Origin of the sequence: Streptomyces formicae (genome assembly GCF_002556545.1) — a bacterium.
GTDB lineage: Bacteria > Actinomycetota > Actinomycetes > Streptomycetales > Streptomycetaceae > Streptomyces > Streptomyces formicae_A.
In genome coordinates this window covers 3873634-3931304 of the sequence record NZ_CP022685.1, presented here as the reverse complement: position 1 = coordinate 3931304, position 57671 = coordinate 3873634, and the positions used below count along the sequence as shown (strand labels likewise).

Annotated in this window: 45 protein-coding genes, 1 tRNA gene and 1 riboswitch (2 of these 47 only partly in view); of the genes, 30 read left to right on the top strand and 16 right to left on the bottom strand. The window is 71.9% G+C overall.

Features of this window, described 5'->3' with window-relative positions; genetic code table 11:
• Both ppc and KY5_RS16825 read left to right on the top strand, forming a co-directional pair.
• Positions 1-1505, top strand: the 3' portion of a protein-coding gene (gene ppc, locus KY5_RS16830) for a phosphoenolpyruvate carboxylase (protein ID WP_098243020.1). It extends 1249 nt beyond the left edge of the window; the window shows 1505 of its 2754 coding nt (coding positions 1250-2754); its start codon lies off the left edge, out of view; its stop codon occupies positions 1503-1505.
• A 175-nt stretch (positions 1506-1680) separates the two neighbouring features.
• A complete protein-coding gene (locus tag KY5_RS16825) occupies positions 1681-4614 on the top strand; it encodes a DUF11 domain-containing protein (protein WP_098243019.1) in 2934 nt (977 codons plus the stop codon).
• Positions 4615-4928: 314 nt separating this feature from the next.
• On the opposite strand, the gene KY5_RS16820 is transcribed toward KY5_RS16825, so the two are convergent.
• The 6 genes from KY5_RS16820 to KY5_RS16795 form a co-directional block, all read right to left on the bottom strand.
• Positions 4929-5396: a hypothetical protein gene (locus tag KY5_RS16820; protein WP_098243018.1), complete on the bottom strand. Its 468-nt coding sequence runs from the start codon at positions 5394-5396 to the stop codon at positions 4929-4931.
• Positions 5397-5510: 114 nt separating this feature from the next.
• On the bottom strand, positions 5511-6107 hold the full coding sequence (gene pth / locus KY5_RS16815; protein WP_098243017.1) for an aminoacyl-tRNA hydrolase: 597 nt from the start codon (positions 6105-6107) through the stop codon (positions 5511-5513).
• 79 nt (positions 6108-6186) lie between these two features.
• Complete coding sequence (locus KY5_RS16810) at positions 6187-6777, bottom strand: 50S ribosomal protein L25/general stress protein Ctc (RefSeq protein ID WP_098243016.1); 591 nt, start codon at positions 6775-6777, stop codon at positions 6187-6189.
• A gap of 195 nt (positions 6778-6972) precedes the next feature.
• Positions 6973-7947, bottom strand: a complete 975-nt coding sequence (locus KY5_RS16805) for a ribose-phosphate diphosphokinase (RefSeq protein WP_098243015.1) — start codon at positions 7945-7947, stop codon at positions 6973-6975.
• A 116-nt stretch (positions 7948-8063) separates the two neighbouring features.
• Entirely contained in the window at positions 8064-9512 is a 1449-nt protein-coding gene (gene glmU / locus KY5_RS16800) for a bifunctional UDP-N-acetylglucosamine diphosphorylase/glucosamine-1-phosphate N-acetyltransferase GlmU (protein WP_098243014.1), read from the bottom strand.
• A gap of 128 nt (positions 9513-9640) precedes the next feature.
• Positions 9641-9712 (bottom strand) — tRNA-Gln (locus KY5_RS16795).
• A 309-nt stretch (positions 9713-10021) separates the two neighbouring features.
• Between KY5_RS16795 and KY5_RS16790 the strand changes: the two genes are divergently transcribed.
• Positions 10022-11359, top strand: coding sequence for a sensor histidine kinase (locus tag KY5_RS16790; protein WP_098243013.1), 1338 nt, complete (start codon positions 10022-10024; stop codon positions 11357-11359).
• A gap of 439 nt (positions 11360-11798) precedes the next feature.
• Here the strand turns inward: KY5_RS16790 and KY5_RS16785 are convergent, their stop codons facing one another.
• On the bottom strand, positions 11799-12332 hold the full coding sequence (locus tag KY5_RS16785) for an SUKH-3 domain-containing protein (protein ID WP_098243012.1): 534 nt from the start codon (positions 12330-12332) through the stop codon (positions 11799-11801).
• A gap of 77 nt (positions 12333-12409) precedes the next feature.
• Positions 12410-13018 (bottom strand): YwqJ-related putative deaminase, encoded by a 609-nt coding sequence (locus KY5_RS16780; RefSeq protein WP_418952785.1) that lies wholly within the window; start codon positions 13016-13018, stop codon positions 12410-12412.
• A 273-nt stretch (positions 13019-13291) separates the two neighbouring features.
• Here KY5_RS16780 and KY5_RS16775 point away from each other — a divergent pair, with 273 nt between their 5' ends.
• The 5 genes from KY5_RS16775 to KY5_RS16755 all read left to right on the top strand — a co-directional run bounded on the left by KY5_RS16775 (position 13292) and on the right by KY5_RS16755 (position 20332).
• Positions 13292-14269 carry an SMI1/KNR4 family protein gene (locus KY5_RS16775; protein ID WP_098243011.1) on the top strand — a complete coding sequence of 326 codons (978 nt, stop codon included), beginning with the start codon at positions 13292-13294 and terminating at the stop codon, positions 14267-14269.
• A gap of 7 nt (positions 14270-14276) precedes the next feature.
• Positions 14277-17102: an SUKH-4 family immunity protein gene (locus tag KY5_RS16770; protein WP_098243010.1), complete on the top strand. Its 2826-nt coding sequence runs from the start codon at positions 14277-14279 to the stop codon at positions 17100-17102.
• Positions 17103-17533: 431 nt separating this feature from the next.
• Positions 17534-18511, top strand: a complete 978-nt coding sequence (locus KY5_RS16765; protein ID WP_098243009.1) for an LCP family protein — start codon at positions 17534-17536, stop codon at positions 18509-18511.
• 119 nt (positions 18512-18630) lie between these two features.
• Positions 18631-19533 (top strand): cellulose-binding protein, encoded by a 903-nt coding sequence (locus KY5_RS16760; RefSeq protein WP_098243008.1) that lies wholly within the window; start codon positions 18631-18633, stop codon positions 19531-19533.
• 325 nt (positions 19534-19858) lie between these two features.
• On the top strand, positions 19859-20332 hold the full coding sequence (locus KY5_RS16755) for a carboxymuconolactone decarboxylase family protein (protein ID WP_098243007.1): 474 nt from the start codon (positions 19859-19861) through the stop codon (positions 20330-20332).
• Here KY5_RS16755 and KY5_RS16750 read toward each other — a convergent pair.
• From KY5_RS16750 to KY5_RS16740, 3 genes are all read right to left on the bottom strand, one after another.
• Positions 20277-21920, bottom strand: a complete 1644-nt coding sequence (locus tag KY5_RS16750) for a cation acetate symporter (protein ID WP_199843108.1) — start codon at positions 21918-21920, stop codon at positions 20277-20279. The genes KY5_RS16755 and KY5_RS16750 overlap by 56 nt on opposite strands.
• On the bottom strand, positions 21917-22411 hold the full coding sequence (locus KY5_RS16745; protein ID WP_098243006.1) for a DUF485 domain-containing protein: 495 nt from the start codon (positions 22409-22411) through the stop codon (positions 21917-21919). The genes KY5_RS16750 and KY5_RS16745 overlap by 4 nt, the downstream gene beginning before the upstream one ends.
• A gap of 111 nt (positions 22412-22522) precedes the next feature.
• Entirely contained in the window at positions 22523-24049 is a 1527-nt protein-coding gene (locus tag KY5_RS16740; protein ID WP_107645748.1) for an MFS transporter, read from the bottom strand.
• A gap of 462 nt (positions 24050-24511) precedes the next feature.
• Between KY5_RS16740 and KY5_RS16735 the strand changes: the two genes are divergently transcribed.
• Together KY5_RS16735 and KY5_RS16730 are read left to right on the top strand one after the other, a co-directional pair.
• Positions 24512-25300 (top strand): ABC transporter ATP-binding protein, encoded by a 789-nt coding sequence (locus KY5_RS16735; RefSeq protein ID WP_098243005.1) that lies wholly within the window; start codon positions 24512-24514, stop codon positions 25298-25300.
• Positions 25297-27879: an ABC transporter permease gene (locus tag KY5_RS16730; protein WP_098243004.1), complete on the top strand. Its 2583-nt coding sequence runs from the start codon at positions 25297-25299 to the stop codon at positions 27877-27879. The genes KY5_RS16735 and KY5_RS16730 overlap by 4 nt, the downstream gene beginning before the upstream one ends.
• 81 nt (positions 27880-27960) lie before the next feature.
• Here the strand turns inward: KY5_RS16730 and KY5_RS16725 are convergent, their stop codons facing one another.
• Positions 27961-29442 (bottom strand): DUF2079 domain-containing protein, encoded by a 1482-nt coding sequence (locus KY5_RS16725; protein WP_098243003.1) that lies wholly within the window; start codon positions 29440-29442, stop codon positions 27961-27963.
• Between the two features lie 401 nt (positions 29443-29843).
• Between KY5_RS16725 and mfd the strand changes: the two genes are divergently transcribed.
• A complete protein-coding gene (gene mfd, locus KY5_RS16720) occupies positions 29844-33374 on the top strand; it encodes a transcription-repair coupling factor (RefSeq protein WP_098243002.1) in 3531 nt (1176 codons plus the stop codon).
• Between the two features lie 20 nt (positions 33375-33394).
• Here the strand turns inward: mfd and KY5_RS16715 are convergent, their stop codons facing one another.
• On the bottom strand, positions 33395-33823 hold the full coding sequence (locus tag KY5_RS16715) for a nuclear transport factor 2 family protein (protein WP_098243001.1): 429 nt from the start codon (positions 33821-33823) through the stop codon (positions 33395-33397).
• A gap of 82 nt (positions 33824-33905) precedes the next feature.
• Positions 33906-34091 (bottom strand): Rv0909 family putative TA system antitoxin, encoded by a 186-nt coding sequence (locus KY5_RS16710; RefSeq protein WP_098243000.1) that lies wholly within the window; start codon positions 34089-34091, stop codon positions 33906-33908.
• Positions 34092-34241: 150 nt separating this feature from the next.
• Here KY5_RS16710 and KY5_RS16705 point away from each other — a divergent pair, with 150 nt between their 5' ends.
• From KY5_RS16705 to KY5_RS16695, 3 genes are all read left to right on the top strand, one after another.
• The gene (locus KY5_RS16705) at positions 34242-34946 is read left to right on the top strand and encodes an MOSC domain-containing protein (RefSeq protein WP_159072536.1); all 705 of its coding nucleotides are present in this window, start codon (positions 34242-34244) and stop codon (positions 34944-34946) included.
• Complete coding sequence (locus tag KY5_RS16700; protein ID WP_234362751.1) at positions 34943-35671, top strand: HNH endonuclease family protein; 729 nt, start codon at positions 34943-34945, stop codon at positions 35669-35671. Before KY5_RS16705 ends, KY5_RS16700 begins: the two co-directional genes overlap by 4 nt.
• Positions 35672-35784: 113 nt before the next feature.
• A complete protein-coding gene (locus KY5_RS16695) occupies positions 35785-36531 on the top strand; it encodes an N-acetyltransferase (protein ID WP_098247297.1) in 747 nt (248 codons plus the stop codon).
• A 1-nt stretch (position 36532) separates the two neighbouring features.
• Here the strand turns inward: KY5_RS16695 and KY5_RS16690 are convergent, their stop codons facing one another.
• A complete protein-coding gene (locus KY5_RS16690) occupies positions 36533-37321 on the bottom strand; it encodes a hypothetical protein (protein WP_098242998.1) in 789 nt (262 codons plus the stop codon).
• A 176-nt stretch (positions 37322-37497) separates the two neighbouring features.
• On the opposite strand from KY5_RS16690, the gene KY5_RS16685 reads away from it, so the two are divergent.
• From KY5_RS16685 to KY5_RS16610, 16 genes are all read left to right on the top strand, one after another.
• Positions 37498-39591: an N-6 DNA methylase gene (locus tag KY5_RS16685; protein ID WP_098242997.1), complete on the top strand. Its 2094-nt coding sequence runs from the start codon at positions 37498-37500 to the stop codon at positions 39589-39591.
• 138 nt (positions 39592-39729) lie between these two features.
• Positions 39730-40245, top strand: a complete 516-nt coding sequence (locus tag KY5_RS16680; RefSeq protein ID WP_098242996.1) for a hypothetical protein — start codon at positions 39730-39732, stop codon at positions 40243-40245.
• A 32-nt stretch (positions 40246-40277) separates the two neighbouring features.
• Positions 40278-41792, top strand: a complete 1515-nt coding sequence (locus KY5_RS16675) for a serine/threonine-protein kinase (protein ID WP_098247296.1) — start codon at positions 40278-40280, stop codon at positions 41790-41792.
• A gap of 151 nt (positions 41793-41943) precedes the next feature.
• The gene (locus tag KY5_RS16670; protein ID WP_098242995.1) at positions 41944-42612 is read left to right on the top strand and encodes a SurA N-terminal domain-containing protein; all 669 of its coding nucleotides are present in this window, start codon (positions 41944-41946) and stop codon (positions 42610-42612) included.
• Positions 42613-42683: 71 nt separating this feature from the next.
• Positions 42684-43703: a nucleoside triphosphate pyrophosphohydrolase gene (locus tag KY5_RS16665; protein ID WP_098242994.1), complete on the top strand. Its 1020-nt coding sequence runs from the start codon at positions 42684-42686 to the stop codon at positions 43701-43703.
• Positions 43704-43756: 53 nt separating this feature from the next.
• Positions 43757-45568 carry a hypothetical protein gene (locus KY5_RS16660; RefSeq protein ID WP_159072535.1) on the top strand — a complete coding sequence of 604 codons (1812 nt, stop codon included), beginning with the start codon at positions 43757-43759 and terminating at the stop codon, positions 45566-45568.
• The gene (locus KY5_RS16655) at positions 45565-46884 is read left to right on the top strand and encodes a cytochrome P450 family protein (protein ID WP_098242992.1); all 1320 of its coding nucleotides are present in this window, start codon (positions 45565-45567) and stop codon (positions 46882-46884) included. Before KY5_RS16660 ends, KY5_RS16655 begins: the two co-directional genes overlap by 4 nt.
• Positions 46885-47031: 147 nt before the next feature.
• A complete protein-coding gene (locus KY5_RS16650) occupies positions 47032-48087 on the top strand; it encodes a transglycosylase family protein (protein WP_098242991.1) in 1056 nt (351 codons plus the stop codon).
• 194 nt (positions 48088-48281) lie between these two features.
• Positions 48282-48485, top strand: a riboswitch (cyclic di-AMP (ydaO/yuaA leader).
• Positions 48486-48489: 4 nt separating this feature from the next.
• Complete coding sequence (locus tag KY5_RS16645) at positions 48490-49209, top strand: transglycosylase family protein (RefSeq protein ID WP_098242990.1); 720 nt, start codon at positions 48490-48492, stop codon at positions 49207-49209.
• 365 nt (positions 49210-49574) lie between these two features.
• Positions 49575-50861, top strand: a complete 1287-nt coding sequence (gene eno, locus KY5_RS16640; protein WP_055545429.1) for a phosphopyruvate hydratase — start codon at positions 49575-49577, stop codon at positions 50859-50861.
• A gap of 116 nt (positions 50862-50977) precedes the next feature.
• On the top strand, positions 50978-51457 hold the full coding sequence (locus KY5_RS16635; RefSeq protein ID WP_098242989.1) for an FtsB family cell division protein: 480 nt from the start codon (positions 50978-50980) through the stop codon (positions 51455-51457).
• Between the two features lie 39 nt (positions 51458-51496).
• Positions 51497-52030: a DUF501 domain-containing protein gene (locus KY5_RS16630; RefSeq protein WP_098242988.1), complete on the top strand. Its 534-nt coding sequence runs from the start codon at positions 51497-51499 to the stop codon at positions 52028-52030.
• Complete coding sequence (locus KY5_RS16625) at positions 52027-53016, top strand: Ppx/GppA phosphatase family protein (protein ID WP_098242987.1); 990 nt, start codon at positions 52027-52029, stop codon at positions 53014-53016. The genes KY5_RS16630 and KY5_RS16625 overlap by 4 nt, the downstream gene beginning before the upstream one ends.
• Before the next feature lie 46 nt (positions 53017-53062).
• Entirely contained in the window at positions 53063-53419 is a 357-nt protein-coding gene (locus KY5_RS16620; RefSeq protein WP_098242986.1) for a hypothetical protein, read from the top strand.
• 424 nt (positions 53420-53843) lie between these two features.
• Positions 53844-55247: an NAD(P)/FAD-dependent oxidoreductase gene (locus tag KY5_RS16615; protein ID WP_098242985.1), complete on the top strand. Its 1404-nt coding sequence runs from the start codon at positions 53844-53846 to the stop codon at positions 55245-55247.
• A 208-nt stretch (positions 55248-55455) separates the two neighbouring features.
• Entirely contained in the window at positions 55456-56751 is a 1296-nt protein-coding gene (locus tag KY5_RS16610) for an SAM-dependent methyltransferase (protein ID WP_098242984.1), read from the top strand.
• A gap of 153 nt (positions 56752-56904) precedes the next feature.
• Here the strand turns inward: KY5_RS16610 and KY5_RS16605 are convergent, their stop codons facing one another.
• A protein-coding gene (locus KY5_RS16605; RefSeq protein WP_098242983.1) for an ABC transporter permease crosses the window boundary here: on the bottom strand, positions 56905-57671 show its end. 1744 nt of this gene lie beyond the right edge of the window; only the last 767 of its 2511 coding nucleotides appear in the window; the start codon falls outside the window, past its right edge; its stop codon occupies positions 56905-56907.

Sequence of the window (57671 nt, the reverse complement as noted above, 5' to 3'; positions counted from 1 at the left end):
ACCACGCGCTCGGCCAGCTCTTCGACCGGCTCGGCGAGGAGTCCTGGCGCTACGCGGACATGCCCCGCGAGTACCGCCAGAAGCTGCTCGCCAAGGAGCTGCGGTCCCGGCGTCCGCTCGGTCCCTCCCCGGCCCCCGTCGACGCCGCGGGCGAGAAGACCCTCGGCGTCTTCCTCACCGTCAAGAAGGCCCTGGAGACCTTCGGGCCCGAGGTCATCGAGTCGTACATCATCTCGATGTGCCAGGGCGCCGACGACGTGTTCGCCGCCGCCGTGCTGGCGCGCGAGGCGGGCCTGATCGACCTGCACGCGGGCTGGGCGAAGATCGGCATCGTGCCGCTCCTGGAGACCACCGACGAGCTGCGCGCCGCCGACGTCATCCTCGACGAGATGCTCGCCGACCCCTCCTACCGCCGTCTCGTCGCCCTGCGCGGCGACGTCCAGGAGGTCATGCTCGGATACTCCGACTCCTCCAAGTTCGGCGGCATCACCACCTCGCAGTGGGAGATCCACCGCGCCCAGCGCAGGCTGCGCGACGTCGCCCACCGCTACGGCGTGCGCCTGCGCCTCTTCCACGGCCGCGGCGGCACCGTCGGCCGGGGCGGCGGCCCCTCGCACGACGCGATCCTCGCGCAGCCCTGGGGCACCCTGGAGGGCGAGATCAAGGTGACCGAGCAGGGCGAGGTCATCTCCGACAAGTACCTGGTGCCCTCGCTGGCCCGCGAGAACCTCGAACTGACCGTCGCGGCGACCCTCCAGGCATCCGCCCTGCACACCTCGCCGCGCCAGTCCGACGAGGCGCTCGCCCGCTGGGACGCCGCCATGGACGTCGTCTCGGACGCCGCGCACTCCGCGTACCGCAAGCTGGTCGAGGACCCGGACCTGCCGAACTACTTCCTCGCCTCCACTCCGGTCGACCAGCTCGCCGACCTGCACCTGGGCTCGCGGCCCTCGCGCCGCCCCGGTTCGGGCGTCTCGCTCGACGGCCTGCGCGCCATCCCGTGGGTCTTCGGCTGGACCCAGTCGCGGCAGATCGTGCCCGGCTGGTTCGGCGTCGGCTCGGGCCTGAAGGCGCTGCGCGAAGCCGGTCTCGACACCGTCCTCGACGAGATGCACGAGCACTGGCACTTCTTCCGCAACTTCATCTCCAACGTCGAGATGACGCTGGCCAAGACGGACCTGCGGATCGCGCGGCACTACGTCGACACCCTGGTGCCCGACGAGCTCAAGCACGTCTTCGCCGACATCGAGGCCGAGCACGAGCTGACCGTGAAGGAGGTCCTGCGGATCACCGGGGGCACCGAGCTCCTCGGCTCCCAGCAGGTCCTGCGGCAGACGTTCGCGATCCGCGACGCCTACCTGGACCCGATCTCCTACCTCCAGGTCGCCCTCCTCAAGCGCCAGCGCGACGCGGCGGCCGCGGGCACCGAGCCCGACCCGCTGCTCGGCCGCGCGCTGCTGCTCACCGTGAACGGCGTCGCGGCGGGCCTGCGCAACACGGGCTGACACCCTGGCCGCCAGGGCCCCGCACCTCTCCCGGAGGTGCGGGGCCTTTGCCGTGCGGCAGGCACCTAATCAGGTGAAACGGCGGTCGTACCGACTCGTCATGGCGCCTCCCGCGCCGCTCCCGGGGCCACAGTGAACGGGCCCTAGATCCATCCCCTCGGCGGTCGGGAGCACTGTGACCCCCGTACTCCATCACCGGTCCGGCCGCACCCTCGCTGCGGTTGCGGTCATCCTGTTCGCGCTGCTCGCGGCGCTCGCGCTCGTGCCGGGCGCCCCCGCCCACGCGGACGCCCGCATGAGCGTCCGCCTGGACCCGGCGACCTCGCCCGTGCCCTCCGGCGACCACGTCTCGTACAACGCGAGCATCCAGTGCTCCATCCCCGGCGACTGCCAGTCGGTGACCGTGACCTTCACGCCGCCGCCCGGCGCCTCCGGGCCCGGCGAGGTGTCGCAGCCCTACCCGCCGGGCGTCACGGACGTCACCGCCAACGCCGACGGCAGCGTCACCGTCACCTACGGCAAGATCAGCAGCGGTCAGAGCTCGCAGCTCACCGTCAGCTGGCCCACCGACGACTACTGGACGGCGCCGGGCGCGCAGCGGGCCACGATGTCGGCGACCGCCACCAACGGCGACGGCACGCCGAGCACCGACGACGCCTCCGTCACGGTCACCGCCACGCCCAACCCGGCGATCACCAAGGAGGGCCCGAAGGCGGCCAGGCCCGGCGACACCGTGGCGTACAAGATCACCGCGACCAACGACCCGCGCGACTCCAACCGGCCGCGCGGCAACCTCGCCCTGGAGAACACGGTCCTGACCGACGTGCTCCCCGAGGGCGTGGACCTCGTCGACGCCACCCCCACCGGCTACACCTACGACCCGGCGACGCGCACCATCAGCTGGCCCGTGGACACCGAACCGGGGCGCCCGGGCGACCAGTTGGCGCAGGTCAAGGAGTATCCGTACGGCGTCGTCCACGAGATCAGGGTCAAGGTGCGCGACGACGTCGCCGACGGCACGAAGCTCACCGACACCGCCACCATCACCGGCGACCCCTGGGGGCCGGGCACCGGCAAGATCTCCAAGGACGCCACCGCCGACACCACCGTCGGCACCGGCTCGGGCGAGGTGTCCGGCACCCTCGACAAGTCCGTCGACACCCCGCTCGCGGGCAACGGCCAGCGCGTCTCGTACGTCCTGAGGTTCGGCAACACCGGCACCGAGGCCGCCGACGTCCGCCTCTCCGACACCCTGCCGCGCGGCTTCGACGCGGCGTCCCTGCGCCTCTCCACCCCCTCCGGCGGCACCTACGCGGGGCGTTGGACGGTCGTGGTGACCCGCGCCGACGGCAGCACCGAGACGCTCACACCCACCGACCAGCAGGTCGACCTCGGCGACGATCCGGTCTCCGTACGCCTCAACGTGCCTGGCCTCGCCGCGGGCGCCAACCTGGTCGCCCAGATCAGCGGCCGCGCGGACGCCACCGAGGTGCCCGGCGGCAGCGGCGACGTCCGCAACTGCTCCCGGCTCGAACTGACCGGTGACAGCGGCGGCACCGCCGATGAGAAGTCCTGCGCGACCTTCCGCATCGAGCCCGAGGTCGCGCAGCCCGAACTCACCAAGTCCACGGCGCCCGCCCCCGTCGGCCCCGGCGGCACCCACACCTGGCGCATCACCATGCGCAACGACCGCTACCGCACCGACTCCTCGCCGCTGCGGCCGCACTTCGTCGACCTGGTGCCGCGTCAGCTCTCGTACGTGGAAGGGTCCTGGACCCTCGCGGGCGGCCAGCCCGCCTACTGCCCGGCCGCCGACCGCTTCACGGAGAAGGTCACCGCGGGACCCGACGGGCGCACCCGCGTCGAACTGACCGCGGCACGCGGAGCCGAGATCCCGGCCAACGACTCCACGTGCGTCTACACCTTCCGTACGACCGTCAAGCCCGGTGTCGCCAGCGGCACTTACGGCGGCACGCCGAACGACGCCGACTACGCGGGCAACCGCGCCGGGCTCTACGACGCGCAGCGCCCCATCAACACCCGGCAGACCGACACCCACGACATCAACGGCAACGGCAACACCACCGAGAACGTCGCCGAGGCCACCGACGACTTCGCCATCGCCCAGTCCGCCTCGCTCTTCGTCACCAAGGAGGTCAAGGGCGACAAGGACAGCGACTTCAAGGGCTCGGCGGAGGTGCCGGGCAAGGAGGACGAGGTCGGTCAGTCGACCGCGGGCGGCACGGTCGAGTACCGCACGGTCCTCGGCAACATGGGCAACACCGACCTCACCAACGTCGTCGCGTACGACCTGCTGCCCGCGCCCGGCACGAAGGGCGTCACCAGCGGGCGCTACGGCGACGCGGCGACCAGCGAGTGGCGGCCCGTCCTCACCGGACCCATCGACGCGGGGTCCGCGCCGGTGACGATCACGTACTCGGTGAAGGCGGATCCGTGCCGACCGGAGATGGACAACACCCCGGACGGCAGCGCGCCGTTCCACTGCGACGGGAAGCCGGATCCGAGCTTCGTGCCCGCGTCCGGGGTCACGGACTGGAGCACGGTCCGGTCCGTCCGCTTCGACTTCGACGGGCACGTGTTCACCGCGGGTGAGCGGTACACGCTGCGCTGGCGGATGAAGGTGCCGGAGCGGGCGTCGGACGGCGAGCCGTTCGACGGCGGGGAGCGGACCTGGAACAAGATCGCGATCGCGGGGGACCGGAGGGAGCCGGACGGGACGCTTCGGCCGTTGTTGGCGACGGAGGCGCCGTGGGTGGTGGCGGAGGTAGACAAAACCCCGTCGCCGACGCCAACGCCGACGCCAACTCCGACGCCGACCCCGACGCCTCCCACCCCGACCCCGACGCCGACCCCTCCCACCCCGACCCCGACCCCGACGCCTCCCACCCCTACTCCTACTCCCACCCCCACGCCTCCCACCCCGACGCCTCCGTCGCCGGAGCCGTCGCCGTCCCGGAGTGAGCCGCCGGCGCTTCCTGACACGGGGTCTTCGATCGCGCCGCTGGTGGCCGCGCTGGCGGCGGGGCTGCTGGCTGCGGGCGGAGTCTTCTTCGCCGCTACGCGGCAGAGGAGGGGGCGGCACTCCTAGCCCTCCGGGGTGCGGGTGAACGGTGGCTGGTCGCGCCGTTCCCCGCGCCCCTTATAGGGGCGGCAGTCCTGGTGTTCTGACTGCGGCCCGCATGTGGCTGAGCGCGCAGTTCCCCGCGCCCCTGACGGGGCGCCCCCCTGCCGGGCGGGTGGGCCCCTGCAAGGGGCGCGGGGAACGGCGCGAGCAACCACGCACGACCCGCACTCGAAATCTGAGCGGGAGGGCCCCTGCAAGGGGCGCGGGGAACGGCGCGAGCAACCACAGCGAACCCGCACCCGAAGTCCGAGCGGGACAGCCCCCAACACCGCCGGCCATCAGAACGTCAACGCCAGGAACGACGCCGACAGCACCACCCCACCCGTCACGGCGAAGCCCAACGCCACGCGCGGCAGACGCAGGCCCCCCGCCACCACCACCGAACCGAGAAGCAGCGCCCCACCCAGAGGGAGCAGCGCGTGGAGGAAACCGGGCCCGCCCGCACGGACCGCCTCCCGCGTCCCCGGCTTCAGGGCGACAGGAATCCGCGCACCCTTCCTCTCGGCGATGGATCGGTCGATCACCACGCGCGAGGGGGAGGAGGGAGAGGGGGAGGAGGACGCGGGGGACGGGGTGTAGGAACCGACGCAGTCGTCCGGCCCGCACCGAGTCACCGTAAGCACCCCCCGCTCAGGCCCCCCGGCCAGCAACCGCGCGGAGTCCCAGGACGCCCAGCCCCCCGCGGCGAGAAGCAGCGCGGTGAGCGAGCCCATGGCCGTGCGGCGTCCCAGGAGGAGCAGATTCATGGCCGGGATCCTTGGCCACTTGACTCCGCTCAGTCAACACTGGGCACAACGGACCCCGGGCCGGATCCCGGGGCGAACCGCAGGCCGAGCCGCAAGGACGAACCGCAGGAGCCGTCAGGAGTTGTACGTGCTCTGGGCCCGCTCCAGGCCCTCGATGATCAGCGCCTCGACCGCGTCGGCCGCCCGGTCGACGAAGTAGTCGAGTTCCTTGCGCTCCGACGAGGAGAAGTCCTTCAGGACGAAGTCCGCGACCTGCATGCGGCCCGGCGGGCGGCCGATGCCGAAGCGGACGCGGTGGTAGTCGGGGCCCATCGCCTTGGTCATCGACTTGAGGCCGTTGTGGCCGTTGTCACCGCCGCCCAGCTTCAGCCGCAGCGTCCCGTAGTCGATGTCGAGTTCGTCGTGGACGGCGACGATGTGCTCGGTCGGCACCTTGTAGAAGTCGCGCAGCGCCGTCACGGGACCGCCCGAGACGTTCATGTACGACATGGGCTTGACCAGGATCACCCGACGGCTCGTGGGCCCGGGCGCACCGATGCGGCCCTCGACCACCTGAGCCTGTGCCTTCGCGGCCCGCTTGAACTTGGCGCCCATGCGGTGCGCGAGCAGGTCGGCGACCATGAAGCCGACGTTGTGCCGGTTCATGGCGTACTCGGGGCCGGGGTTGCCGAGCCCGGCGATCAGCCAGGGGGCGTTGGCATCGGTCGTCACGTGCGTGTCTCCTTCATACGCGGCAGCCGCCGCCCCCCGAGGGAGCGGCGGCTGCCGTGCCGGATGTGCGTCGCGAGGCTCAGGCCTCGGCGGCCGCGTCGCCCTCGGCGGACTCGGCCGGGGCCTCCTCGGCCTGCGCGGCCAGGACCTGGAGGACGACGGTGTCGTCCTCGACGGCCAGCGTGGTGCCGGACGGCAGCGGGATGTCCTTGGCGAGGACGGACGCGCCGGCGTCCAGGCCCGCGATGGAGACGGTGACCGACTCGGGGATGTGGGTGGCCTCGGCCTCGACCGGAAGCGCGTTCAGGACGTGCTCGAGCAGGTTGGCGCCCGGGGCCAGCTCGCCCTCGGTGTGGACCGGGACCTCGACGTTGACCTTCTCGCCGCGCTTCACGAGGAGCAGGTCGACGTGCTCGAGGAAGCCCTTGATGGCGTCGCGCTGGACGGCCTTGGGGATGACGAGCTCGGGCTTGCCGTCGATGTCGATGGCGAGGAGCACGTTGGACTGGCGCAGGGCCAGGTTCAGCTCGTGGCCGGGAAGGGTGATGTGGGCCGGCTCGTTGCCGTGGCCGTAGACGACCGCGGGGACCTTGTTCTCGCGGCGGATGCGACGGGCGGCACCCTTGCCGAACTCGGCGCGGGACTCGGCGGCGAGCTTGATCTCAGCCATGGGAACTCCTCGGAGGTCAGAAATGTCGATGGGGGTGGTCACCCGGCCATACGACTTACTGGCCTGCTACGAAGAGCGCGTCGATAACGGACCGCCGCACCAGAAGATGCGGCCTCCCTCGCCGAGCAACGTGGACAGTGTACTCGGCGGGGAGGCCGCCTCAGAAATCGATCTTCGCTGCGAGGTCTACAAGACCTACTGCTCCTCGAAGAGGCTCGTCACCGAACCGTCCTCGAAGACCTCGCGCACCGCGTTCGCGATCGTCGGCGCGATCGAGAGCACCGTGATCTTGTCGAGTTCGAGACCGCTCGGGTCGGGCAGCGTGTCCGTGAAGACGAACTCGCTGACCTTGGAGTTCTTCAGGCGGTCGGCCGCGGGGCCGGAGAGCACGCCGTGCGTGGCCGTCACGATGACGTCCTCCGCGCCGTGCGCGAACAGGGCGTCGGCGGCGGCGCAGATGGTGCCACCGGTGTCGATCATGTCGTCGACCAGGACGCAGACGCGGCCCTTCACGTCACCGACGACCTCGTGGACGGTGACCTGGTTGGCGACGTCCTTGTCGCGGCGCTTGTGGACGATCGCCAGCGGGGCGCCGAGGCGGTCGCACCAGCGGTCGGCGACGCGCACGCGGCCCGCGTCGGGGGAGACCACCGTCAGCTTCGAGCGGTCGACCTTCGCGCCCACGTAGTCCGCGAGGACCGGCAGGGCGAAGAGGTGGTCGACCGGGCCGTCGAAGAAGCCCTGGATCTGGTCCGTGTGCAGGTCGACCGTGAGGATGCGGTCCGCACCCGCGGTCTTCATCAGGTCGGCGACCAGACGGGCCGAGATCGGTTCACGGCCGCGGTGCTTCTTGTCCTGCCGCGCGTAACCGTAGAACGGCACGATGACGGTGATGGAGCGGGCCGACGCGCGCTTGAGCGCGTCGATCATGATGAGCTGCTCCATGATCCACTTGTTGATCGGAGCGGTGTGGCTCTGGATCAGGAAGCAGTCGGCGCCGCGCGCCGACTCCTGGTAGCGGACGTAGATCTCACCGTTGGCGAAATCGAAGGCCTTCGTCGGCACGATGCCGACACCCAGCTTGTGTGCGACCTCCTCGGCCAACTCGGGGTGGGCGCGGCCGGAGAAGAGCATCAGCTTCTTCTCGCCGGTCGTCTTGATCCCGGTCACAGCACTGTCTCCTCAGAGAGTTCGTCCCGCTGCCGTACTCACGCGTCCCGGTGCGTCGAGTCGGCCGATTGTGTGCACCTATCACGGTACGCCGTGTCAGACGCACCTGTTTCCGGTCAGCTTTCGCCGGCCGGTTCCCGGGACGCTGCCTCCGCCGCCTTCGCGGCCGCGCTCCCCGGACGCTTGCGGGCCACCCAGCCCTCGATATTCCGCTGCTGGCCCCGGGCGACGGCCAGCGAACCGGCCGGCACGTCCTTGGTGATCACGGACCCGGCGGCGGTGTAGGCACCGTCCCCGACCGTGACAGGAGCCACAAACATGTTGTCCGAACCGGTCCGCACGTGCGACCCCACCGTGGTGTGGTGCTTCGCCTCGCCGTCGTAGTTCACGAAGACGCTCGCGGCACCGATGTTGGAGTGCTCGCCGATCGTCGCGTCGCCCACGTACGACAGGTGCGGCACCTTGGAGCCGTCGCCCAGCGTCGCGTTCTTCATCTCCACATACGTACCCGCCTTGGCCTTCACTCCAAGCCGGGTACCCGGACGCAGATACGCGAACGGGCCGACGCTCGCCCGCTCCCCGATCTCCGCGCCGTTCGCGACGGTGTTGTCGACCCGGGCCCCCGCGCCCACCGTGGTGTCGTTCAGGCGGGTGTTGGGGCCGACCTCGGCGCCCTTGCCCAGGTGCGTGGCGCCCTGGAGCTGGGTGCCGGGGTGGACGATCGCGTCGCGCTCGTAGCTGACGGTGGCGTCGAACCAGGTGGACGCGGGGTCGACGACGGTGACTCCGGCGAGCATCGCCTCGGTCAGCAGGCGGTCGTTCAACGTCCGGCGGGCCTCGGCCAGTTGGACGCGGTTGTTGATGCCCGCGATCTCCTCGTGGTCCTCGGTGACGGCGGCGCCGACGCGGTGCCCCGCCTCGCGCAGGATGCCGAGGACGTCGGTCAGGTACTCCTCGCCCTGGCTGTTGTCCTTGCGCACCTTGCCGAGCGCGTCGGCGAGGAGCTGCCCGTCGAAGGCGAAGACACCGGAGTTGATCTCACGGATCGCGCGCTGGGCCTCGGTGGCGTCCTTGTGCTCGACGATCGCGGTGACCGCGCCGTTCGCTCCGTCGCGCACGATGCGGCCGTAGCCGGTCGCGTCCGGCACCTTGGCGGTGAGCACGGTCACGGCGTTGCCGTCGCCGTCGTGCGTCGCGGCGAGCTGGCGCAGCGTCGCGCCGGTGAGCAGGGGGGTGTCGCCGCAGACCACGATGACGGTGCCGTCGACCGAACCGCCGAGCTCGTCGAGGCCGATGCGGACGGCGTGCCCGGTGCCGTTCTGCTCGCGCTGGTAGGCGGTGCGGACCCGCGGCGCGATGGCGCCGAGGTGCTCCTTGACCTGGTCGCTCTGGAAGCCGACGACGGTGACGAGCTGCTCGGGCGAGAGTGCGTCCGCGGCCTCGAGCACGTGCCCGATGAGGGAACGGCCACAGATCTCGTGCAGGACCTTGGGAAGGTCCGACTTCATACGGGTGCCCTCACCCGCTGCGAGGACGACGACGGCTGCCGGGCAGTTGGCGCTCACGGGGATGCCCTTCGGCTTCGGATGGTTGGGGGTTCCTCTTGGGGAGGACATCCGCAGGATACCGGGGCGTAGGGGCGTGGAAATGGGCGCGGGTCCCGACCACAGGGATCAGGACCCGAGAGATGAAGCTCCCCCGCCAGGACTCGAACCCGGACAGATGGCACCAAAAGCCACAGTGCTGCCAATTACACCACGGGGGATGGAAACGGCCTGAACCGGACATTGCGTCTGGCTCGCGGCCGGGCCCCCAACACTATGCCGCACCGGGCGCCTTCGACGCGACGATACAGATCACCTCCTTCGCGCCACACTCCGCGCGTGATCTCCGTCATGGTCCCGGCGGCGCCGCGAGCCATCCGGAATGCGGACGTCCGGCGCGAAAACGTGAACGGTTCAACAGTTCGAGGGATATCGGTGAGTTTCGCTTCCCGTCGAACGGGGCGTGTGCTGGATCACCGGGCCGGAAACTCACCGGAAAACCGGGGTGGAACGCCCGTACGCTGGAGCACATGACCACGACGGGGGACGACCGCACCACGGCCATGACCGGGCCGTGGTGGTGGGAGAGGTGGCGCGGCGCCGCGCTGGACGCGGGGCTCGCGCTGGCGTCCGCGGCGGAGTGCGGGGCCGAGGGCGTGGAGTTCAGCGGGGACGCGGGACTGCCGACGCCGGTGGGGGTCGTGTTCGGTGTGCTCGCGGGTTCGGCGCTGCTGTTCCGGCGCCGCTGGCCCATCGCCGTCGTCCTCATATCGATCGCGATCACGCCCGCGCAGATGGGCGTCCTGCTGACCGTCGTCGGGCTCTACACCCTGGCCGCCTCCGAGCTGCCGCGCCGCATCACCGGCGCGCTGGCCGGGATGTCCATGGCGGGGACGCTGATCGTGGCCCTGGTGCGGACCAGCCAGGACATGGCCAACGACGCGGGGTCGCCCGCCATCGGCAGCGAGTTCGTGCCGTTCTTCGCGGTGACCGCCGCGATCGGGGTGACCGCGCCGCCGGTGCTTCTCGGTCTGTACGTGGGCGCGCGGCGCCGTCTGGTGGAGGGCATGCGGGAGCGTGCGGACAGCCTGGAGCGCGAGCTCCAGCTGCTCGCGGAGCGCGCGGAGGAGCGCGCCGAGTGGGCGAGGAACGAGGAGCGCACGCGGATCGCCCGCGAGATGCACGACGTGGTCGCGCACCGGGTGAGCCTGATGGTCGTGCACGCGGCGGCGCTCCAGGCTGTCGCCCGCAAGGACCCGGAGAAGGCCGTCAAGAACGCCGCGCTCGTCGGCGACATGGGCCGCCAGGCGCTGACGGAGCTGCGCGAGATGCTCGGGGTGCTGCGCACCGGCGACGGCACGCAGAACGCCAAGCCGGTCAAGCCCGCCGAGCCGGTGCCGCTGGCCGCCGTGGGGCACGCCGCCGCGGCGGCCGCCTCCCGCGCGGTGGACGAGGAAGGCCCCTCCCTCGCCGATCTCGACGAGCTGGTGGGCCAGTCGCGGGCCGCGGGCATGGCGGTCGACCTGTCGGTGGAGGGCGAGTCGCGCGACTACGCGGGCGACGTCGAGCAGACCGCGTACCGCGTCGTGCAGGAGGCGCTGACGAACGTGCACAAGCACGCGGCGGGCGCCAAGACCCACGTCCGCCTCGCGCACCGCACGTCGGAGATCGCCATGCAGGTGGAGAACGAGCCGCCCCCCGAGCCGGACGAGGCGGCCGACGCCCGCCTGCCCAGCGGCGGCAACGGTCTGGTGGGCATGAAGGAGCGGGTCATGGCACTGGGCGGCGTGTTCGTGTCGGGCCCGACGGACGGAGGCGGCTTCCGAGTCTCGGCGGTACTCCCGGCGGCCGCGCAGGCCGCCCCATAAGGGGCGCGAGGAACGGCGCGATCGGCCCCCATGCACCCGCAGGTCAGAGAACCGCTGAGCCCGCCGTGAGGCGAATCGGCTGGGCGGGGAGCCCCGCAGGGGGCGCGGGGAACGGCGCGATCGGCCCCCATGCACCCGCAGGTCAGAGAACCGCTGAGCCCGCCGTGAGGCGGACCGGCTGGGCGGGGAGCCCCGCAGGGGGCGCGGGGAACGGCGCGATCGGCCCCCATGCACCCGCAGGTCAGAGAACCGCTGAGCCCGCCGTGAGGCGAATCGGCTGGGCGGGGAGCCCCGTAAGGGGCGCGGGGAACGGCGCGACCAGCCCCCACGCACCCGCAGGTCAGACAATCGCTGAGCCCGCCGTGAGGCGGACCGGCTGGGCGGGGAGCCCCGCAGGGGGCGCGGGGAACGGCGCGACCAGCCCCCACACATCCGCAGGTCAGAGAACCGCTGACCCCGCCGTAAGGCGAATCGGCTGCGCCCCCGTGACCAACGTCGCCAGCGCCTGGTCGATGCTGGGGCCGAGGAACCAGTCGCCGCTGTGGTCGAGACTGTAGACGCGGCCCTCCGCGTCGACGGCGAGCAGCGCCTGCGTCTCCGTCTCCTCGCCGATGGGGCACACCTCGGAGTCCAGGGCACGGCCCAGGTCACCGAAGGTGCGGGCCAGATGGAGGCCGTACATCGGGTCGAGGTGCACGGTGGCCGGAGCTATCTGGCGGCCGGGCCCCTGCGGGGTGATGTGCAGTCCGCCGAACTCCGCCCACGCCTCGACGGCCGCGGGGAAGACGGCGTGCCGGTGCCCCGCGGGCGAGGTGTGGCGGCGCAGTACGTCCGCCCAGATCTCGGCCTGCTTGATGTCCCAGCGCCCCGGCCGCCAGCCCGCCGCGCGCAGGGCGGCGTCGACGGGGACGGGGAAGCGGGTGCTGCCGCCGGTGGCCGCTGCGGCCGTCGTGGCGGTGTGGTCGGCGTGCATGGGGTGGCCCTCGTTCGGTCGGAAGGGTCGTCGGATGGACGGTGGGGCGTCGGTCCGGCTGGTGTCCGGTGCGACGGTCAGGCCTCGTTCGCCGTCGGATCCACTACGCGTACGCCGAAGTGCGAGGTGAGGGCCGTACAGGAGCGGCAGGGACGGGCGAAGCCGCCGTGCAGCGGGTCGCCGTCCTCGCGGATGCGGCGGGTGGTGAGCTTGGCGTGTTTGAGCGCCTTGCGTGCCTCGCCGTTGGTCATGGGCTTGCGCGAGGCCCGTTTGGAACGGCTTGCGTCGGCCGCCGTGAGGTGGCGGGAGATGAGGATCGCCTCGGCGCAGCGCCCGGTGAAGCGTTCGCGCTGACCGCTGGTGAGGGTGTCCAGGAAGTCCTGGACCAGCGGGTGCAGCGCGGGCGGCTCCTCACCGCGGCCCGCGGTGCACGTGAGGGTGGTCTGGCCGCGTACGGAGAGGGCGGCCGCGACGGTCGGCAGGATGCCGTCGCGGCGCTGGCGCAGGACAGGCGCGTGGGCGGCGGTGGCGCTCCACCCGACGCGGGGATCGCCGCCGGCGCGCGGGTCGCCGTGGTGGGTGCCCGGCTCCCCGGCGCGCGGGTCGTCAGGGACCGCCGCGGCGGGGCCGCCGCCCGCCCCGGTGGCCGACGTGTGCCCGGACATGCCGCTCTGTGCCGTGTGCATCTGCTGTTCGCCTCCCCCTGCTCGCGGTCGTCACCGCGTGTGCCACGCCCCCGCGTTGCGGGGACAGCCTGCCAAATGGGGCGGGTGGTGCGGAAGCTGGGGCACTGCGACACGCCTGGCTTTCCGTCCACTTTCGCCGCACGGTGACCGTCCGGTGGCTGCTGGTCATGGAACCGGAGGCCCGGTGACCGGTGTCGTTCTTACGCATAGGCTGTCGACATCCGCAGGGCCATGAAGCAAGAACCATCCACAGTGCCGCAGGGGGCAACCGCCATGACGACAGGTCGGCTGGGGCAGCAGTCCGCGCCGCCGAACGCGGCCTACGCCGGGCAGGTCGTGCACTTCCCGGACCCGGTCCGGGCCGCACGCCATCCCAGAGGGGTGCGGGTGGACGAGCACGGTTACCCGGACTTCTCGTTCTACGCGCGGGCCGCGGCCGAGATCGCCGAGCCCCCGGAGGGCTTCGGCGTCGACGAGCTGCGCCTGACGGACTACGTGTCGGCGAACGCGGCGCTCGCGGCCTCGGGGCACGACCTGTGGGACACGATCCCCGCGGTGGCGACCCCGCACGGCTGGACCTGGCACCACGTGCCGAACAGCCGCCGCCTCGAACTGGTCCCCGTCGAGGTGAAGGCGCTCCTGCGCCACCACGGCGGGCTCGCGACGACCTCCGTCGACCAGGACAAGAGGGGCACGCGCCCGCTCCAGGAGACGCGCCCCGCGCACTTCGGCCTGCCCAAGGCGGCGGTCGCGGTGACCGAGCAGCAGATCCAGGGCGTCGAGGAGGACCTCGGCTACCGGCTGCCCGGCGCCTACCGGTCCTTCCTGAAGGCGGCGGGCGGCTGCGCGCCGGTCGGCACCGCGCTCGACGCGGACCTCGGGCTCCTGCTCGACCAGCCGTTCTTCACGGTCAGGGACGAGGCCGCGGTCAACGACCTGGTCTACGTCAACAAGTGTCTGCGCGACCACCTCACCAAGGACTACCTGGGCGTGGGCTTCGTGCAGGGCGGGCTGCTCGCCGTGCAGGTCAGGGGCGACCGGGTCGGTTCCGTCTGGTTCTGCGCGTACGACGACGCCCGTGACCAGGACGCGTGGCCGCCGCCGGAGCGGGTGCGGCGGCTGCTGCTGCCCTGCGGCGACGACTTCGACCAGTTCCTGTCCCGGCTCGCGGGCAACCCGCCGGAGCTGGAGACCGTGGCGAACCTGATGGTGGACGGCGGCTTCGCGCAGGCCGTCCCGGTGGGGGAGTGACTTGGCGATGGTGACCTTCGCGCAGGCGCAGGAGCGCGCCGAGGAGTGGATCAACGGCGACGTGCCCGGCTACCAGCACCGTGCGGTGCGGGTACGGGAGTTCGACCTCGGCTTCGTCGTCTGGGCCGAGGACCGCGAGAACGGTCCGGTGTCCGACGGCGGCAGCCAGCGGCTCGTCATCGCGCGCGACAGCGGCGAGGCGACGCTGTGGCCCGGCCTTCCGGTGGGCGAGGTGATCCGCAGGTACGAGGAGGAGTACGGCCTGCCGGACGCGGCGCCCGAGGACACGACCCCCGCGCCGCCGCCGGAACGGGTGGATCTGAACCAGACGTCGTTCCTGCTGAGCCCTCCGGAGTGGCTCCAGGAGGCGGCGGACAAGCTCGGCATCCCCGACCGGCGCTCGGGCTCCGCGGCCTCTCCGGACTCCGCGGCCTCCTCGGACTCCGCGGCCTCCTCGGACTCCGCGTCCGGATCGGAACCCGCCGCTCCCGACGCCGGTACGCCGTGGCCCGCCGCGCCCGCGGTCGACGAGGGCCTGGCCCCGACGTCGCCCGGCACGCCCGCGGGGGCGACCCCGTGGGCCGGTACGGACACCAACGCCGACGACGGCGAGGACCTCTCGGTACCCGCGCCCGCGACGGTGTTCGCGCCGCCGCTGGTCGTCGAGGACGACGAGGAGCAGCCGAGGCCGAGCGTGGCGCCGGAGGCCAAGACGGCCCTGATGCACGGGGGCAGCCAGCTCCCGAAGACGGCGCTGGCCCCGGCGCTCGGCGGCGCGCCCGCCGCTCCGGGCGCGGGCGCGTCTGGCGCGCCGGAGGGCCCGGGTGGGTCCAACGCGCCGCAGCCGCCCGCGGGTTCGCCGCCCCCGCAGCCGCCTGCCGGGTCGCCCGCGCCGCCGCCGTCGGACGCTTCGGCGTACGGCTATCCGCAGGGCCCTGGTGCGTCCACCCCGGCTCCGCCGCCGCCGGACTCCTCGGCGTACGGCTACCCGCAGGGCCCCGGTGGGTCCAACGCGCCGCAGCCGCCTGCCGGTTCGCCGCCCCCGCAGCCGCCTGCCGGGTCGCCCGCGCCGCCGCCGTCGGACGCTTCGGCGTACGGCTACCCGCAGGGCCCCGGTGGGTCCAACGCGCCGCAGGCTTCCGGTTCCGCCACGCCCCCGCCGCCCAGCCCGCCGGGTGTCCCCGGCGTGCCTCCGGGGAGTACGCCGCCGCCTTCCGGTCCCGGTGCGCCGGGCACGCCCGCGGGCGGGTACGTCCCGACGCAGCTCGTCTCGTCGCTCGGCCCCGACGGGCCCAAGCCGCCCGCGGCCCCTGGTGCTCCGCAGCCTCCCGGCTCGCCCGGGACGCCGCCGGGTGGCGTGCACCATGCCGCGACGATGCTGGCCGACCCGAGCCTGGGCGGTCCCGGTGGGATAAAGCCTCCCGGTGCTCCGGGCGCTCCCGGTGCGCCGCAGCCGCCCGGTCCGCCCGGTCCGCCTGGTGCTCCCGGCGCCCCTGGTGCGCCGCAGCCTCCTGGCCCGCCCGGTGTGCCGGGTGCGCCGCCCGGTGGTGTGCACCACGCCGCGACCATGCTGGCCGACCCGAGCCTGGGCGGTCCCGGTGGGATAAAGCCCCCCGGGGCTCCTGGTGCGCCCGGCGCCCCTGGCGCACCTCAGCCGCCCGGCCCGCCCGGAACTCCCGGTGCCCCGCCGCCCGGCAGCACCCCGCCCCCCGGCGGGGGTGTCCACCACGCCGCGACCATGCTGGCGGGGCCCGCGGTCGGCGGTCCTGGTGCGCCCGGCATGCCGCCGCCGCCCGCGCCGGGGCCCCAGGGGCCCGGCGGCGGTCAGCCGTACGGCTATCCGCAGCCGCCCGTCGGGCAGCCCACCGTCGGACCCGGCTACCAGGCCGTCCTTCGCTACCGCGCGGCCGACGGCTCCGAGCAGCAGGTCATCCGCCGCTCGGCGCCCGGTACTCCGCACCCGGAGTGGCAGATCCTGCACGAGCTGCACGGCATGAACGTGCCGCCGCAGCAGGTGCTCGAACTCCACACCGAGCTGGAGTCCTGCGAGCTGCCGGGCGCGTACTGCGCCCGCATGATCCGCGAGACCTGGCCGCAGGCGCGGATCACGTCCATCGCGCCGTACGGCACCGACCACGCGTCCCGTCAGGGTGGCATGCAGCAACTCCTCGCCCACCAGGGCGAGTTGCACCAGGTGGCGGACGGGCCCGCGCGCCCGGCGCCGGTGCGCGCGCCGTTGCAGCAGCTGCCGCCCGCCCCGGCGATCCCGCCGGAGGGCATCGCACAGGAGCTGGCCGCGGCGTTCGGGCCCGGCATCTTCCGCTTCGACCAGCGCGCGGTGTCCCGGCAGGGCGTGCCGGACATCGTGGCGCACGTCCTCGTGGTGGCGGGTCTGCCCGTCGACTTCGGCCCGTTCTTCTGGGCGCAGGCCCAGCCGGGGCGGCCCGTGCCGACGCTGGCGGAGCTGGCGCAGGAGCGGGGGGTGCAGGCGGCCTCCGACGCGGGCTCGTACCTGGTCATGGGCAGCGACTTCGGGCGTGCGCTCTGTGTCCAGTACGGGACGGCGAACATCGTTGCCGTGCCGGTGGAGGCGGGGGCCGGCGGGGCGCCGGTGCCGCCGCAGTTCGTGAACACGGGGTTGCCCGAGTTCGCGCGCTGTATGGCTCTGTTGGGGCGGATGTGGCGTCTGCGGTTCGGTCTCAATCAGGAGCAGGCCGGGCGGTGGACTGTGGACTTCCAGAATCAGTTGGCCGCGCTTGACGCTGCCGCTTTGGCTTCGCCGGAGAGTTGGTGGTCTGTGCTTCTTGAGCAGATGTGGGACGGGTTGTTGTAGGTGTTCTTTCGGGTGCGGGTGGGCTGTGGCTGGTCGCGCAGTTCCCCGCGCCCCTAAGAGCCTGCGCCGTTCCCCGCGCCCCCAAAGATTGCGCCGTTCCCCGCGCCCCTAAGAAAGCCTGCGCCGTTCCCCGCGAGCCTAAAGATTGCGCAGTTCCCCGCGCCCCCAAGGAAGCCTGCGCCGTTCCCTGCGCGCCTAAGGAAGCCTGCGTCGTTCCTCGCGCCCCTAAAAGATTGCGCAGTTCCCCGCGCCCCCAAGGAAGCCTGCGCAGTTCCCCGCGCGCCTAAGGAAGCCTGCGTCGTTCCCCGCGCGCCTAAGGGAGCCTGCGGAGTTCCCCGCGTCCCTGGGAATGCTCCCCATGCCCCCTCGAAGCTGCTCCCCGAGGGGGCGTTCGAACTGCGTAATCGGTTGGGTGGCCCGATCATGCGGGCATGGTGGAGAAGGGGAAGCGGCGGTGGCCCAAGCGGCTTGTGCTGGGGCTGGTCGCGTTGGTCGTGCTGGTTGCCGCGTACGGGGTCGGGCTCTATTTCTGGGCCGGGGCGCGGCTGCGGACCACCGACGCCTTCGCGGCGTACGAGGGGCGTCCGGACCGGGGCGCGGGCACCGACTGGCTGCTCATCGGGTCCGACAGCCGCTCCTCGCTCACCCCCGAACAGCGCAAGAAGCTCCACGTCGGCAACGACCAGGGGCTCAACACCGACACGATCATGGTCCTGCACCACGGCGACAGCGGGCCGTACCTCGTGTCGATCCCGCGTGACTCGTACGTCGCCATCCCCGGGCACGGCAAGGGGAAGATCAACTCCGCGTACGCGATCGGCGGCGCCCCGCTGCTCACCCGCACCGTCGAACAGGCCACAGGGCTCCGCCTCGACCACTACGGCGAGGTGAACTTCCTCGGCTTCGTGGACGTGGTGGACGCGTTGGGCGGTGTCCGCATCTGCGTACCCGAAGGGGGTCTGCGCGACGAGAAGTCGGGGGCGGACTTCGGTGCGGGGTGTCAGCGCATGGACGGGGTCCAGGCGCTCCAGTACGTACGGGCCAGGTACTCCGACCCCGAGGGGGACCTCGGCCGGGTGAAGCGCCAGCGGCAGTTGGTGAGCGCGGTCGCCGAGAAGGCCGTGAGCGTGCCGGTGCTGCTGCCGCCGTGGAAGCTGATTCCCTTCCTGAGCGCCTCGCTCGACGCGCTCACCGTCGACACGGACACCGGGGTGGGGGCACTGGCCAGGATGGGCCTCGCGATGGAGGGGCTCTCGGGCGGTTCGGGGGCCACCACGACCGTGCCCGTGGCGAGCGAGCCGGAGATCGCCGGGGTCGGCGATGTCGTCGTGTGGGACCCGGTCAAGGCCGACCGGCTCTTCGATGCGCTCAGGAATGACACCCCGATTCCGACTTCCGGCGCCAATTGACGCATCCTTGACCGGGTGGAGTGGGCGGAGTGTCGCGTTATGAGCGCTTCCGCTTGATCCATCAAGATGTGCGCCAATCGCGCTGTACGTGCGAGGTACGTCGGAGAGGGGATCCAAGGATGAGCAGCAGCGGTGCATCGTCGTCGCCGCACGGCTTCGTCACCGTGCGGGGTCGTGGCTACCGTCCCGAGCAGGTGGAGGCGTTCGCCGCCGGTCTTTCCCGGGAGCGGGACGGGGCGTGGGAGCGCGCCGCCCGGCTGACCGTCCTGGCCAAGGACATGGAGGTGCAGGCCGAGCACCTGCGCGACGTGGTGTCGCGGCTCGCCCCCCAGACGTACGAGACCCTCGGCGAGCGGGCCCGGCAGATCCTGGCGCTCGCCGAGACGGAGGCGGCCGCCCTGCACGCCGTTGCCGACGCCGACGCACAGCGCATGACGGACGAGGCGGAGGCCGACGCGCGCGCGGCCGCGGATGCCGCGCGCGGGTACGCCGACCGGGTGGGCGCCGCCGTCGACGAGTGGGCGGAGCGGCGGCTGCTCGCGGACCGCGCCACCGCGGACGAGGAGCGCGTCGGGGCCCGGCGTGACGTGAAGGAGTGGCGCGGTGAGGCGCTCGCCGTGCTGCGCGAGATGCGGCAGCGCACCGAGGGCATCCTCGCCGACCAGGAGAAGGAGCACGCCGAGCGCTGGGAGGCCGCCGAGCGGCAGATCGCCGAGCGCGAGTCCGCTGAGCAGGCCCGCGAGGCGGAGCTCGTCGCGGCGGCGCAGGCGCGGCTCGGCGAGGCGGAGCGGGCCCTCGCGGAGGCGGCGGAGTCGGCGCGGCACGGCCAGGAGGACGCCGAGGCGCGCGGCGCGGAGGTGATCGCGGAGGCGACGTTGCGGGAGGAGCGGATTGCTCGTGAGACGGAGCGGGTGCTTCGTGAGCACGGTGAGGAGTGGGATGAGGTGCGGGCTCACATGGATCACGTACGCAGCAGTCTTGCGGCCCTGACGGGCCGGGCGCCGGTGGAGGACACCCCGTGAGCGCGGGGTCTTGAGGGGGGCCGCCCCGCCGTGTTCTGACCGCGGGCCGGTGGGGGCTTGTCGCGCAGTTCCCCGCGCCCCTGAAGGGGCGCCCCCGGTGTGTTGGCCGCAGGCTGTGTGTGGCTGAGCGCGCAGTTCCCCGCGCCCCTGGCGGGGCGCGCCCGCAGGGCGCGGTTTTAGGGGCGCGGGGAACTGCGCGAGCAACCACGACGCACCCGCACCCGAAGAACCCGCCGTCAGAAAGCCTCACCCCCGCCCTGTCACATTCACGCCGCCCGATCCGTCAAGTAGGTGTAATCACCGGCCAGGACACTGGGAGCGCACCATGGAAGCTCGGCTGAACCTCTTCACCAACCCCGTCGCCGGCAAGCTCATCAAGCACCTGAATGCCGCGGGCAAGGCGATCGGCGAATCGCCGCTGCCCGCCGCCACGCAGGAGCTGGTGAAGATCCGCGCCAGCCAGATCAACGGCTGCGGCTTCTGCACCGACATGCACACCAAGGACGCCGCGCACGCGGGCGAGACCTCGGTGCGCCTCAACCTGATCGCCGCCTGGCGCGAGGCCACCGTGTTCACCGACGCCGAGCGCGCCGCCCTCGAACTCACCGAGCAGGGCACCCGCGTCGCGGACGCGGCCGGTGGGGTCACCGACGAGGCGTGGGCGAACGCGGCCAAGCACTACGACGAGGACCAGCTCGCCGCCCTGGTGTCGATGATCGCCCTCATCAACGCCTACAACCGCGTCAACGTGATGATCCAGATGCCCGCGGGCGACTACCAGCCCGGTCAGTTCGGCTGACCTGAGGCGCCGCACCCGCCAGGATCAGGCCCTCCACCGCCTCGTACCGCCGACGCTGCTCCGCCGCGTCGCCCCGGTCCGAAAGGCGGGTGCCCAGCCAGCCGAGGAAGAAGCCGAGGGGGATGGAGACGAGGCCCGTCGTCGTGAAAGGGAACCAGGCGAAGTCGTGGTGCGGGAAGGCCGCGTGCGGTGTGCCCGAGACGAGATTGGTTCCCGTCATCAGGACCGCGGCGCCGAGCGAGCCGCCGAGCAGGGTGCAGAGCAGGCCCGCCCGGGTGAAACGGCGCCAGAAGAGGCTGTAGACCAGGGCGGGGGCGAGCGCGGAGGCACCGAGGCAGAACGAGAGGGTGACGAGCGGTTGCAGGTTGCGGTCCTTGACCAGGACCGCGAGCAGGATCGCGGGCACCCCGATGGCCAGCGCGGAGGCGCGGGCCAGCCGCATCTCGCGCCGCGCGGAGAGGACGCCACGGCCGTCCTCGCCGCCGTCATCATCCGTGCCGCCGCCGTCCGCGCCGCGGCGGCCGTGCGCGAAGACGTCGTGGGCCAGGGAGTTGGCGCAGGCGAGGATCATGCCCGCCACCGACGCGAGCAGCGTCAGGAACAGGGCCGTGGTCACCGTGGTGAAGAGCAGGGTCTCCGCCGTGGAGAGGTCGGCGCCGAACGCGGCCCGGCCGACGAGCGCCGTCGCGCCGAAGCCGACGACGGTGATGACGAGGACGAACAGCGAGACGCAGGCCACCGCCCAGGACATCGAGCGGCGCGTCTCGCGGGCGCCGCGCGCGGTGTACATCCGCATCGTGACGTGCGGCAGCGCCGCCCCGCCGAGCACCACCGTCAGCTCCGAACTGATCATGTCAAGGCGGGGGTCGGGGCTCTCGGCGAACTGCAGTCCGGAGCGGAGGTAGGCGGGGCCCGCGCCGCTGCCGTGCTGGGCGGCGGACAGGAGCGCGCCGGGGTCCCAGTCGAAGCGGCGCAGTATGAGTACGGCGACCACCGTGCCGGAGCCGAGCAGCGTCACGATCTTGAGGATCTGGATGAGGGCGGTGCCCTTCATGCCGCCGATCGCCGCGTAGCCGATCATCAGGGCGCCGAGCGCGACGACACAGCCGGTCTCGGCGCCCTCGCCGGAGAAGCCGAGGACGAACGACAACAGGTCGCCCGCGCCCGCCAGTTGGACCAGCATCAGGGGCAGCAGGGCCGCGAGGGTCGCCGCGCACGCGGCGACGCGGACCGCGCGACCCGGCATCCGGCGCGCGAGCACGTCGCCCATGGTGAACCGGCCCGCGTTGCGCAGGGGTTCGGCCAGCAGGAACATCAGCAGGGTCAGGGAGAGCGCCGTGCTCAGGGCGAGCACCACGCCGTCGTACCCGAGGAGCGCGATCACGCCGCCGGTGCCGAGCACGGTGGCCGCCGAGATGTAGTCGCCCGCGATGGCGAGGCCGTTGCGCATCGGCGAGAGCGCGCCGAACCCGGTGTAGAACTCGTCGAGGTCGTCCTTGTCGGGTCCGGTCAGGACGCACAGCAGGAGCGTGAGGGTGACCACGGCGGTGAAGGCCACCAGGGACGTCGTCTCGGTGTCGGCGCTCACGGGCGGCCCCCGGGACAGGCCGTGGCCCGCGCCGAATCGGCCTGTCTGCGCAGGCGTTCGGCCAGCGGATCGAGTCGGCGGCGTGCCGTGTACTCGTACAGGAGCACGGCGAGGCCGGTGACGGGGAGCTGGCACAGGCCGAGCAGCAGCCCCGTGGGGAGGCCCGCGGTGACCGTGCCCGTCATCAGGGCCGGTGCGAAGGCCGACAGGGCGAGGAAGAGCGTGAAGTAGCCGAGCGCGGTGAGCGTGGCGACGCGGCGCTGGCCCCGGTAGGCGCCGCGCAGGATCCGCAGGTCGCTGTGGCGGCCCGGCGCCGGGTGGCGGGGCAGGCGGCGCGCGGGCGCTTGCGGCTGCCGGGGTCTGGGCTGCCAGGGGTAGGTGAGGTGCGGCTCGTACGGAGGGAGCGGCTGATGCGGCAGGTGTGGAGGGTGTGGCTGATGCGAGGGGTGTGGCTGGGGTGGGGGAGAGGCGTCGTGCGGAGGGTGGGCCATCCCGGTTCTCCTTGCGCGGCTTCCGGTCCGGTGGTGCGGACCGCAGGGAGCGAGGGGAGCCGAGACGTTACTCGCAAGTAGGCGAGGTGTGCGGGGTTTTCGGCAAACCGATCAGTCGGCCTGTTGCGTGGGGGACAACTGTTCCCGCTGGGATTCCAGTTGCTTCTCCTGGAGGACCGGGAAGCGCCGCGGCGCCACGAACAGGAGCGCGAGCAGGGCCAGTCCAGCCGCGCATCCCGCGCCCACGTAGACCGCGTCGACCGCCGCGTCCACGGCCCGCCGCAGCCGTTCCGGATCGGCCACCGAGCCCGGGTCGTCCAGGGAGCGGGCCACCGAGTCGAGCGAGCCCGCACCGCCCAGGCGCGCGGCGAGCACGCCGTTGGCCACCGCCCCGAACAGGGCCGCGCCCAGGGTCTGGCCGATCTGTCGGCAGAACAGCACGGAAGCGGTGGCCGTGCCGCGCTCGGCCCAGCCGACGGTGGACTGGACGCCCACGATCAGCGGGAGCTGGAAGAGGCCGAGCGCCGCGCCCAACAGGAGCATGATCAGGGCAGGTTGCCAGGCCGTGCCGGGGTAGGGGAGCAGCGGGAAGGCGAGCAGGATCAGGCCCGCCGCCGAGATGCCGACGACGGCGGTGTCGCGGAAGCCGATCCTGCGGTACACGTGCTGGCTCAGGGCGGCCGACACCGGCCAGCTCAGGGTCATCACGGAGAGCACGAACCCGGCGGCCACCGGCGCCAGTTGGAGCACGGACTGCGCGTACGTCGGCAGGAACACGGTCGGCGCGACCATCAGCAGGCCCAGCGCGCCGAGTGCCAGGTTGACCGCGGCGATGGTGCGCCGCCGCCACACCCAGCCGGGGATGATCGGCTCCTTCGCGCGCCGCTCGATCGCCACGACGACGGCGACGAGGACGGCGCCGGTGCCGAACAGGGCCAGCGAGGGCGCCGAGAGCCAGGGCCAGGCCACCCCGCCCTGGACGAGCGCGGTGAGCAGGACCCCGCCGCAGGCGAAGACGGCGAGGGCGCCCGCCCAGTCGATGTTCGGCCGGGGCGCGGCGGCCCGTGCGGGCTCGTGCAGATGGCGCACGATCAGCCAGAGCGCGACGGCCCCGACCGGCAGGTTGATCAGGAAGATCCACCGCCAGTCCGCGTACGAGGCGATCAGGCCGCCGATGGCCGGACCCGCGACCGCCGCGACCGCCCACACCGTGGACAGCTTCGCCTGGATCTTGGGGCGCTGCTCCAGCGGGTAGAGGTCGGCGGCGAGCGTCTGGACGGTGCCTTGCAGGGCGCCGCCGCCCAGGCCCTGGACGATGCGGAAGGCGATGAGGGCGCCCATGTTCCACGCGCTCGCGCAGAGCACGGAGCCGACGAGGAAGAGGATGCTGCCCGCGATGAGCACCGGCTTGCGGCCGAAGGTGTCGGAGAGCTTGCCGTAGACGGGCAGGCTGACCGTGACGGCGAGCAGATAGCCGGAGAAGAGCCAGGAGAAGACGGAGAAGCCGCCGAGGTCGCCGACGATCTGCGGTACCGCGGTCGACACGATCGTGGCGTCCAGGGCGGCGAGCGCCATGGCGAGCATGAGCGCGGCGACGACCTTGCCCCGGCCGCGTAGCGCGTCGCCTCCGCCCCGCATCGCCTCGCCCCGGCCCCGTATCGCGTCCTGCGAGTCCACGAAGATCCCTTCCCCCAGCACCGGTTGCTGCGGGCCACCATCTCACCCGGGGCCCGGTGGGGGGAGGGGCGCACGGGTGGGTGGACGGAATCGCGGCAGGTGGGGCGTGGTCCGGTCGGCACGAGGGTGGAGCAACCCTGAGAAGCGCTCCACCGGGAGGTGGAGATCCCCTAGGGGAACCTCCGTACTACGGACCGGGGGCCCTTCGTCCCGCTGGAGGATGAGAAGGCCACGGGCCCGTTCTTAGATGGTCTTTACGACGACCCGCCGCGCCGGCGGGAGGTCGAGCCACACGACGGGGGTGGGGTTTTCCCCACGAGAAGACTGCGCTCTGCACCAGCGCGCCGGGCCCCCTCACGAGACCAGACTGAAGCGCGAAGCGCACTCATGTGAACCGCACATGACCAACATAGGAGACGTACCGTGACAACGGCTGTAACCACACCCAGGCACGGGGGCACTGGCGGGCGTACGGCCGTGGCGGCACGGGCACGCCAGGTCGTGAAGGCGTACGGCTCGGGGGAGACCCGGGTCGTCGCGCTCGACCACATCGACGTGGACATCGCCCGGGGGCAGTTCACCGCCATCATGGGCCCCTCGGGCTCCGGCAAGTCGACCCTGATGCACTGCCTCGCGGGCCTCGACACGGTCAGCGCCGGGCAGATCTACCTCGACGAGACCGAGATCACCGGCCTCAAGGACAAGAAGCTCACCCGGCTCCGCAGGGACCGGATCGGCTTCATCTTCCAGGCGTTCAACCTCCTCCCCACCCTGAACGCCATCGAGAACATCACGCTCCCGATGGACATAGCGGGCCGCAAGCCCGACCGCGCCTGGCTGGACCAGGTCGTGGAGACCGTGGGCCTCGCGGGACGCCTCAAGCACCGCCCCACCGAGCTCTCCGGCGGTCAGCAGCAGCGCGTCGCCGTGGCCCGCGCGCTCGCGTCCCGGCCCGAGATCATCTTCGGTGACGAGCCGACAGGAAACCTCGACTCCCGTGCGGGCGCGGAGGTGTTGGGCTTCCTGCGCCGCTCGGTGACCGAGCTCGGCCAGACCATCGTGATGGTCACGCACGACCCGGTCGCCGCCTCGTACGCGGACCGCGTCCTGTACCTCGCCGACGGCCGGATCGTCGACGAGATGCACCACCCCACCGCCGACCAGGTCCTCGACCGCATGAAGTCCTTCGACGCGCGGGGGCGCACGTCATGACCGTCCTCAAGACCTCGATGCGCAACTTCTTCGCGCACAAGGGCCGCATGGCGCTCTCCGCCGTGGCCGTGGTCCTCTCGGTGGCGTTCGTGTGCGGCACGCTCGTCTTCTCCGACACCATGAGCACCACCTTCGACAAGCTCTTCGCGGCGACCTCCGCCGACGTCACCGTCACCCCCAAGTCCGCCGAGGACGCGGGCGATGCGCCCCGCAGCGGCAAGCCCGAGTCGATGCCCGCCTCCGTCGTCCAGGAGGCGAGGAAGGCCGAGGGCGTCAAGTCCGCCGAGGGCGCGGTCATGAGCCAGAGCGTGACCGTGGTCGACTCCGAGAACAAGAACATGGGGCCGACCAGCGGCGGCCCGACCATCGCGGGCAACTGGACGCACAACGACCTGCGTTCGATGGACATCACCTCGGGCCACTCGCCGCGCGGGCCCACCGAGATGATGATCGACGCCGACACCGCCGACAAGCACGACCTCAAGATCGGCGACTCGCTGCGCACCATCGCCGCCACCGGCGACCACACCGCGAAGATCTCCGGCATCGCCACCTTCAAGGTGACCAACCCCGGTGCCGCGATCGTCTACTTCGACACCCCGACCGCGCAGCGCGAACTCCTCGGCACCACGGGCAGGTTCACGCACGTCAACCTCACCGCGGCGGCGGGCGTCAGCGACACCGAGCTGAAGCAGGACGTCACCGCGGCCCTCGACAAGGGCACCTACGACATCAAGACGCAGAAGGAGAGCGCCGACGACAACCGCAAGTCTGTCAGCGGCTTCCTCGACGTCATGAAGTACGCGATGCTCGGCTTCGCCGGGATCGCCTTCCTCGTCGGCATCTTCCTGATCATCAACACCTTCTCGATGCTGGTCGCCCAGCGCACCCGCGAGATCGGCCTGATGCGCGCCATCGGCTCCAGCCGCAAGCAGGTCAACCGCTCCGTGCTCGTCGAGGCCCTGCTGCTCGGCGTGTTCGGCTCGATCCTCGGGGTCGGCGCGGGCGTCGGACTCGCCGTCGGCCTGATGAAGCTCATGTCGGGCATGGGCATGGAACTGTCCACCGGCGACCTCACCGTCGCCTGGACGACCCCCGTCATCGGCATGGTCCTCGGCGTCGTCGTCACCGTCCTCGCCGCCTACCTCCCCGCACGACGGGCCGGCAAGGTCTCGCCGATGGCCGCGCTGCGCGACGCGGGCACCCCGGCCGACGGCAGGGCCGGCGCGCTGCGCGCCGCCATCGGCCTGGTCCTCACCGGCGCGGGCGGCTTCCTCCTCTACACCGCCTCGCAGGCGGACAAGGCCAGCGAGGGCTCGCTCTTCCTGGGCGGCGGCGTCGTCCTGACCCTCGTCGGCTTCGTCGTCGTCGGCCCGGTGCTCGCCTCCGGCGTCGTCCGCGTCATCAGCGCAGTGCTGCTCAGGGCGTTCGGCCCGGTCGGCCGGATGGCCGAGCGCAACGCGCTGCGCAACCCGCGCCGCACCGGCGCCACGGGCGCGGCCCTGATGATCGGCCTCGCCCTGGTCGCCTGCCTCTCCGTCGTCGGCTCCTCGATGGTCGCTTCGGCCACCGACGAGCTCGACAAGTCGGTCGGCGCGGACTTCATCGTCCAGCCCACCCAGCCCGGCATCTCCATCACGCAGAAGGCCGCCGACGCCCTCGGCAAGGCCGAGCACATCTCCCACATCACGCGCTACAAGCAGATCAACGCGGACCTGACCACGCCCGCGGGCAAGACCGTGGACGGGGTGGGCATGAGCGCCGCCGACCCGACGTACGCCCAGGACCTGCGGCGCGAGACGACCGCGGGCACGCTGTCCGCCGCGTACGGCAAGAACGCCATGTCGGTCGGCGAGGACTTCGCCAAGAAGCACGGCCTGAAGGTCGGCGACGAGCTGAAGGTCGCCTTCGAGCACGGCAGGTCCGCCCAGCTGAAGCTCGCGGCGATCACCTCGGACGACGGCTCGGTCGACAACGGCGCGATGTACACCAACATCACGACCCTGGAGAAGTACGTCCCCGCGGACCGGATGCCGCAGAACGACATCATGTTCGCCTCCGCCGACAAGGGGCAGCAGGACGCCGCGTACCAGTCCCTGAAGGACTCGCTCGCCAAGTACCCGCAGTACAAGGTGATGGACCAGAGCGACTTCAAGCAGACGCTGAAGGACCAGGTCGGCCAGATGCTGAACATGGTCTACGGTCTGCTCGGCCTCGCGATCATCGTCGCGATCCTGGGCGTCGTGAACACCCTGGCGCTCTCGGTGGTGGAACGCACCCGGGAGATCGGCCTGATGCGGGCGATCGGCCTCTCGCGCAGGCAGCTGCGCCGCATGATCCGCATGGAGTCCGTGGTCATCGCCCTCTTCGGCGCGCTGCTCGGCCTCGGGCTCGGGATGGGCTGGGGAGCGACGGCCCAGAAGCTGCTCGCCCTTGAGGGCCTGAAGGTCCTGGAGATCCCCTGGCCGACGATCATCGCGGTCTTCGTCGGATCCGCGTTCGTGGGCCTGTTCGCGGCGCTCGTCCCGGCCTTCAGGGCGGGCCGGATGAACGTACTGAACGCGATCGCCACCGAGTAGCCACCTCGACGGGGGACACGGGGGAACGGGGGAGTCGGTCCCGGCAGGTGCTGCGCGCACCCGCCGGGACCGACTGTTCTCTCACGCCTTGCGCAGCAGTACGTAGCCGTGGGCGGTGCCCTCGACGGTGTAACCGGCGCCCCGGTGCAGGCTGTTGGCGTACCCGACGGGGTCCTTGGTCCAGCCCGAGCGGATGTCGAGCGCCACGTAGTCGGGGACGACGGGGCGTGCCGCGCCCACCCAGTAGACGCGGGTGCGGTCGGTGAGCCTGCTGATCGGGCCGATGTTCGCCTCGACGCTCGCCCCGTCGGGGATCCGCCCGAGCAGCCGCTCCACGGCGAAGACCTCCCCGCTCTTCTCGTACGTCGCGGCCTCGGTGAGCCGGGCGAGCGGCAGGGACGGGGTCAGGGCGAGGGCCGCCGCGGCGGCGCAGGCGGGCAGCTTGTCGGCGGCGGCGCGCAGCCACGGCCGTCCGCTGCCGCGGGCCCGCTCGACGGCGTCGACGAGGGCGAGCACGACCACCGGCATCAGGACGGCGCTGTAGTGCCAGTCGGTGCCCCAGTAGTGCTCCTCGGCGGAGACGAAGCGCCAGCCGATCGTGGGCAGCGCGATCAGGAGCAGCGGCGAGCGCAGCGCGAGCAGTCCGGTGGTGGGGATCAGCAGCCAGGCCAGCGTGCGCAGCTTGGTCCCCGTGCCGTCGAAGGCCCCCGCGGTCGCGCCCGCCTCGCCGACCTTGTCCCAGTAGTCGTACGCGCCGCCGGAGTTGAAGGCGGGGATGATCAGCGTGAGCGTGACGAGGGTGGCGACGAGTCCGAACGCGACGGTGCCGAGCGCCCAGGGCAGGTCCTTCGGCGACTCGCGGCGGCAGCGGATCGCCACGACGGCGGCGATGGCCGCGACGGTCACCCCCAGGTCCTCCTTGACGAGCACCAGCGGCAGCGCCCAGAGCAGCGCGGCCCGCCAGCGCCGCAGCAGCAGCGCTTCGAGGGAGAAGGCGATCAGCGGTACGGCGAAGCAGATCTCGTGGAAGTCGAAGTCCACGGCGCGCTGGACGCCCCAGGAGAAGCCGTACGCGATCCCGATGGCGAGCCCGGAGCCGCGCCCCAGGAGCCGCGTCGCCACGCGCGTGACGGGCACGGCGGACAGGGCGAACAGCAGGGCCTGCGCGATCAGCAGGGTCACGGGCGAGGGGAAGACCCGGTAGAACGGCGCGAGCAGCGCGGTGACGGGGCTGAAGTGGTCGCCGAGGATGTTCGCCCCCGGCCCCTTGAGCTCGGCGACAGGGGCCTGGAGGTGCGCGTAGGCGCGGACGGCCTGCTCGAAGATCCCGAGGTCCCAGGAGAGGTTCTCCATGCGGCGGTAGCGGGTGTACGAGAGCAGTGCGTAGGCGACGAAGAGTCCGAGGGCGAGCAGCTGGGGGGCGCGGTCCCAGAGGACGCGGCCGCCGGGACCCGGGCCGGGCCCTGGCCCGCCTCCGGTCTCGGCTCCGGTCCCGGGCCGCGCCGGTATGAGCCCGGCGTCGGCCTCCGGGTCGGCCGCGGTGACGGAATGGGCTCCGGACATGGGCTGGCTTTCTGGTCGAAGGAGCGGGAGCCGGGTGGGGCTCCCGGAACGTTCGGGGCGACGAGCACGGTGTTCGAGGTGTTCGAGATGCGGTACGACCCGGCTCAGGGTGCCATCCCTCGGGGGAAAAGCCCCAGGAGGGCTGGCGGCGGGTCCCGGATCAGGGGCCTGTCTACCCGGACGAGGCACCCGCGATTCGCCTGACGAGCCGCCTGTGAGCCCCTTGTGAGCCGCCTGTGAGTCCCCTGTGGGCCGCCCGGCGAGCCGCGCCTGTCGGTGATGAGTCGTACGCTGGATACCCCCGGTCCGTGACACGTGCCGGGCCCTTCGCGTTGCCCACCCGGCCGTGATCGCACGCCGGAATCCCGCACACTCCCACGGAACCTGGACGGAAAGCCTTCATGAGCCTGCACGGTCTGCTCGACGCCGTCGTCAAGGACTCCGCACTCGCCGAAGCGGTCAAGGCCGCGACCGACGGCCACCGCGCCCACGTCGACCTGGTGGGACCGCCCGCCGCGCGCCCCTTCGCGGTGGCCGCGCTCGCCCGCGAGTCCGGCCGTCCCGTGCTCGCCGTGACGGCCACCGGACGTGAGGCTGAGGACCTGGCGGCGGCGCTGCGCACGATCCTGCCGCCGGACGGCGTCGTCGAGTACCCCTCCTGGGAGACGCTCCCGCACGAGCGCCTCTCGCCCCGCTCCGACACGGTGGGCCGCCGCCTCGCGATCCTGCGCCGCCTGGCGCACCCGAGCACGGACGACCCGGAGACCGGACCGGTCTCGGTGATCGTCGCTCCCGTGCGCTCCGTGCTCCAGCCGCAGGTCAAGGGCCTGGGCGACCTGGAGCCCGTGGCACTGCGCAGCGGCCAGACCACGGATCTGAACGAGGTCGTGGAGGCGCTCGCCGCCGCCGCGTACTCCCGGGTCGAACTGGTCGAGAAGCGCGGCGAGTTCGCGGTCCGCGGCGGCATCCTCGACGTCTTCCCGCCCACCGAGGAGCACCCGCTGCGCGTGGAGTTCTGGGGCGACGACGTCGAGGAGATCCGTTACTTCAAGGTCGCCGACCAGCGCTCCCTGGAGGTCGCCGAGCACGGTCTGTGGGCGCCGCCCTGCCGCGAGCTGCTGCTCACCGACGACGTACGGGAGAAGGCCGCGGCCCTCGCCGAGCAGCACCCGGAGCTGGGCGAGCTGCTCGGGAAGATCGCCGAGGGCATCGCGGTGGAGGGCATGGAGTCCCTCGCCCCGGCCCTGGTGGACGACATGGAGCTGCTGATCGACGTCATGCCCGAGGGCTCCATGGCGGTGGTCTGCGACCCGGAGCGGGTGCGCACCCGCGCGACCGACCTGGTGGCGACGTCGCAGGAGTTCCTCCAGGCCAGCTGGGCGGCGACGGCGGGCGGCGGCGAGGCGCCGATCGACGTGGGCGCGGCCTCGCTGTGGGGCATCGCGGACATCCGCGAGCACGCGCGCGAGCTCGGCATGATGTGGTGGTCGGTCTCGCCGTTCGCCGCCGATGAAGAGCTGGACCAGGACACCCTCAAGCTCGGCATGCACGCCCCCGAGACGTACCGGGGCGACACCGCGAAGGCGCTCGCCGACACCAAGGGCTGGCTCGCGGACGGCTGGCGCGTCGTGTACGTCACCGAGGCGCACGGACCCGCCGCGCGCACGGTCGAGGTGCTCGGCGGCGAGGGCATCGCGGCCCGGCACGACGCGGACCTCGCCGACCTCGCCCCGTCCGTGGTGCACGTGTCCTGCGGCTCGATCGACTACGGCTTCGTGGACCAGGCCCTCAAGCTCGCGGTCCTCACCGAGACCGACCTGTCGGGCCAGAAGGCGGCGGGCAAGGACGGCCAGCGGATGCCCGCGCGGCGCCGCAAGACCATCGACCCGCTGACCCTCGAATCCGGCGACTACATCGTCCACGAGCAGCACGGCGTCGGCCGCTACATCGAGATGGTGCAGCGCACGGTCCAGGGCGCGACCCGCGAGTACCTCGTCGTGGAGTACGCCCCCGCCAAGCGCGGCCAGCCGGGCGACCGGCTCTACATCCCCACCGACCAGCTGGAGCAGATCACCAAGTACGTCGGCGGCGAGGCCCCGACGCTGCACCGGCTCGGCGGCGCCGACTGGACCAAGACCAAGGCGCGGGCGAAGAAGGCGGTCAAGGAGATCGCCGCGGACCTCATCAAGCTGTACTCCGCGCGCATGGCGGCCCCGGGGCACGCCTTCGGCGCGGACACCCCCTGGCAGCGCGAGCTGGAGGACGCCTTCCCGTACGCGGAGACGCCCGACCAGCTCACCACCATCGCCGAGGTCAAGGAGGACATGGAGAAGACGGTCCCGATGGACCGCCTGATCTGCGGCGACGTGGGCTACGGCAAGACGGAGATCGCGGTCCGCGCGGCCTTCAAGGCCGTGCAGGACGGCAAGCAGGTCGCGGTCCTGGTGCCCACCACGCTCCTGGTCCAGCAGCACTTCGGCACGTTCTCCGAGCGCTACTCCCAGTTCCCGGTCAACGTGCGGGCGTTGAGCCGCTTCCAGACCGAGACCGAGTCGAAGGCGACCCTGGAGGGCCTGCGCGACGGGTCCGTGGACATCGTCATCGGCACGCACCGCCTGTTCTCCTCGGAGACCAAGTTCAAGGACCTCGGCCTGGTCATCGTCGACGAGGAGCAGCGCTTCGGCGTCGAGCACAAGGAGCAGCTCAAGAAGCTCCGCGCCAACGTCGACGTCCTGACCATGTCGGCGACCCCCATTCCCCGTACGCTCGAAATGGCGGTCACCGGCATCCGCGAGATGTCGACGATCACCACCCCGCCGGAGGAGCGCCACCCGGTCCTGACCTTCGTCGGCCCGTACGAGGAGAAGCAGATCGGCGCGGCCATCCGCCGTGAACTCCTGCGCGAGGGCCAGGTCTTCTACATCCACAACCGCGTCGAGTCGATCGACCGCGCGGCGGCCAGGCTCAGGGACATCGTGCCCGAGGCGCGCATCGCCACCGCCCACGGCCAGATGTCCGAACAGGCCCTGGAACAGGTCGTGGTGGACTTCTGGGAGAAGAAGTTCGACGTCCTCGTCTCGACGACGATCGTCGAGTCCGGCATCGACATCTCGAACGCCAACACGCTGATCGTGGAGCGCGGCGACAACTTCGGCCTCTCCCAGCTCCACCAGCTGCGCGGGCGCGTCGGCCGTGGCCGCGAGCGCGGCTACGCCTACTTCCTCTACCCGCCGGAGAAGCCGCTCACCGAGACGGCCCACGAGCGCCTCGCCACCATCGCGCAGCACACGGAGATGGGCGCGGGCATGTACGTGGCCATGAAGGACCTGGAGATCCGAGGAGCAGGAAACCTCCTGGGCGGCGAGCAGTCGGGACACATCGCGGGCGTCGGCTTCGACCTCTACGTACGCATGGTCGGCGAGGCGGTGGCCGACTACCGCGCGTCCCTGGAGGGCGGGGTCGAGGAGGAGCCGCCCCTGGAGGTCAAGATCGAGCTCCCGGTCGACGCGCACGTCCCCCACGACTACGCGCCCGGCGAGCGGCTGCGCCTCCAGGCCTACCGCGCCATCGCCTCCGCGAACACGGAGGAGGACGTCAAGGCGGTCCGCGAGGAACTCACCGACCGCTACGGCAAGTTGCCCGAGCCGGTGGAGAACCTGCTGCTCGTCGCGGGCCTGCGGATGCTGGCCCGCGCGTGCGACGTCGGCGAGATCGTGCTCCAGGGCAACAACATCCGCTTCGCGCCCGTGGAGCTGCGGGAGTCGCAGGAGCTGCGCCTGAAGCGCCTCTACCCCGGCACGGTCATCAAGGCGAACGCCAACCAGGTCCTCGTCCCCCGCCCGAAGACCGCGAAGGTCGGCGGCAAGCCGCTGGTCGGGCGCGAACTGCTCGGCTGGGTGGGGGAGTTCCTCACCTCGATCCTCGGGTCGTAGCCCCGGAGAGGGGCGGCCCGTCAGGTCGCGGGGGTGCACGCCCGCGCGACCGACAGGCTGTTCTCGTAGAGGTGGTGCCGGGTGATGCGGCCGTCCTCGACGGTCAGGCGCAGGGCGAACGGGCCCTCGAAGGACTTGCCCGTCGCGCTGACGGTCCCCGAGAGGTGGCCGAGGATGACGGCGTCGGTGCCGTCGACGAGGAGGGCGTCCATGGAGGCGCGGGAGTCCTCGGCGACGGTGTGGCGCGCCAACTCCTCGCCCTGCGCGGCGCATTCGGCGCCGGTGGCGCGCGGCCTGATCCACGGGACGACGGGGTTGTCGGCGAGCAGCCAGTCGACCTCGTCGGCGAAGATCTCCGTGAGCCGCGCGGTGTCGGCGCCGAGACGGGCCGTCAGGAACTCCTGGACGGTGGCGCGGGTGGCTTCTTCGGTGGTCTGTCGTGTGTCCATGCCCCTGAGGATCGCCCGGCCGCCGGGGCCGGGTCGATTACCCCGGAGGTCATGTGCCGGGTCGGATGCCCCCCGGGGGGGGCTACTTCTCCGGCCTTCCCGGCTTGTCGTCGTCGACGCCGAGCCGGTCGTCCGCCTGCTGCTCGGCCTCGGCGACCTTGTCGGCGTACCTGTCGCCGGTCTTCTCGTTCACCTCTTCCGTCAGCGCGTCCGAGATGTCCTTCGCCTTGTCCTGGGCCTGGTCCTTGAACTTGTCGAAGATGCCCATGGGGAGAGCTCCTTGCGGAGAGGGGAGGGGGAGGCACGATCGACGATACGTCCGAGGTGTCCGGTTCGCCCGCCGGGGGGAGATATGGTCTGGACCACTTGGTCGTTACCGTGGTGGCTGCATGAGTCCGCCCAGGGGAGGGAGAGCGCCGTGTCGCTCAAGGTCGTGGGTCTGAACAGTTTTCCGGTGAAGTCGATGCTCGGCGTGGCGCACGAGCGGCTCGACTTCGACGCGCGCGGCGCCGTGGGCGACCGGCTGTGGGCCCTGCGGCACGCGGACGGCAAGCTGAGCAGCGGCAAGAACAGCCGCCGCTTCCGCCGGGTGCCCGGCATGCTCGAACACACCGCGGCGTACGACGCGGACGGCATCCCCTTCGTCACCGCGCCGGACGGCGAGGTCCTGCGCCCCGGCGACCCGCGGATCCCCGAGCGATTCGGCGAGGGCGTCGAGTTGGCGCGCGAGGGCGCGGAGAGCCACCAGGACGCCGCCGCGGTCTCCCTCGTCGGCACCGCCTCGCTGCGCGCGCTCGGCGACCTGCTCGGTGACGCCGACCCCGTCGACGTACGACGGCTGCGCAAGAACATCGTCGTGCGGACCGACGAGCCGTGGATCGAGGAGAGCTGGGTGGGCCGCGAGATCACCATCGGCGCCGAGGGCGCGGGGGAGCCGCTGCGGCTGCGCGTCACCGAGCGCGTCGCGCGCTGCGTCATGACCACCCAGGCACAGACGGGACTGCCCGCCGACAACCGCGTCCTGAAGACCCTCACCGCGGCCCGGGGCATGTGCATCGGGGTCTACGCGGACATCGTGACGCCCGCCCCGCTCGCCATCGGCGACTCGGTGGTGGCCCGGTGAACCGTCGTACCACCGGGGCCCTGCTCGCCCTGATCGCCGTTCCCGCGCTGCTCACCGGCTGTGAACTCGGCACGAAGGACAAGAAGGACGAGGGCGGCGCCGCGGGGCCCGACGCGAAGGCGGGCTCCGCCCTTGCCGCCGTCGAGACGCTCACCGTCAAGGGCCGTGCGCCCAAGACCGGTTACGAGCGGTCCCGGTTCGGCACCGCGTGGGCCGACACGGACTCCAACGGCTGCCCCACCAGGGACGACATCCTCAAGCGGGACCTGAAGGACGTCAGGTACCAGGGCGGGGACTGCCGGGTGGCGTCGGGGACGCTCGCGCCCGACCCCTACACCGGCAAGGACGTGACGTTCCGGCGCGGCCGCAGCCAGGTCGACATCGACCACCTCGTGGCCCTCTCGGACGCCTGGCAGAAGGGCGCCTTCCAGTGGGAGCCCGGCAAGCGCATCGCCTTCGCCAACGACCCGCTCAACCTCATCGCGGTCGACGCGGGCCCCAACCGCAGCAAGGGCGACGGCGACACGGCGACGTGGCTGCCGCCGGACAAGGCGTACCGCTGCACCTATGTGGCCGGGCAGGTGGCGGTGAAGAAGAAGTACGGGGTGTGGGTGACGGGCGCCGAGCGGGACGCGATGAAGAAGGTCCTGAACACCTGCCCGGACGAGAAGCTTCCGTCGGGCAACGCCCCGACAAAGGCCCCGCCCCGCTTCCACGCCCGCTGAACGAGGACAGTGGGGCGCCCCGTCAAGGAGCGCGGGGAACGGCGCGACCAGCCGAAACGCACCCGCGGAAAAACAAATACCGCTCACCCCGCGGAGCGCATACCGTGCGGCACATGCACCTCAAGATCACCACGCTGGCCGAGCGGCCCGACCTCGCAGGCCCCCTGTGGCGCATGGCAGATGACTGGCCGGAGTTCATCCTGCACGACCCGGTCGGCTGGTCCCTGATCGGCAGGATCGTCGCGGACCTCCCGGAGTACGTCCTGGTGGCCACGGACGAGGACACCGGCAAGGTCGTCGCCCGCGCGTTCAGCGTGCCCCTCGCGCTGCGCGCCCGCGCCGAGGGCGGGCTGCCCGACGGCGGCTGGGACCAGGTCCTGCTGTGGGCTTTCTCCGACCTGCGGCACGGCAAGGAGACGGACACGGTCAGCGCCATCGAGATCACCGTCGACGAGACGGCGCGGGGCAGGGGCGTCTCGGGACGGATGCTCGCGGCGATGCGCGAGAACGCCCGCGCCCGCGGCTTCTCCGAGGTGGTCGCGCCCGTGCGCCCCAACGCCAAGCACCGCGAACCGGCCGCGCCCATCGACGAGTACGCGTTCCGTACGCGCGAGGACGGTCTGCCCCACGACCCGTGGCTGCGGGTGCACGTACGGGCGGGCGGCGTCATCGAGAAGGTCGCGCACGCCTCCATGACGGTGTCGGGCTCGACCGCGCAGTGGCGCGAGTGGACGGGCCTGCCGTTCGACGCGGAGGGCGAGGTCGAGGTGCCGGGCGCGCTGGTGCCCGTGCACTGTGAACTCGCCCGCGGCTACGGCGTGTACGTCGAGCCGAACGTGTGGGTGCGGCACACGCTCTGAGTCAGCCCAGCTCGTCCAGGTCGACGACGTCGCCGGTGGGCGGCGTCGCCTTGACCGGCTTGTCGTAGTCGCCGAAGGTCAGCGTCTCCGGCTTGCCGCCGCCGGTCGTCGTGTCGATCCGCAGGAGGTACGGCTTGCCCTCGGTGGCGACGTAGATCGTGTACTTGTCCTTGCCGCTGCTCTCGGTGAGCTTGATCGCGGGGGTGCCTTCGACCGTGGTCGTGCCGCCCCTGCGGGCCACGGAGCCGCCCTTGAAGTCGGCGAGCAGGGCGTCGAGGTCGCAGAACCCGGAGATCTCCTTCGCGTCCTCGCTCGTCGTCCGGGTCTTGGTCCAGCGGTTGGCGAGCATGTCCACCGCGGCCTGCACGTCGGCCGCGGGCTCGCCCTTGCTCTGCGCGCGCAGGAACTTCTCGTCGTACTTGAGGTAGGCGGTGGTGCGGCCCGGAATCCTCAGCTCCATCGAGCCCTGGTCGCCCATGCCCATCGTGCCCGCGCACCTGCCGCCGGTGTCCAGGGCCATGTCCATCGACATCAGGCCCGTCTCCGCGTCGGCGACGTCGCCCGAGATGCGCAGGGACTTGGCGCCCGCGGTGGTCTTCATGGCCTTCTCCGCGATCTCGCCGCCGGACATCCCGGCGAACGGTCCCTTCGGCTTCGCCGCGGCGACCCGGTCCTTCTTCCCGGACTCGGTGCCGCAGGCCGTCAGGCCCACGGTCGCGGCGGTGGCGAGGCAGACCGCGGCGATCGCGGTACGGCGGGCGCGCAAGGGCTGGCGCTGAAGCTGACGCATGGAATCCCCCCAGGGAAGTCGTTCGGTGAAGGACATCAGAGCAGGAGTGTGTGAACCGAGTCAACACGATGATGTGTGAATCATGGGTTTACGGCCGTGAAGCAATCCGTGCGGTCGCCCCCTGGGTATGCTCGACCCCGCGCGACTGACCCCGCGCGTCGAAGGGGAGCTGCCGGATGAAGCCGAGGGACGACGTCGCCGACACCGCTGAAGCGACCGACGCCACAGAAGTGACCGCCGCCGGAATCGCCCGGCTCGCCGGAGTCGGCCGCGCCGCCGTCAGCAACTGGCGCCGCAGGCACGGCGACTTCCCCCGGCCCGTCGGCGGCACCGAGACCAGCCCCTCCTTCGCGCTCGCCGACGTCGAACGGTGGCTGCGCGCCCAGGGCAAGCTCGTCGAGGTCCCGACGCGCGAACGCGTCTGGCAGCGGCTCGCGGGGCACCCGGCGGGCCCCGGCACCGCCCTCCTGCACGCGGGCTGCGCCCTGCTCCTGGTCCGCGACAGGCCCTCCGCCTGGCTCGCGGTCAGCGCCGTGTCCGACGAGCGGATGGCGCAGCTCCTGCCCGGCGAGCTCGACGAGGTGGTGAGCCTCCGCTTCGGGGTGCGCCGCAGGCGGGCCGTGCGGATCCCCGACGCCGTCGAACTCCTGCCGTCCGTACCGCTGTTGCGCGGCGTCGCCGAGCTCGCGGCCGAGCTCGGCGCCCAGCGGACGTACGAGTTCCTCCTCGGCAGGCACACCGAGGCCAACCCGCGCCAGTACACGCTCACGCCCGCGGGCCCCGCCGAACTGATGGCCCGCATCGCCGGACCCGCCCGCACCGTGCTCGACCCCGCGTGCGGCACCGGCGCCCTGCTGCGCGCCGTCGCGCCGCGCCCCGACCAGTGCCTGTACGGCCAGGACAGCGCGCCCGACCTCGCCGCCCTCACCGCCCTGCGCCTCGCCCTGAACTCCGACGCGACCGTGCGCAGCATGGCGTGCGACACCCTGCGTGCCGACGCCTACGAGGAGCGCAAGGCCGACGCGGTGCTCTGCCATCCGCCGTTCAACGAACGCAACTGGGGCCACGACGAGTTGGCCTACGACGCCCGCTGGGAGTACGGCTTCCCGGCCCGCGCCGAGTCCGAACTCGCCTGGGTCCAGCACGCGTTGGCCAGGCTCGTCGACGGCGGCACCGCGGTGCTCCTGATGCCGCCCGCCGCCGCGTCCCGCCGCTCGGGACGCCGCATCCGCGCCGACCTGCTGCGCAGGGGCGCGCTGCGCGCGGTGATCGCGCTGCCCGCCGGGGCGGCGCCCCCGTACAACCTGCCCCTGCACGTCTGGGTGCTGCGCAGGCCGGTGGCCGGTGCGCACCCGGCGCCCGAACTGCTCCTGGTGGAGGCGGCGGGGCTGCTCGCCGCCGACGGCAGGGACAAGCAGCTGTGGCCCGCCGTGCAGGACACCGTCCTCGACCTCTGGCACGGCTTCGACCGGCACGGCACCGTCGAGCCGAGGCCCGGCGCCGCCAGGGCCGTGCCCGTGCTCGAACTCCTCGACGACGAGGTCGACCTGTCGCCCGCGCGCAGGCTGCCGCCGTCCGCCGGGGGAGGCGGCAGCGCGGAGCTCGCGACCGTACGCGAAGGACTCGGCGAGGCGCTGCGGCGGGCCGCGGACCTCATGCCCCGCCAGACCGAGCCGGGGCGCGAGACCGCGTCCCGGCCGCTCACCACCGTCGGCGAACTGGCCCGCGCGGGCGCCCTCGTGCTGCACACCGGCACCGGGACGGGCCCCTCGGGCGGACCCGTGCTCACCGACCACGACGTGCTCGCGGGCACCGCGCCCTCCGGCACCGCCCCTTCGAGCACCGGCCACGACGGCACCGCCGAGGAACCCGCCGTGCTCACCGAACCCGGCGACGTCGTCGTCCCCCTCTTCGGCGGCGGCGCGGCGGCCCGCGTCGTCGACGAGGCCACCGCGGGCGCCGCGCTCGGCCGGGGTCTCGTCCTGCTCCGCCCCGACCAGGACGCCCTCGACCCGTGGTTCCTCGCCGGGTTCCTGCGCTCCACCGCCAACCACCGCCAGGCCAGCAGCTACGCCTCCACGTCGGCCAGGCTCGACGTGCGCCGCCTCCAGCTGCCCCGCCTGCCGCTCGCGGGCCAGCACGGCTACCGCGAACGCTTCCGCGAGCTCGCCGCGTTCGAGGACGCCCTGCGCCTGGCGGGGCGGCTGGGGGAACGGCTGGTGCGCGGGCTGCACGACGGACTGACGGACGGCACGCTTCCGCCCGAGTGACGCGAGCGGTGCCGCGACCGGGACCCGCCGCGCGCGCGTGACCAGTACGACAACGGTTCGGTACAACCCGGGACCACTTCCCCCGGTCGGCCTATACGCTCGAATCCGCACCCCGTTCTTCACGTACCAGGAGCAGCCATGCACGGCCACGGCTACGCGCCGCCGCAACCGCCGCCCCCCTCGGGCAGCTCGCCCGTGGCGCTGCGCGTGTTGTTCGTGGCCCTCGCGGTCGTGTCGTGCGGCATGCTCGCGTGGACCACGCTGCTCCGCCTCGCCCTGGTGACCCGCAAGGCGTACGACTGGGTCCTCTTCGCGCTCGTGGTCGCGCTCGACGTCCTGGCGCTGGCCCTCATCGGGGTCGACGAGGGCGTGGAGGACTTCGAGGGTCCCGGCAACACGGGCATGGTGATCCTTCTCTGCACGATGCTGGCCGCAGTCGCCTATTACCTGTACGCGGACATCCGTCACTTCGGCCGGTACCAGCAGCAGCCGCCCACCGGCTACGTACCGCCGCAGGCGCAGCCCGGCTACGGCTACCCGCCGCCGTACCAGCAGGCTCCGGTGCAAGGGCCCGACCCCGCCCGCATCCACCAGGTCCGCGCCGAGCTCGACGAGCTCAGCGACTACCTGCGCAAGCAGGAAGGCGGCAGCTGACCGTGGTACCCGGCACGGGGACCGGCGGCCGCGTGGTCGCGGGGCGCTACGAACTCTCCACGCTCATCGGCCAGGGCGGCATGGGCCAGGTCTGGACGGCGTACGACCAGCGCCTCGACCGCCGCGTCGCGGTGAAGCTGCTCCGCCCCGACCGGGTCGCGGGCGCCGAGGCCGAGGAGCTGCGCCGCCGCTTCGTGCGCGAGTGCCGGGTCACCGCGCAGGTCGACCATCCCGGGCTCGTCACCGTGCACGACGCGGGCAGCGAGGCCGAGGACCTCTACCTCGTCATGCAGTACGTCGACGGCGCGGACCTCGGCGACCACCTCGCCGAGCACGACCCCTACCCGTGGCAGTGGGCCGTCGCGGTCGCCGCCCAGCTGTGCGCCGTGCTCTCCGCGGTGCACGCCGTGCCGATCGTGCACCGCGACCTCAAGCCGCGGAACGTCATGGTCAAGCAGGACGGCACGCTCTCCGTCCTCGACCTGGGCATCGCCTCGGTGATGGACACCGACACCACCCGCCTCACCCACACCGGTTCGCCGATCGGCAGCCCCGCGTACATGGCGCCCGAACAGGCGATGGGCGGCGCGGTCGGCCCCTACACCGACCTCTACGCCCTCGGCGTGCTGATGCACGAACTCCTCAGCGGCGACGTGCCGTTCACCGGATCCACCGCGCTCGGCGTCCTGCACCGCCACCTCTACGAGCCGCCGCTGCCGGTGCGCCGCCTGCGCCCCGAGGTCCCCGAAGCCCTGGAGTCCCTCGTCCTGCGGCTGCTCGCCAAGGACCCGCAGCACCGCCACTCCAGCGCCCAGGAGGTCTACGAGGAACTGGCCCCGCTGCTGCCCGCGCGCGGCACCCCCTCCGGCCGCCCCCTCGACCCGACCCGCCCCTTCCTGCGCCCGCACGCGCCGTGGCCGGACCGCGCCGCGACGCCCGCGTCCGCCCCCGACATGCCGCCGCAGCCGCCCGGTTCACCGCCCCGGCAGGACGTCGCCCAGGCCGTCGACGACGTCAAGCGCCTCCTCGGCGAGGGCCGCATCACCCAGGCCGTGGACATCCTCGGCGCGATCCTCCCGGCCGCCGCCGCCAAGCACGGCGAGCACTCACCCGTCGTCCGCACCCTGCGCAAGCAGTACGCCGCCACCCTCATGGACGACGGCCAGTACCGCCGCGCCCTGCCCGAGCTGCGGCGCCTCGCCGACGAGCGGGCCGCCGAGTCCGGACAGGCCGACCCGCACTCCCTCCAGTTCAGGTACGAGGCGGCGCAGTGCCTGGAGCAGCTCGGCGAACCCGCCGCGGCGCTCGCCGAGTACCGCGCGCTGCTCCCCTATTACGAGAACCACTACGCGACGGACGACCGCCGCCAGGCCCTGGAGATCCGCCGCCGCGTCGGCCATCTGCTCCTCGCCCTCGGCGACCGCCCCGCCGCCCACGACACCCTCGCGCGCCTGCTGCACGACGCGGAGCTGCTGCACGGCCCCGGGCACCCCTTCCCCGCGGAGATCCGGCGCACCCTGCAATGGCTCGGACAAGTGCGCGGCTGACGCTCGTACGGCGGGGTGGAGGGTGCCCCAACTCCCGGGAAATCGTTGGTCGAATAGGTGTCGAATGGCTGGCCGAGAAGACGGCCACTGCCTACCATCGATCACCGCAAGACCTTGTGCACCGCCGCACAATCTCCAACGGGAGGCTCACTTGCACCGCCGTCGTCGCACAGCGCTCATCCTCTCCGCGGCCGCGATCGCCGCGGCCCCCCTCCTCACCGCCTGCGGAGGCGAGGCGCACCCCGGCGCCGCGGCCGTCGTCGGCGGCGACCGCATCACGGTGGCGCAGCTGGAGAGCCGGGTGAGCGAGGTGCGCGACGCGCAGCGGGCCGCCATTCCGGACGACGCCCAGTACACCCAGGCCATCGCCAAGTCCGGCGGCCTCACCCGCAGCACGCTGCACACGATGGTCCTCGACAAGGTCCTGCACCGCGCGGCCACCGACGCGGGGGTGAGCGTCACGCGCCGCGACATCCAGACCATGCGGGCCGGTCTGGAACAGCAGGCGGGCGGCCGCAAGGCCCTCGAACAGGGCTGGCTCCAGCAGTACGGCGTCGCCCCCGCGCGCCTCGACGACAGCTTCCGCACGGAGATCGAGGCCCAGAAGCTCGCCAAGAAGCTCGGCGCCGACATGAACGCTCCCGAGGGCCAGGCCCTCTTCTGGAAGGCGCTCTCGGCCGCCTCCAAGAAGCTCGACATCGACCTGAACCCGCGCTACGGCACCTGGGACGTCGACAAGAACAAGCGGGCCGACGCCAAGACGCCGTGGGTGCGCGAGGTCACGGACGCGGCGGCCCCGGCGCCTGACCAGCAGGCGTAGCGGGCCGGGCGGCCCCGCCCGCGCTTGTCCGCCCTGGCTGTTCTGTCAGCGGGCTGGGTTACGTTCGACAGGTGAACGCCACCGAGACCACACCCCCGGCCGACGCGTCAGGCCCCTCCGACGAGTCGGCCGGCCGCGTCATCCTGCTGACCACCAGCCACCGCGTCGCCCCGGGCCTGCTTTCCTGGCCCGCCTGGCAGGCGCTGCACGGCGCCGACGACGTGCTGTGCGCCGACGCCGGACACCCGCAGCTGCCGTATCTGCGGGAGGCGGGCGTGCGGGTCGAGCAGGCGGCGCCCACCGCGCAGGAGCTGGTCGACGCCTGCGCGGGCGGGCGCACGGTGCTCGTGATCGCCACCGCCGACGGCGAGAGTCCCCTCACCGATGGACTGGCCCGCCTTGCGGGTTCGGGCCGCGTCGCCATGCCCGACCTGGAGCTGCTCCCCGCCTCGTACGACCTGCCGGGCGCCCGCCTGCTCGACCTGGTCCAGGTGATGGACCGGATCCGCGAGGAATGCCCCTGGTCCTCGCAGCAGACCCACAAGGGCCTGGCGAAGTACGCGATCGAGGAGGCGTACGAACTGGTCGAGGCGATCGAGGAGGGCGAGCGGGGCGAACTGCGCGAGGAGCTCGGCGACGTCCTGCTCCAGGTCGTCTTCCACGCGCGCATCGCCGAGGAGGGCGGTCCCGACGAGGACGACGAGCCCTTCTCCATCGACGACGTCGCGGGCGGCATCGTCGACAAGCTCATCCACCGCCACCCGCACGTCTTCGGCGACGACTCGGCCGAGACCCCCGAGGACGTGAAGGCGCACTGGCTCCGTATGAAGGCGGTGGAGAAGCAGCGCACGTCGGTGACGGAGGGCATCCCGCTGGGCCAGCCGGGCCTCGCGTTCGCGGCGAAGCTGGCATCCCGGGTGCGGACGGCGGGACTTGAGGTGCCGGTGCCGAAGGGGGAGGGCGTCGGCTACGAGCTGCTCGCGCTGGCGCTGCGGGCGGAGGCGGCGGGCGTGGATCCGGAGGCGGCGCTCCGCGTGGCCGCGCGGGCGTACCGGGACGCGGTGCGGGCGGTCGAGGGGGCGGGGGCTTAGTACCGTTGCTCCTCACAGCGGCGTGATCCCAGGGGGCTTGTGTGGAGCGGGAGTTGGAGGATCTTGCGGCTTCGGTGGCGGAGGCGCTCGTGTCGGCCATGCGGTCACGGGACTGGGACCTCATGGAGCTCCGCTTCCGGGACTGCTTCGCGCGGGCGGGGGTGCGTGGGGGCTACGCCAGGCGGCTGGCCAGGGACCGACGCCTGATGGCATCGGGGGAGCTGACCGCCGCCCAGATCCACTCCGCCTGGAACCGTCGGCTGAGCCCCATGTTCGCCGAGCTTCCCGACCTGGCGGGCGAACTCCGCGAACTGCTGCCCAAGTTGGACCTTCCGGAGTCCGCCGACCGCCCCGCCCCGGCCGCCAACGCCATCTCCGGTGGCACCGTCGCCAACGCCGTGATGGCGGGGTCCATCGGCTCCGTCACGATCCACCAGGAGGCCGCGTCCCCGGCGGCGTCCGACGGCTGGCCCCTCGTCGGCGGGCTGCGCCGCCTCGGCCTCGGCGTGCGCCCCACCCGCAGGACCGTCGGCCAGACGGCCCTGCCTCCCTACGTAGCCAGGGACGGTGACGACGAGCTGTCCGTCCTCCTGCGGCAGGCCGCGCACTACGGCGGCCTCGTCGTCGTCACGGGCGGGCCCCTGTCCGGAAAGACCTCGACGGCATGGGCGGCCCTGCGGGCGAGCGTGGCGGAGGACTCCCGGGTCTTCGTCGCGGGCGGCGGAACGGACCTGCGGGACCTGCCGGACCAGCTCCGGGGCCGGGACTCCGAGGGCACCCACGTGGTGTGGCTCGACGACCTCGAGGACCACCTCGCGGAACCGAGCACTCCAGGTGTCCTCGCCCAACTCACCCATGACCGCGTCCTGGTCCTTGCGACGATGCGGGACGAGGCGTACGACAGACACCGCTTCGGCCGCCACCCTGCCGCCCGCGCCCTGAGCGTCGCCCAGACCTTCGAGGTCCCCACCGAGTGGAGCGAGGCGGAGCTGGCGCGCCTCGCGACGGTGGACGACCCACGCCTCGCTGACGCGGTGCGGTGGCGCGGTTTCCTGGGCATCACGCAGTTCCTCGCGCTCGGCCCCGACCTGTGGGAGGAGTGGCGCAGGGCGCAGCGCGCGGGAGGACGGCGGCTCGGCTACCTCCTGGTGCGCGCCGCGATCGACTTCGCCCGGCACGGGATCACCGAGGCGCTGCCGCTGGAGGCGCTCGTAGCGGTGGCGAACGAGTACGAGGAGCATCCCGAGGCGGGGACGGAGGAGGCGTACGTGGAAGCGCTGGCGTGGGCCGCCTCGCTCCGGACCGGTGTCGCCGGACTCCTCGTACCGGGAGAGGAAGAGGAGACGTGGCGGGCGTGCGGCACGCTGGTCGCGGACGCTCTGCGCGTGCCGGACTTCCCGGCGGCCGACCAGTACGTCTGGTGGGGCATGCTCGACGGCGCGCGCAAGCACCGGCCTGCGGAGCACGACGCGCTGCTCGCGGCGGCCAGGGCCGACCTGCGGGCGCGTGCGGAGGCGGGTGACGTCGACGTGATGCGGATCCTCGGGGAGTTCGCGGGCCGCGCGGGGGACATGACGGACGCCAAGCGCTGGTACGGCAAGGTGGTGGAGCTCGACCGGAGCAACGCGCTGACCGTCGGGCAGGACCTCGTGGAGCTCGGCGAGTACACGGAAGCCACCCGGTACCTGGAGATGGCCGCGGCCGACGGCAACCGCTGGGCGGCGAGCGCCCTGGCCCGGCTGCACTTCGACCGCGCGGAGCGCTGGCTCGCGCGGGCCACCGCGCAGGGCGACAAGAAGGCCGCCGCGACCCTCGCTCACCTGCGGTCGGGACCCCGCATGGGTCCGGATACCGTCAAGGAGTGACCGAAAAGCCCGCCCCGTCCGCGTTCCCGCCCCCGTCCGCGCCGACGGACGACCAGCAGACCCCGTCCGAGGCCCAGGGGCCAGAACTCTTCACCTGGGAGTTCGCCACCGACCCCTACCCCGCGTACGCCTGGCTGCGCGAGAACTCGCCCGTGCACCGCACCACGCTCCCCAGCGGGGTGGACGCCTGGCTGGTCACCCGGTACGCGGACGCCAAGCAGGCCCTCGCCGACCAGCGGCTCAGCAAGAACCCGGCGCACCACGACGAGCCCGCGCACGCGAAGAGCAAGACGGGGATCCCGGGCGAGCGCGGCGCCAACCTCATGACGCATCTGCTGAACATCGACCCGCCGGACCACACCCGGCTGCGGCGGCTCGTGTCGAAGGCGTTCACGCCGCGCCGCGTCGCCGAGTTCGCACCGCGCGTGCAGGAGCTGACGGACGCGTTCATCGACGCCTTCGCGGAGAAGGGCGAAGCCGACCTCATCCACGAGTTCGCCTTCCCGCTCCCCATCTACGCCATCTGCGACCTGCTCGGCGTCCCGCGCGAGGACCAGGACGACTTCCGCGACTGGGCGGGCATGATGATCCGGCACGGCGGCGGGCCGAGGGGCGGTGTCGCCCGGTCCGTGAAGAAGATGCGCGGCTACCTCGCCGAGCTGATCCACAGGAAGCGGCTCGACCCGGGCGACGACCTCATCTCCGGCCTCATCCGCGCCTCCGACCACGGCGAGCACCTCACGGAGAACGAGGCCGCCGCGATGGCCTTCATCCTGCTCTTCGCCGGGTTCGAGACGACGGTCAACCTCATCGGCAACGGCATGTACGCGCTGCTCACCCACCCCGAGCAGCGCGAGCGGCTCCAGCGCGCGCTGGAAGAGGGAGACACCGACCTCCTGGAGACCGGCGTCGAGGAACTGCTGCGCTTCGACGGGCCCGTCGAGCTCGCCACGTGGCGGTTCGCCACCGAGGCGCTGACCGTCGGCGGGCAGGACATCGCCGCGGGCGACCCCGTCCTCGTGGTGCTCGCGGCCGCCGACCGCGACCCCGCGCGGTTCGCCGAGCCCGACACCCTGGACCTGTCCCGGCGTGACAACCAGCACCTCGGATACGGGCACGGAATCCACTACTGCCTGGGCGCCCCGCTCGCCCGTCTGGAGGGGCAGACCGCCCTCGCGACGCTCCTGCGACGCCTTCCCGACCTGCAACTCGCGGTGGATCCTGCCGATTTGCGGTGGCGTGGCGGGCTGATCATGCGGGGACTGCGGACGCTGCCCGTGGAGTTCGCACCCGCACAGAGAACGGTGTCCGACTGAGCCTCAGCTGACGGGGCGTCAAGACTGTGACTTTCACGTGATCTCCGCTGCATCGACTTGTGACAAGCGTTCGAGTGCGACTACGTTCACGTCGACTCGGGCACCCGGTGCCCCTGTCGCCGCATTAGTCTCGTGAAAGGCAACCGCATGCTCTCCGGCAATGGTCGTCACCGACGCCCCCGCCAAGCCCCGGCCCTCATCGTCGCGGCAGGAGTCACCGGATCCGCCATCGCCATCCCGCTGCTCGGCGCGACGAGCGCGAGCGCCGCCGACACCGCGACGTGGGACAAGCTCGCCGAGTGCGAGAGCGGCGGCGCGTGGAGCGCCAACCCGGGCAACGGGTACTACGGCGGAATCCAGTTCTCCCAGGAGATGTGGGAGAACTACGGCGGTCTGGACTACGCGCCGAGCGCCGACCAGGCGTCCAAGTCGCAGCAGATCGCCGTCGCCGAGAAGGTCCTCGACGACAAGGGGCCCGCCGCCTGGCCGAGCTGTGCCCCGATCGCCGGTCTCACCGATGACGGCGCGGCCGCCGACGTCGACCCGGGCGCACCGTTGACACCCGTCCCCTCCGACTCCGCGGACCCCGGGTCCGACGGGAAGGACAAGACGGGCGAGAAGTCCTCCGACAAGCCTTCGGAGAAGCCGTCGGAGAAGCCTTCCGGTAAGCCCTCCGACAAGCCTTCCGGGGACTCCTCGGACTCCTCGGACTCCGTAGACCCGTCCGACCCGGCCGACCCCTCCGACGCGTCCGACACGTCCGACGCGTCGAGAGACAAGGATCACGACAAGCCGGGCAAGGGCGACAAGAGCGACAAGGACGAGACGGACGGCAAGGGCGACGCGGGCGACTCCGGCAAGTCCGGAGAGAAGGGCAGTACTTCGCCCGAGCCCGAGGACTCCACCGCCCCCTCCGACGACTCCGCCCCCGGCCGCCACCGGGGCGACAGCGCCGACGAGCGGCCCTCCGGAGGCGACGGCAAGGACCGCACCGGACGGCACGCCTCGCGCGGCGGCGACCGCTCGGGGAAGACGGCCGAGGGGACGTACACGGTCCGCTCCGGCGACAACCTCTCGGTGATCGCGGACGACCTCGGCGTCGACGGTGGCTGGCCCACGCTCTATGCCGAGAACAAGAAGACCGTCGGCGACGACCCGGACCTCATTCTCCCCGGTCAGAGCCTCGATTTGGGCGAAAAGTAAGGGAAGTTGACGAAGAGTCGGGCGGGGTCTTCGCGTCGTATGTCCGGTTTGGCGCGAGTGAGAGATGGGTCTCAGAAGCCCTGATCGTCTTTGAAATTCCGGCGACCGCGTGTCTACGGTCGTCACCGCTCGCCACTGGTGAGCCCCGCCGGTCGGTACGCCGAATCCTGCCAACGGCCGGACGGGAACAGTCGTCGCTTTGAGCGCCGTAGGCAGGAGCGGGGGACCCAAGGTAAGTGCCGGGCCCGTCCGTTGAGGGGCCGAGCAGCCGAGAGGCTGAGCGGTCGTGAGACGGAGGGAAACGGCTAGGGGTTAAGTCGCACTCGAGGGAGTGCGGCCGGGCAACCACATCGGCCCGAACCCGACAGCTCACCTCGCAGGCGTCGGTGAGGGGATCAACTCATGCTGTTTTCCAGCAAGGGCAAGCACCGCCGCCCGTCCAAGGCCACCCGTGTCGTCACGCTCGCCGGTGTCACCGGTGCCGCCGTGGCGGCCCCGCTGATGGCCGCTGGTTCGGCCTCCGCCGCCACCGGCGCCGAGTGGGACGCCGTCGCCCAGTGCGAGTCCGGCGGCAACTGGTCCATCAACACCGGCAACGGCTACCAGGGTGGCGTGCAGTTCTCGCCGTCCACCTGGGCCGCGTACGGCGGTACGAAGTACGCGCCGACCGCCGACAAGGCCTCCAAGGCCCAGCAGATCGAGATCGCCGAGAAGGTCCTCGCGGGCCAGGGCAAGGGTGCCTGGCCGAGCTGTGGCGTCGGTCTCTCCGGTGCCGCGTACAACGGTGGCGGCTCGCAGCAGCAGGCCCCGCAGCAGCAGGCCAAGCCGCAGCCGCAGAAGACGCAGCAGCAGGCCGCCCCGCAGCAGCAGGCCCCGCAGGCCGCGCCGAAGCCGCAGCCCACGCCGCAGACCGAGACCAAGAAGAAGACCGTCGAGACCCCGACCGGCAAGACGGTCAAGAAGGGCGACGGCGAGTACAAGGTCAAGTCCGGCGACACCCTCTCCAAGATCGCCGAGTCGCACGAGGTCAAGGGCGGCTGGCAGAAGGTCTACAAGCTCAACGGCGACATCATCGACGACGCCGACTTCATCTACCCGGGCCAGCAGCTGCACCTCAAGTAGAGGCCCCACCCGGCCGTCACAGGCCCCCCGGCCGTGCTTCGGCGGACGCACGGCCACCCCCCCCGTCCCCACGGGCTCCCCGCCCCGGTGCGCGTATCCCCCGTACGCACCGGGGCGGGGCCATGTCCGGATCCTGCCTCCGCGACCGCCCCCCCCGAGACCCCCGGGACCGGCCCCGGCCGTGTTCGCCCCTAGCGAGCTACCGGCCAGTAGAAACACGGCCTTCCGTCCCGTTTCCCGGGTATTTGGGCCCCCGCCCGTCCCACGGGACGGGCGGTCGGCTGGTGGAAGCCCCGGAGCCCGTTAGGCTCGTGAGACGCAGGGCTGAAGCGGCCCCGCGTAAATGCGTCATATCCCAGAAGGAGATGCTCGTGCCGTCCATCGACGTCGTCGTAGCCCGGGAAATCCTGGACTCCCGAGGCAACCCCACGGTCGAGGTCGAGGTCGGCCTCGACGACGGCAGCACGGGTCGTGCCGCCGTTCCGTCCGGTGCCTCCACCGGTGCCTTCGAGGCCATCGAACTCCGTGACGGTGACCCCAACCGTTACCAGGGCAAGGGTGTCGAGAAGGCCGTCCTCGCCGTCATCGAGCAGATCGGCCCGGAGCTCGTCGGCTACGACGCCACCGAGCAGCGCCTGATCGACCAGGCCATGTTCGACCTGGACGCCACCGACAACAAGGGCTCGCTCGGCGCCAACGCCATCCTCGGCGTCTCCCTCGCCGTCGCGCACGCCGCCTCCGAGGCCAGCGACCTGCCGCTGTTCCGCTACCTCGGCGGCCCGAACGCGCACCTGCTGCCCGTCCCGATGATGAACATCCTGAACGGTGGGTCGCACGCCGACTCCAACGTCGACATCCAGGAGTTCATGATCGCCCCGATCGGCGCGGAGTCCTTCTCCGAGGCCCTTCGCTGGGGCGCCGAGGTCTACCACACCCTCAAGAAGGTGCTGAAGACCAAGGGCCTCTCCACCGGCCTGGGCGACGAGGGCGGCTTCGCCCCGAACCTGGAGTCGAACCGCGCCGCGCTCGACCTCATCATCGAGGCCATCAAGCAGGCCGGTTACGTCCCCGGCGAGCAGATCGGCCTGGCGCTCGACGTCGCCGCGTCCGAGTTCTACAAGGACGGCAAGTACGAGTTCGAGGGCAAGTCCCGCTCGGCCGCCGAGATGACCGAGTACTACGAGGAGCTCGTCTCCGCGTACCCGCTGGTCTCCATCGAGGACCCGCTGTACGAGGACGACTGGGCCGGCTGGAACGTCATCACCGAGCGCCTGGGCGACAAGGTCCAGATCGTCGGCGACGACCTCTTCGTCACCAACCCGGAGCGCCTGGCCCGCGGCATCGAGGAGGGCTCCGCCAACGCCCTGCTCGTCAAGGTCAACCAGATCGGTTCGCTGACCGAGACCCTGGACGCCGTCGAGATGGCCCAGCGCAACGGCTTCAAGTGCATGATGTCCCACCGCTCCGGCGAGACCGAGGACGTCACCATCGCCGACCTCGCGGTCGCCGTGAACTGCGGTCAGATCAAGACCGGCGCCCCGGCCCGCTCGGACCGCGTCGCCAAGTACAACCAGCTCCTGCGCATCGAGGAGATCCTCGACGACGCGGCCGTCTACGCCGGTCGCAGCGCGTTCCCGCGCTTCAAGGGCTGAGCAGCGCTCTCGTAGCCACGGAGTAGCCACGTAGTTACCTACGTCCCCGCACCCGGTCCCGTACCGTGTGCGGGGACGTACGTACGTTTACGCGCTGCTACTGGGGAGGCGGAACCATGGCCAAGGCCGGGACCAAGGACCGGTTCTCCACCGCGACCCGCCTGCGGCTGCTCGGCGAGCAGACCGCCGAGCGGGTCTACCGCTCCCAGACCAAGCGCCAGGCCCGCCGCTCCCGCCTCACCGGACGCGCCGCGCTCCTCGCGCTCGTGCTCTGCTCCCTCGTCGTCGCGCTCGCGTACCCGATAAGGCAGTACGTCTCGCAGCGCGCCGAGATCGACGACCTGCGCAGGCAGAAGGCCGAGCGCCACGAGGACGTCGAGAAGCTGCGCGACGAGAAGGCGCGCTGGCAGGACGACGCGTACGCGGAGCAGCGCATCCGCGACCGGCTGCACTACGTGATGCCGGGCGAGACCGGCTTCACCGTGATCGACCCCGCGGCGGCGCAGAGCCGCCGCGCGGACCAGGGGGCGGCCACGCGCCCCTGGTACTCGAACGTCTGGGACGGCGTCGACAAGGCCGACCGCCCCGACGACTGACCCGCTTCGACGACTGACCCAAGGACACGAAAGACAGGCATGGAAACGCCCCCGCCGACCACTGAGCGCACCGAGCCCACCGACGCCGACGTCGCGGCCTTCAAGCAGCAGCTCGGACGCCCGCCGCGCGGCCTGCGGGCCATCGCGCACCGCTGCCCCTGCGGCCAGCCCGACGTCGTCGAGACGGCCCCGCGCCTCCCGGACGGCACGCCGTTCCCCACGACGTACTACCTGACGTGCCCGCGGGCCGCCTCCGCGATCGGCACGCTCGAGGCCAACGGCGTCATGAAGGAGATGTCGGAGCGGCTCAAGACGGACCCCGAGCTCGCCGCGGCCTACGCCAAGGCGCACGAGGACTACATCGCGCGCCGCGACGCCATCGAGGTCCTGGAGGGCTTCCCGAGCGCGGGCGGCATGCCGGACCGCGTGAAGTGCCTGCACGTCCTGGTCGGCCACTCGCTCGCCGCGGGCCCCGGCGTGAACCCGCTGGGCGACGAGGCCATCGCGATGCTCCCCGAGTGGTGGGCCAAGGGCCCGTGCGTGACGCCGTGCGCTCCCGAGGGCGCCGAGTGACGCGCGTCGCCGCCATCGACTGCGGCACGAACTCGATCCGCCTCCTGGTGGCGGACGCGGACCCGGCGACGGGCGAACTGGTCGACCTCGACCGGCGGATGACGATCGTCCGCCTCGGTCAGGGGGTCGACAGGACGGGTCGCCTCGCCCCCGAGGCCCTCGAGCGCACCTTCGCGGCCTGCCGCGAGTACGCGGGGATCATCAAGGAACTCGGCGCCGAACGCCTCCGCTTCGTCGCCACGTCCGCCTCGCGCGACGCGGAGAACCGCGACGAGTTCGTCCGCGGCGTGGTCGACATCCTCGGCGTCGAGCCCGAGGTCATCACCGGCGACCAGGAGGCGGAGTTCTCCTTCACCGGCGCGACCAAGGAGCTGACGGGACGCGACTGCCTCGCCAAGCCGTACCTGGTCGTGGACATCGGCGGCGGCTCCACCGAGTTCGTGGTCGGCACGGAGCACGTGGAAGCGGCCCGCTCGGTCGACGTCGGCTGCGTCCGCATGACCGAGCGCCATCTCGTACGCGACGGGGTCGTCAGCGATCCCCCGGAGCGCGAGCAGCTCGACGCGATCCGCGCCGACATCGAGGACGCCCTCGACCTCGCCGAGCGCACGGTCCCGCTCAAGGAGGCCCGCACGCTGGTGGGGCTCGCCGGTTCGGTGACGACGGTGGCGGGCATCGCGTTGGACCTCCCCGCCTACGACTCGTCGGCGATCCACCACGCCCGGATCTCCTACGACCAGGTCAGCGCGATCGTGGACCGCCTGACGCACGCCACGCACGCGGAGCGCGCGGCGATCCCCGTGATGCACGAGGGCCGCGTCGACGTGATCGCGGCGGGCTCGCTCGTGCTGCTGGCCATCATGGACAGGATCGGCGCCCGCGAGGTCGTGGTCTCGGAGCACGACATCCTCGACGGCATCGCCTTCAACGTGGCACAAGAAATCGAAGAGCGGGGGGAGACCGCTTCCGCTCCGGAGCCGCGCTGACTCACACTGTGGTCGTTGCCGACGACAGTGTATGGAGGGGACGCGGGTGGGGCTCTTCAAGCGCAAGAAGGACGAGGACGAGACCGGCTGGACCGTCGAGCACGGTGTGGGAGACGGAATGGAGCACCGGTGGCGACTCCGCATGGACAGGATGGACTCGTCCGTCGTCACCCAGCACATGCCGGTCCTCGAAGCGACGGTGAGCAAGAGGGGGGAGACCCTTTCCAGTTACCTGGAATGGGTCGCCCTCATGCCCGAGCACGAACTGCACTACTGGCGGGACAGGATCATCAACGGCGTCGCCACCGAGGAAGAGGCCGTGCTCTACAACGCCTGGCTGGACGTCCGGCATGCGCTGCGGCAGGAGCAGTGCCGCATTCCCGGCATGCCGTGGAACGCGTGACCTGGCACTCGGGACCGCGTTCTGAGCGCTTCCTGTAGCGTCTGAGCGGCCCGTAAGGGGGGTCCTGGGACCCCCTGGCGACACTCCGTCGGAAAAGTTCGTGAAGTTCTTCACAAGGAATTCGGCCCTGATGGGCGAGGTTCGTGGGTGTGCGGCCGCCGAAAGGGGCTCGCGGGGGTGCCTCGGTGTGTGACCGGGGTGCTTCGCGCGTGTGTCGCGCGGATGAAGCGGTCCGGTGGTCCACTCCGCGCGGTGGCCCAGAGGGGCAGCTCACAAGGGGTGGACAACGACTCGCGTGGTGCGGTGGTTCCCCTGCGGCGCCATGACCTCCGTCACGTGGGCGGCGAAGTGTAGCAGAGGGGGTCCACAACCTTGTGAAGGGGCGCACGAGCGACCCCCGCCGGGCAGGTGGATACTCGATGGCATGAGCACCACGGAGCGTCCCAGGATCCTCGTAGTAGGCGGTGGGTACGTAGGCCTGTACGCAGCTCGGCGCATCCTCAAGAAGATGCGCTACGGAGAGGCGACCGTCACGGTCGTCGACCCCCGGTCGTACATGACCTACCAGCCCTTCCTCCCCGAAGCCGCCGCCGGCAGCATCTCGCCTCGGCACGTCGTCGTCCCGCTGCGACGCGTACTGCCGAAGGCCGAGGTCCTCACCGGCCGGGTCACCACCATCGATCAGGACCGCAAGGTCGCGACGATCGCCCCCCTCGTGGGCGAGGCGTACGAGCTGCCCTTCGACTACCTGGTCATCGCGATGGGCGCGGTCTCCCGCACCTTCCCGATCCCCGGCCTCGCCGAGCAGGGCATCGGCATGAAGGGCATCGAGGAGGCCATCGGCCTGCGCAACCACGTCCTCGAGCAGCTCGACAAGGCTGACTCCACCACGGACGAGGACGTCCGCCGCAAGGCGCTGACGTTCGTCTTCGTCGGCGGTGGCTTCGCGGGCGCGGAGACCATCGGCGAGGTGGAGGACATGGCCCGCGACGCGGCCAAGTACTACACCAACGTGAAGCGCGAGGACATGCGCTTCGTGCTCGTCGACGCCGCGGACAAGATCCTCCCCGAGGTCGGTCCCAAGCTCGGCCAGTACGGCAAGGAGCACCTGGAGAGCCGCGGGGTCGAGGTCTACCTCTCGACGTCGATGGACTCCTGCGTGGACGGCCACGTGGTCCTCAAGAACGGCCTCGAGGTCGACTCGAACACCATCGTGTGGACCGCGGGCGTCAAGCCCAACCCGGCGCTCTCCCGCTTCGGTCTGCCGCTCGGCCCCCGTGGCCACGTCGACACCCAGACGACCCTCCAGGTCCAGGGCACCGACTACATCTGGGCCGCGGGCGACAACGCCCAGGTGCCGGACGTGGTCGGCCGCAAGGCGGGCAACGAGAACGCCTGGTGCCCGCCGAACGCCCAGCACGCGCTGCGCCAGGCCAAGGTCCTCGGCGACAACGTGATCTCCGGCATGCGGGGCTTCCCGCAGAAGGAGTACAGCCACGCCAACAAGGGTGCGGTCGCCGGTCTCGGCCTGCACAAGGGCGTCGCGATGATCGTCATGGGCAAGATGAAGATCAAGCTCAAGGGCCGTCTCGCCTGGTACATGCACCGCGCGTACCACGGCATGGCGATGCCGACGTTCAACCGCAAGATCCGCGTCTTCGCGGACTGGACGCTCGCCATGTTCCTCAAGCGCGAGGTCGTCTCGCTCGGTGCCCTCGAGGCCCCGCGCGAGGAGTTCTACGAGGCCGCCAAGCCGGCCCCGAAGCCGCCGGTCGCCGCCGAGCCCGCCCCCGCGGTCAAGGCCGAGGAGAAGGCCAAGGCCTCCTGACCTCGCGGTACTGATCCACCCCGAAGGGGCCGCCCGCCATCCGTGGTGCGGGCGGCCCCTTCGGCGTATCCGGAAGAAACTAGATGCCGGGGGCATCTATTTTGCCGATCCGTGACGCGGCAACGGGACTGCGCGGGCGGGGCTTTGGTGTTTACGTGGTGTTGGTCCGTTCCGGGATCCGGTCGATCTCATCACGGAGGTGTGCGCCATGCAGAACGCCGCACTGCGGCTGAAGACCCTCGCCGAGCAGCTCATGGGAGCCGCGCTGCCGGTGCGTATCCGCGCCTGGGACGGATCAGAGGCCGGCCCGCCGGGCGCCCCCGCCCTGGTCGTGCGCAACCGGCGCGCCCTGCGCCACCTGCTGTGGAAGCCGGGCGAACTGGGCCTCGCCCGCGCCTGGGTGGCCGGTGACCTGGACGTCGACGGGGACCTCTACGAGGTGCTCGACCGGATGGCCGAGTTCATCTGGGAGCGCGGCGAGGACGCCAGGAGCGTGCGGCAGTCCCTGCGCGACCCGCGCGTCCGCGCCGCGGTCCGCTCCCTGGTCGCCCTCTCCGCGCCCTTCCTGCCGCCGTCCCCGCCGCCCGAGGAGATGCGCGGACACGGCAGACTCCACCTGCACACCAAGGGCAGCGACCGGCAGGCCATCAGCCACCACTACGACGTCGGCAACGACTTCTACGAGCTGGTGCTCGGCCCCTCGATGGTCTACTCGTGCGCCTACTGGGAGTCGCCGGAGAGCACCCTGGAGGACGCCCAGCGCGACAAGCTCGAACTCGTCTCCCGCAAGCTCGCGCTCAGGCCCGGCATGCGCCTGCTGGACGTCGGCTGCGGCTGGGGCTCCATGGCGATCCACGCGGCCCGCGAGCACGGCGTGAGCGTCGTCGGCGTCACGCTCTCCCAGGAGCAGGCCGCGTACGCGCGCAAGCGGATCGCGGAGGAGGGTCTCACCGACCGCATCGAGATCCGCGTCCAGGACTACCGCGACGTGCGCGACGGTCCCTACGACGCCATCTCCTCGATCGGCATGGCCGAACACGTCGGCTCCACGCGCTACTTGGAGTACGCCCACGATCTGCACGCCCTCCTGAAGCCCGGCGGACGGCTGCTCAACCACCAGATCGCGCGCCGCCCGCAGGCCGACGAATCGGCGTACACGGTCGACGAGTTCATCGACGCCTACGTCTTCCCCGACGGCGAACTCGCGCCCGTGGGGGTCACCGTGGACCTCCTCGAGCGCGCCGGGTTCGAGGTGCGCGACGTGGAGGCCATCCGCGAGCACTACGCCCTCACCCTGCGCCGCTGGGTCGCGAGCCTGGAGGCGAACTGGACGGAGGGCCAGCGCCTCACCTCGCCGGGCCGCGCCCGCGTCTGGCGGCTCTACATGGCGGCGTCCGCGCTCGCCTTCGAGCGCAACAGGATCGGGGTCAACCAGGTCCTTGCGGTGAAGACGCCGGAGAGCGGCACGTCGGGGATGCCGCTGCGGGCCAGGGAGTGGCAGTAATTTTTAGCCCGTCGAGGGGGTCCCTCCCTGCTCTTCAAGAGCTTGGGGGAGATTGAGGACAAGCCGCGCAGCGGCGATGCGGGTACGGGGGTACTGAAGGGCCCCGGACGAGAACTCTCGTCCGGGGCCCTTCCCCCTGTCACCCGAGCGGAGCTACTCCGCCTTGATGGCCTGCAGCGGGTTCAGCCGCGCCGCGCTCCGCGCGGGCCACACCGCCGCGAGGACACCGACGAGCGCGGCGACCGCCAGGAAGATCACGATCCGGCCGACCGGGATCTCCATCGAGTAGGTGGAGACCGCGTCGGCGACGCTGCTGCCCACGGCCCAGCCCATGAAGAGGCCGAGTCCGATGCCGAGCACCGCGCCGAACAGGGAGATCACGATCGACTCCAGGCGCACCATCTGCTTGACCTTCGCCCGGTCGAGGCCGATGGCCCGCAGCATCCCGATCTCGTGCTTGCGCTCGAAGACCGACATGGCCAGCGTGTTGATGACGCCGAGCACCGCGATCAGGATGGCCATGGCGAGCAGGCCGTACAGGATGTTCAGGACCATGTTGATGCCGCCCGCGACCGCGTTGCTGATCGCGTCCTTGTCCTGGATGGTGATCGCCGGGTTCTCGCCGAGCGCCTTGACGATGGAGTCCTCGGCCTTGTCCGACGCGCCGTCCTTCATCTTCACCAGGACCTGCTTGTCGGCGACCTTGGTGACGTGCGGGTCGACGACGGACGTCGGCGTGAAGAGGCCGTTGAGCATCTCGTTGTTCTCGTAGACGCCGGCGACCTTCAGCTCGACCGTCTTCTTGTCGTCCTGGAACTTCAGCGGGAAGGTGTCGCCCGTCGTGAGGCCCTTGTCCTTGGCGGTGTCCGTGTCGATCAGCGCGGTGTCGCCCTTGAGCGCGTCCACCGAGCCGCTGGTGA

Excerpts from the sequence above, each read along its gene's own strand:
- KY5_RS16790 (WP_098243013.1), top strand. The coding sequence starts at position 10,022 with ATGACCACGACGGGGGACGACCGCACCACGGCCATGACCGGGCCGTGG.
- KY5_RS16680 (WP_098242996.1), top strand. The coding sequence starts at position 39,730 with ATGCACGGCCACGGCTACGCGCCGCCGCAACCGCCGCCCCCCTCGGGC.
- KY5_RS16710 (WP_098243000.1), bottom strand. The coding sequence starts at position 34,091 with ATGGGCATCTTCGACAAGTTCAAGGACCAGGCCCAGGACAAGGCGAAG.
- mfd (WP_098243002.1), top strand. The coding sequence starts at position 29,844 with ATGAGCCTGCACGGTCTGCTCGACGCCGTCGTCAAGGACTCCGCACTC.
- KY5_RS16785 (WP_098243012.1), bottom strand. The coding sequence starts at position 12,332 with ATGCACGCCGACCACACCGCCACGACGGCCGCAGCGGCCACCGGCGGC.
- KY5_RS16690 (WP_098242998.1), bottom strand. The coding sequence starts at position 37,321 with ATGCGTCAGCTTCAGCGCCAGCCCTTGCGCGCCCGCCGTACCGCGATC.
- KY5_RS16775 (WP_098243011.1), top strand. The coding sequence starts at position 13,292 with ATGACGACAGGTCGGCTGGGGCAGCAGTCCGCGCCGCCGAACGCGGCC.
- KY5_RS16740 (WP_107645748.1), bottom strand. The coding sequence starts at position 24,049 with ATGCGGGGCGGAGGCGACGCGCTACGCGGCCGGGGCAAGGTCGTCGCC.
- KY5_RS16645 (WP_098242990.1), top strand. The coding sequence starts at position 48,490 with ATGCTGTTTTCCAGCAAGGGCAAGCACCGCCGCCCGTCCAAGGCCACC.
- KY5_RS16755 (WP_098243007.1), top strand. The coding sequence starts at position 19,859 with ATGGAAGCTCGGCTGAACCTCTTCACCAACCCCGTCGCCGGCAAGCTC.
- KY5_RS16810 (WP_098243016.1), bottom strand. The coding sequence starts at position 6,777 with ATGGCTGAGATCAAGCTCGCCGCCGAGTCCCGCGCCGAGTTCGGCAAG.
- KY5_RS16610 (WP_098242984.1), top strand. The coding sequence starts at position 55,456 with ATGCAGAACGCCGCACTGCGGCTGAAGACCCTCGCCGAGCAGCTCATG.
- KY5_RS16695 (WP_098247297.1), top strand. The coding sequence starts at position 35,785 with ATGCACCTCAAGATCACCACGCTGGCCGAGCGGCCCGACCTCGCAGGC.
- KY5_RS16725 (WP_098243003.1), bottom strand. The coding sequence starts at position 29,442 with ATGTCCGGAGCCCATTCCGTCACCGCGGCCGACCCGGAGGCCGACGCC.
- KY5_RS16715 (WP_098243001.1), bottom strand. The coding sequence starts at position 33,823 with ATGGACACACGACAGACCACCGAAGAAGCCACCCGCGCCACCGTCCAG.
- KY5_RS16630 (WP_098242988.1), top strand. The coding sequence starts at position 51,497 with ATGGAAACGCCCCCGCCGACCACTGAGCGCACCGAGCCCACCGACGCC.
- KY5_RS16780 (WP_418952785.1), bottom strand. The coding sequence starts at position 13,018 with ATGCACACGGCACAGAGCGGCATGTCCGGGCACACGTCGGCCACCGGG.
- KY5_RS16730 (WP_098243004.1), top strand. The coding sequence starts at position 25,297 with ATGACCGTCCTCAAGACCTCGATGCGCAACTTCTTCGCGCACAAGGGC.
- KY5_RS16615 (WP_098242985.1), top strand. The coding sequence starts at position 53,844 with ATGAGCACCACGGAGCGTCCCAGGATCCTCGTAGTAGGCGGTGGGTAC.
- KY5_RS16770 (WP_098243010.1), top strand. The coding sequence starts at position 14,277 with ATGGTGACCTTCGCGCAGGCGCAGGAGCGCGCCGAGGAGTGGATCAAC.
- eno (WP_055545429.1), top strand. The coding sequence starts at position 49,575 with ATGCTCGTGCCGTCCATCGACGTCGTCGTAGCCCGGGAAATCCTGGAC.
- KY5_RS16820 (WP_098243018.1), bottom strand. The coding sequence starts at position 5,396 with ATGAATCTGCTCCTCCTGGGACGCCGCACGGCCATGGGCTCGCTCACC.
- KY5_RS16650 (WP_098242991.1), top strand. The coding sequence starts at position 47,032 with ATGCTCTCCGGCAATGGTCGTCACCGACGCCCCCGCCAAGCCCCGGCC.
- KY5_RS16745 (WP_098243006.1), bottom strand. The coding sequence starts at position 22,411 with ATGGCCCACCCTCCGCACGACGCCTCTCCCCCACCCCAGCCACACCCC.
- KY5_RS16760 (WP_098243008.1), top strand. The coding sequence starts at position 18,631 with ATGAGCAGCAGCGGTGCATCGTCGTCGCCGCACGGCTTCGTCACCGTG.
- KY5_RS16685 (WP_098242997.1), top strand. The coding sequence starts at position 37,498 with ATGAAGCCGAGGGACGACGTCGCCGACACCGCTGAAGCGACCGACGCC.
- KY5_RS16765 (WP_098243009.1), top strand. The coding sequence starts at position 17,534 with ATGGTGGAGAAGGGGAAGCGGCGGTGGCCCAAGCGGCTTGTGCTGGGG.
- KY5_RS16635 (WP_098242989.1), top strand. The coding sequence starts at position 50,978 with ATGGCCAAGGCCGGGACCAAGGACCGGTTCTCCACCGCGACCCGCCTG.